The organism is Candidatus Pantoea symbiotica (assembly GCF_056491525.1).
Map to the genome: position 1 here is coordinate 3,156,465 of NZ_JBSZHR010000002.1, position 57,671 is coordinate 3,214,135.

The following is a 57,671-nucleotide window of genomic DNA, read 5'->3' on the forward strand; positions in this document are numbered from 1 at the left end:
AGACCGGCAGATCGCCAACGGTACGCTTCACTTCCGCCAGAATGTCATCCACGCTGCGATCGTTGACCTGCGCGGCATCCAGCACGTTGAAACCGAGGCTCTTATCGAACTCGGTACGAATGCCGATCTGCACGGAATGTTGCGGATCGATCAAACCCTCTTTCGGCGCGGTGAAGAACATAGTGCCGTGATCGAACGTCGGGCCGTTGGAATAGGTATCGGTGTGCGCATCGAAATGCACCAGCGCCATTTTACCGAAGTGCTTAGCGTGCGCGCGCAGCAGCGGCAACGTAACGTAGTGGTCACCGCCAAAAGTCAGCATACGTTTACCGTTCGCCAGCAGTTTCTCGGCGTGCGCCTGCAGTTTGTCAGAGAGATCCTGTGAATCGCCGAAGGCATAAACCAAATCGCCGCAGTCCACCACGTTCAGACGCTGACGCAGATCGAAGTCCCACGGCCAGCGGCAGCCTTCCCACGCCAGGTTGGTTGAGATCTGACGAATCGCGCCCGGCCCTAAACGGCTGCCCGGACGGCCTGAGGTTGCGGCATCGAACGGAACACCGGTGATGACCCACTCAGCGTCACTGTCGTATGGCTGGAAGTTCAGCGGGAAGCGCATGAAACCGAAGGCGTTAGAAACCAGGGAGTTATCATACTGATTGCCCAGGGTGTTATACATAATTCGTCCTCATTAAGGCGGTAATCGTTTCACCAGTTTAGGATATAAATAAAAAATCCCCTCCGCGTCGTTGAACCCGACGAGGAAGGGATTGATTGGCGCGATTATCGCGGAGATTGTGGCTTACTGCAATCAGCGCGTTTATGGAGTTTATTAAATCAACTAACACGATCTCTTCATACAATATAAAGAAGTCGGCCAGAAAAAAACAAAGAATTATTCGTATATAAATTAAGCCATTTCTTAACGATATAAAACTTTAATTTACCAAGCCACAAAAATCTATTAATAGCAATTAAATTAATAGTCAAAAACGTCTAGAACCAATTCACTTCGCTCTGATAATTTATTCTACAGAAATAAGAAAGGAATCGATAGACGCTCAGGGAATTCAGTATGGAGATATAAGCTTTTTCTTATAAAACAAGCTCCTCACTGATCAGATAAAATGAATCACCATTATGCCGCGAGTAAGTTAAGCACTCATGCAAACGCATAATATGTTCTTCCATGTAAGCCTCCCAGCTATCTTTTTACTCTCATTTCATTTTATCTATCGTCATGTAAGCCATGTAAAAACATTGGATCATGCCTGGCGAAAGTGACCTCGTTCATTAACTGTTAAATGAGTTTTTAAATGGCAAGAAGTGGAATAGAAGTACAAAAATCTACTATTAAGGCACTGTTTTTCCGTGAATTGCGCACGCGCTTCGGTAAATTCCGCTTGGGATACCTGTGGGCTATCATCGAACCTGCCGCTCATTTATTAGTATTATTAAGTATCTTCAGTTTCATTATGCACCGCACAATGCGGGATATTTCATTTCCTGTTTTTTTACTCAATGGGATTATTCTCTATTTGATATTTAGCAGTATCGTTAATCGCTCCATTGGTGCGATTGACGCCAACAAAGGTCTCTTTAATTACCGACCAGTAAAACCAATAGATACGGTTTTATCACGTGCTTTTCTCGAGTCAGTGATATATCTCACCGTTTACATCTTGCTTATGGGATGCATTTGGGCGGCTGGCGAACATTTTGTGTTGCTCGATTTGCTACAACTCGCGCTGAGTTGGGGTTTAATGATTTTATTCTCCAGCAGCATTGGCATCATAGTGATGACAATTGGGAGCGTTTTTACTGAAACACATAAGATTTTACCTATTCTGCTCAAACCACTTTATTTTATTTCAGGCGTGATGTTTCCGCTGCAATCCATTCCAGAAAAATACTGGCCGTTCTTGTTATGGAATCCCATCCTGCATGCAGTTGAATTGAGTCGCGAGGCAATCATCCCTGGTTACGTCAGCGTAGGCGTGAGTATAGATTATTTAGCAATCGCAACACTGTGCACGATCTTTATCGGGCTTGCGATATATAGAACACGTGAAGAGGCGATGCTGACATCATGATTAAAATTGAAAACCTCACAAAATCCTATCGTACACCAACGGGTCGGCACTATGTATTTAAAGGGATGAGTGTCGAATTGCCAACAGGCATAAGTGTCGCGCTTGTAGGCCGCAATGGTGCGGGAAAATCAACCCTACTTCGCATGATCGGCGGGATTGACAGACCAGACTCAGGCACGATCACTACCACTAAAACTATATCCTGGCCTTTAGGATTGAGTGGTGGCTTTCAGGGAAGTTTGACTGGTAGAGAAAACGTAAAGTTTGTTTCCCGCCTCTATGCGAAGAAAGAGCAATTAAGAGAGAAGATTGCATTCGTCGAAGATTTTTCTGAACTGGGAAAATACTTCGATATGCCGATAAAAACCTATTCGTCAGGAATGAAATCACGTCTGGGTTTTGGTTTAAGTATGGCATTTGATTTTGACTACTACATCGTTGATGAAATCACTGCAGTTGGTGATAGTCGATTTAAATTAAAATGCGCCAATATATTTAAAGAAAAAAGTGAAAAATCAAACATTTTGATGGTTTCACATAGTTTCAAATCATTAAAAGACCATTGCGATTCAGCTTTATTCATCAGACGAAGTGGGGAAATAAGCTACTACGATAATATTGATGATGCTATTGCAGAGTATAAATCAGAGGAAAATTTAGAGTGATTAGTAAGAAGGAAGCATCATCATGAATAAGATTAAGAAGTTGATATTTAAACCAGGCGTATTTTTCCGTGATGCTTTTATAAAGCGCTATCCTATTACCGTTTCTGACGGAAATGGGAGCGTGATTTTAAATAGCAAAAATGATAAATCGCAAAATAAAAAGTCTGCCGATGATCAAAGGATTATTGATTTTGGAAATCTTCCGGTGACATTCCCTATAGACTTTGTCTTTACATGGGTAGACTCTGACGATCCTGATTTTATTGAGGTATTCAATCAGCACGCTCCTGTCGATTCTCAAAAATCAGTGCTATCGGATGCTGCACGCTTTAAATCACTGGATGAACTGCGTTATGCACTTCGCTCAGTTTTTGACTATGCGCCATGGGTGAATAAAGTTTACATTGTGACTAATGGACAGTACCCAGAATGGATGAATATTGACCATCCTAAAGTCCGCATAGTGAGTCACAGCGAGATATTAGAGGAAAAATATCTTCCTACGTTTAACTCGCATGTTATCGAAAGTGCCATCCATAAGATTGAAGATCTTTCGGAACACTATGTGTATTTCAATGATGACATGATGCTGTTAAGGCCTGTTAAACCGGAGTATTTTTTCACCGGTTCAGGTTTGGCATTTATGTTGACGTCGAAAATAAAGCTACCAGCTTCACCGGTTAATCCCGTTTATGACTCCGCTACAGAATGGGGCGCAAAAAACGCCCGTAGATTAATTTTTTCAGAATATGGCGTTTATACAGACCAAATGTTTTCACATACTTTCTATCCACAATTAAAATCTGTGGCTCAATTGTGTGAAGCAACCTGGCCTGAAGCATTTGATGGATGTAGAAAAAACAAGTTCAGAGCGATGAATGATCTGCTCTGTACCGGTTTTCTTATTCCTCACGTTGCACAAATCACTGGAAAGTCTATTTTCACAAAAACACGCGTGTTCTACTTTAATATTCGTAAGAAAGTGGCATTAGATTATTACCGTATGTTAAAGGATAAAAAAGGTAAGGATACTATTCCCTTTTCAATGTGCCCTAACGATAGGTCTTCCTATGATAGTTTAGACTTTGAAGACTACGCAGAACATTTAACCGAAGCACTAAATTCTTTTTATAACATTCCATCTCCGTTAGAGCTGGCACCTAAAGAAATTAATAATCAGGAATAAATACATCATGGACTCGATAAAAATATCCGAAAAAAAATCGGCAAAAAATGTTTTGATCGTTTTTTCAGCAAGAAATACACCTAAAGGAAAGTTCACTTTTTCCAAAAGATTAGGTCGTATAGCAGCCACTAAAATATTTATTAACGATTACAGTAACGACTGGTATCAAAATGGTGTCCCGGATATTCCTGACCATAAAGAATTAGTTCAATTTCTTAAAGAGAAAATCAAGCTATATAAAAAAAAGGGAGGACAAGTCTGGATACTGGGTTCGAGCATGGGAGCCTATGGTGCACTGAAATTCGGAAGTGCGTTGGCAGCAGACCGAATAGTTGCTTTCAGTCCAGAAGTAAAGCTTGGTATGAAGTTTTCTAAAAGCGCCGAGAACAATGTTCCCTACTCTGACGAAGATATTGACTTATCGTCAGTAAGCTATAAAAAAAGTGCCGATGTTATTATCATTAGCAATGACGGTGATCCTGTTGATTACTACTCGGCAACAAAACTCAAAAATGGCATTGAAAATTCGAAAGTTTATTCTTTAAGGAATTTCAAACACAACATTTTAGGTGAACTAACTAAAACGTATAATATTGATAACTTACTTTACGAAATGGTATCAAAAGGTTCATCAAAAGGGTTATGGAGTCTGGAAAAATCAAAATTATACAAAGACAACACGATTGAAGCTTTCAAAGAGATTAATGAAAACCTGGTGACAGGAAAAGAGTTCAATGATAGCTATATAAAAACCATTGAAGCTTTTATAAAAGACGCGCCAAACTGGGGCTACATAAACTATTTGTATGCAATGTGCCTTGACAAAAAAGGCTTTTATTGTGCTGCAACCAAATATTATGAGGCCTGCCGTGAGCTATCACCATACTTAGGAAGACCTATTGTTCGATTAGCAGAGATCTATTTTAACCGTAATGATCTTGATTCGGTATTGCGATTGCTGGAACCATTCTGTCGCAGTAAACATCATGTCAAAGCGGCCTCAACTCTGGCGAAGTCCTATATGAAAATGGGATTAAATGATACTGCGATTGAAACATGCGCTCACTTTATCAACCATACCAAGTCACAAAAAGATAAATTACTTATTCAAACATTGAAGAAAGAAATTGAAAATATCGAATAAGAAAAGGCCAGTTAACTCTGGCCTATAACTTTATAAGATCGAGCCACCAATGATTACACGAAGATCGCTGCTAAGCATTTTGATTACATTCCCTGCAATAAGTAAAGCAACTGCATTCAACTTTCAATTACGTGATAAGCATATAGATAAAACTGTAAACTCAGTTTCTGATATCAAATATATTGATTTGTTCGATGGGATGATAGTCAAGACCCGAGGATTTTATTACCCCGAAAAAGAAAGCAGCATGCTGTATCGTGTAATATTTGGTAAAAATGTAAAAATCGCTCATTCCATTAAAGTTGGGAGAGAAATTTTCATCATCCCTATTTATAAGGATATAATTTCCTTTAAGCAATTGGGACTCAAAATGGATGGACATCATGATGATACACTTACGTTGAGGAAAATACTTGCAAATGAGGGACAGTACTACTTCAATGAAGGGCATTTAATCGTAAAAAATCATATTGAACTTGGCCCAAATGTAAGGATTATTGGTTCTGGTATGGCGACATCCATCATTGAATATCGAAATACTAAAAATAGCTGGCTATTCGTTAATGGAGAGAGAGGTAATCCAAACTTCATTAAGCGCAGTGGATATAACGGGAGAGGAAAATACTTTTTATCAGATTTCTCAATAAATTTACGTGGTGATCTGGCTGAAAAAAGCCGTAGTGCAATGATTTTTGGCCGTTCAAAAAACGTATTTTTACACAACATCCATTTTTATAATGGCAAAAATTCTCATCGAATAGAGTGTAATGCTCAAGAGGATTTCACAGTTAGCAACTGCATATTCTCGGATACGATGATATCTCAGTCGGGTTCTCACGAGGAAATAAACATCGACTACAACAGCAAACCAGGATTTCCAGCCTATGGCAATTGGGATAACTCTTCATGCAAAAGAGTGAATATACTATCTTGTAAATTCATAAACGTACAAAAAGGTGTCGCTTCACATAGCAATCCTGAAAAACATCATCAGTCAATAATAATTAGCGACTGCTTATTCAAAAACACCAGTAGTAATGCGATACAACTTCAAGCAATTGATAACTCTGTTATAGATAATTGCACTTTCATCGATTGTAAAAAGACAGCGATAAGATTAATTAATGCACATGGAAATACAATTAAGAACATTCATTCCGACCAAGCCGTATCAGTTAAATCTGACCGTAAAAGCACAAATAACCACCTCCTTAAATAAACAACCTCCTTTTATAAATTGATATTTAGCCCATCGCAGATTTTTTCATCCGTTTTCAATTCGTCCTTAACTCTGAAAATGCATCGCCAACATCAGGTTTGTTAAGACAAGGATAATATGCCGAGTTAATCTGCGTTGAAATTAAAAGATGAGATAAAAAATGTTCGAATAACTTCATGTCCGGTAATTCACCCATACTCCAAAACTTGTCAAGGCTATCCTGGAATGTAAGGCCTTTGATATCATAAAGTGCATTACCCATCACTTTTAAAGGTTTGTTATAGTTCAGCGCTAAAATTCCTACCGTACTATTAATGGTCACAACCCCCTTTGCATGGTTAAGTAAATCCGGCAATGGTAAATCGTGGACATACATTACACGCCCCCGAATACCCAGCTTTACGCACAATTGATCAATTAATGAATGGTATTGTCGATGGCCTCGATCCATTGGATGATGCTTAATGACAAGTGTGCTTTCTAGCGGTGCATGACGTGCAAAGGAGAAAATTACCTCATAGATATAATCCCGAATATCATTATAAGGACTGTGGCTCGTCACCTGACTGTCGTTGTATACCTGCAAAATAGCCAGAAAGTAATTTTTATCCAATTCTTGTTGCAACTTCGCAAGTAATTTTCTTTGCTTTAACGAATAAATCACTTTCCGCCATCCTGAACGGATCCAGCAACCGGCTTCATAGCATATCGATAATGGCTTATGATGTTGGTAATTCAAAAATTCTTTACGATAGTACCAGCTATTTAAATAGTACCACGCAGCATGAGCATATTGCTTTTTGGTACATGATTCAACAGGCAAAACCTGAAGCGGAAGCTGATCGGGTTGATTGAGATAGAAGTTCGCATCGCGTGAAAGCGAAGAATTTGCATTTACACCGCCCTCTTCTAAAGTAATAAATTGCGGCCGTAGATAGCCTTCTTCAAATACTAATATACGCACCCCATTCTCGGATGCCCACTGTTTTGCATAATGGTGAAGAGGTCGGCAGTCGCCAAAACAGATAATGGTATCAAAACGGTATTGTTGCTGAACTTCATCTAACCAACCCGCTATCTCACGAGCTTTAAGCAGGTAGGTCAAAAACCTCCTGTTTTTGCAATAAAAACGGTCACCGCCATTGAATACAACGTTAATAACTTCTCGATTATGATACTCCAGCCATTCCGACAGGAAGGTAAAAAAAGGTCCCATTGGTCCCTGTAATAATAGATAACGCTCACCGGCAAGGATTTTATTAACAGCTTTTCCTCTGATATTCATTACTAAAGTCAACCTGAAAAATTACATTTATAAGTGCAGTTTTATTTTGCAAAACATCTTTATCTTTCGCACATTTCTTTTCAATTTGTCCCATTTATTCTTCCTGATTACTAACGCAGTGCGTGGTGTACCAATCAATATTTCTACCGCTTCTTCGGCGGTTATCGCTTCCCATCGTTGTGGATGGATATAGGTGGGATATCTAATTAATACTTGATACACCATTTCCTCAAGCCGTAACTTACGTTGACGGCGTTCACAGCGATGCTCATCGTGCGTGAGTCCCCAGCCGGCATAAAATGGTAAGCCATAGCAGTAAACGTGTTTTCCATGTAATAAGGCTTCAAAACCTGCGAGAGAAGTCATGGTATGAACCTCATCCGCGACCTGAATACATTGTATGATATCCGCATCTAGCACTTGAAAATCAGCATATTGAGAGACTATATGCTGTGAAATATGCCCCAAACGATTACCTACTAGTACATCAGGGTGTGGCTTATAAATAATATAAGCGTCAGGATTTCGCTCACGCACAATGCTTAACAGTTTTAAATTAGTGTTAATTGAAAAAGCACCCTTTTGAATAGATGCGTCAGTTTCAACCTGTCCAGGCACTAATATTATGCGTTTCCCGTACGATTCCGCTGGAACACTAAATTCCGCCCCCAAATTGTATTTACTCAATTTGCTGGCAACCAGTCGTTTCATCAGTTTTTCAACACGTGAGAGTTGCGTAGTACTCAGCATGCTCTTATTAAGCATATCTTCTAAGTCACTTGGCCGGGTTGCATCGTAATAAATACCCCTCTTATCCAATACCAGAGATAGCGGAGCCAGGAGATCAGAACCCAATCCGGATGATCGTAAAAAACCGTCTTCCATACGCCAGATCGGTAAATGGCGTGCATTAGCCTCCTGTTCCCAACGTCGTTCACCGTGAACTCCCCAGACTACGCAAGCTGTGGTCTCAACACAGGGACGCGAAAAACTTAATCTGTTGACTCCGGTATCCAAAAATGGTTTGAGGATGCTGTATTTCCACAGCGATAATCCTGGCGCCCAAAGAGACCCGTTTCGTTGCTGCTGATGGCGTCTCTGCAATTTCATCCAGTTAAGCACATCAAATAAAGTTGCCGGTTCACCGTTGGCCGGATTGATATAACGGCTATAGCGTAAGTAGGCAGCGGAAAATAACTCAAGTAAGCTGGCTCGCCCTCGCCGCCGGCTTAATTCCTGCGCTTGCGGATGTCGATCATCCGTTAATCCCCAACCTGAATACCAGGGTTGCCCGTAGCAGGTGACTGGTTTGCCTGCCATTAAGGCTTCAAAACCAAAGTGCGAGGTCACGACATAGACTCGCGCAACATGTCGCAAAAGTGAATATGGACTAACGTTATCAGCTATCAAGTGAATACGCTGGCTAGCTTCCAACTCCCGAAAATATCCCGCCTTCTTTCCTTGCAATACATCAGGATGAATTTTAATCCAGATGGTTGCCGTGGGATTTTCTCTCAACGCAGCGTCCAGCATATTGTCAAAATCAGCAGGTCCAGCATTTCCATAACTGACTGACATATCACCAAACGTCTGATCAATGACTAAAACAATGTCTGCTGGAACATGATGTTCGACAACAAAGGGCGGCGCCTGATTATATTTCGATAGATCTTCTGCAACGATGATGCGCATGGCGCTTTCCGCCTCCGCTGCGAGTGCTTTATTAGCATCCCGGTCGCGGATAAGTATCTCCAACGCGCTTGGCTGATTGGCATCGTAGTAGATGCCAACATTATCCAGCACCATCGAGAGTGGCGGTGCACCATTCACGCCGAGATCCAGTGAGCGAATAAAACCATCTTCCAGTCGCAGCACCGGCTTACCTGCATTCAGTGCGCGCGCCACAGGCTTATGCACACTTGGCCGGTGCCCCCATACCGCAATTGAAGCAATGTCATCGGCGATGGGCATAAAGGGCGATAACTTCTGGCACGGCTGTGCCAGAAAATTGGTCAAATGTGGAATACGCCAAATTCCTGAAGAGAAAACACCGATCATTTCTGCTCTGCCTTACAGCGTTAACACGACTTTCGCTGCTACTGCTAGTTGATACAGGATGGTTGAAAGTCCACGAGTGACTTCGATGTTCTTCGACTCGTACTTCGGCAGCACCATCAACTCGTCACCAGGATTGATTTGATCAACATCCTCTGCATTTTCAGCGGCGCCGTTCTGGCGTATGACAATCACTCTGGCATTACCCGACTTCTGCGTCAGACCGCCGCACTTCGCTATGTAATCTTTCGGACGTAACCCCTTTTCCCAGCTCACCGCATTAGGGAACAACACCTCACCGTGTACCAGAACCAACGACGTTTTCTGAGGGATGCTAATGACATCGCCATCTTCCAACAAAATCCCGTCGAGGTTTTTCTGATTGATGATCACTTCACCTTTAGGCACAACGTTGCGTGCTTTGGCCACAAAGCGGCTGTTCAATTGCGCTTCCTGTACGCGTAAGCTGGCCTCTTCTTTAGTCGATGACTGGGCAGATAGAGACGCTTCTTCGAGTTTTTGCAGCGCGACGTTCATCATCTCTTTCTGACGAGCCGCCACTGAGGGACGATAAATTTGAATGGCGGTCATCTGCGACATGCTATTCGGACGGATTTTCGCCAGAACGGCGCGCATGTTGGAACCGTACGGTAAGATCATCGCATGCTCACCGGAGTGCGCACCCTCGATGCGCACCTGAATGGTGCCGGCATAGCGGTCGGTGCTGACAATTAAGGTGTCACCATCCTGCAACATGCGCCCGGCTGCGGTGCCAATCGGATGATATTCGCTGCGCTTCGCCAAACCTTGCTTACGAATGATGGTGATATTGGTGGCTCCGGGTTTAGGTCTTGCCCAGCTCAGGGCTTCGGTAACCGAAATGTTGCTATGGCGAAATTCGAAGTCATAGCTGTTGAACACATCGCCCTGCACGCTAAACGTATGCTGGCGCGGCCCAACCACAATGGTGTCGCCATCAGAAAACTGCGACAAGCCCAGTTTACCGTTGAGTAAAAAATCATACAGATTGATGCTTGAACGTACTTTATTGCCACGCTTCACGTTGATGTCCACGTAGCTGCCACGATCGGGATCGATGCCGCCCGCCTTAATCAAATAGTTGAGCAACGAATCTGAAGTTAAGCCGCCATACAGCCCCGGATTGCGTACAAAACCAGTCACATACACTTTGACGGGCTGCGCCTGCAGCAGTGAGGCGTAGACACTGACATTAGATTGGTAAACCTGCTTCACTTTACTGATAACCAGCGCATTAAGCTGGCTATTGCTGACGCCAGCCACTTTGACCGGCCCCACATTTGGCAGAAAAATATTGCCCTTTGGATCAACCTGAAGCGCACCATCAAAGGTAAAGGCTCCCCACAAACGCACCTGAATGCTATCGCCGGGGTTAAGCACATAGTTTGGATTAAAGCCGGTGGTTGCACCGCTGTCTGCACTGGTGCCATTAAACAACTGCGCACCAAACATACGGCTCAATGCGACGGGAATAACGGCCGGTGGTGCGTCAACAAATCCAATCTGGTTTTGATTACCTGATAAAAATGATTGCGACGCTGTTCCCGATAAAATGGGGTCAGCCATAATGTCTGTGGCTGCGCGAATCGGCAGAGCGAGACTAACGGTAATCAGTAATAGTGATGATAATAATTTCATAGCAAACTCATTTTGCGACAGCATTAATCCCGGTGGTCTTCAATTACGGCAAGCAGTAATTTAAGCGTGCCAAACATCAGGCAGCACACTAACAACCAACAAGCAATTAAATAAGGTGTGTTAGGGAAGGTAGATTCTTGCGGTAATTGTGGTGAACTAATAACTGATAACACTTTCAATTTACGCGCAGCTTCTACTCGGGTTTTTTCAATGGCAGTCAGCGCTAATTTATACAATTCATTATCAAACGCGACCTTTGATTTTATCTCTTCGAATTCTGCCGCCATGTGATTTAATTTTTCACCCTGCGGCGCAGTGATTTTGCCTTTTTCACTTTCGATCTGCGCCTGCATGGAATCAATCGCATTACGTAAACTCACCACCTGGGGCGCATCGTCACGTAAGTAGGTCAGTAGGTTGCGCAATTCCGCTTCCATTTGCGTCTTCTGTCCGATCAATGTATTTACCAGCACATTCGCTGCTAAGGCCTGCGCTTCAGGATCCAGTACGTTATTACTATTTTGATAAGCAAGGAGTTCATCCTTGCTGATTTTTAAGCGCAGACGGGCTTTCTCCATCTCTGCTTCAGCAAAACTAAGCTGTTCGCGGGCAATATGATGCGAAAGCTCATTAATAAAACGTTCTGATTCAATCAAAACTTCACGATTAAAACGCAGTGCGAATTCCGGACTAAAGCCTTGCGTCTGTAGCGTAAGCAATCCGGCTCTATCGTCGTAGGTTACGCTGATGCGCGAGCGATAATGGCGCAACAAACCTTCAGCGCTTTCTCCTGCCGGCAACTTATTGAGGAAATCTAATCCGCCCTCACTGAATGCCTGATAAAAATTGAGTTTTTTATCAAGCGTTAGCAGCATATCCGGTGAGTTAATATACTCTTTGAGGTAAAAAGCATCTTCCACTGAACTTGGATTAGAAGCGCCTAATAGTAATCCGACATTAAGATTATTGCCGGCAAGATCATCTGAACGTTTAACGGCAACCTTTGATTCACTCACATAGCGCGGCTGACTAAAAATAGCCAGATAAACAATTAACAGCACCATTGGCGCAACAATGATAATTTTCGCCAGATGCTTTTGGATACCCGCCAGGGTGAAAACCGATAAATGCTTGCGTAAGCTGTTCTTCCTGGAATTGTCTTTCATCAATATGCATCTATCATCAAAATTTATTTAAGTATCAGGTTTGAGTTTTATTGATACGTCTCGGTAAACGCCGCCGTCATGTTTGGTCATTCCTTATAAGAAAAGACTCGCACGAATATATATCCAACATAGTGGCGGAGATTTAAGAAATGACTTGATTTACCCGCAGGTAAACCTCAGGACATTTCTCATAGAGAATAAATATCAGGGTGAGAGTGTTACACGTTAATCATTCGACTTAAAAGTTTGGTTAAAAAAAACGCCGCGACTCTCAAAGAATCAACGGCGTTTTCAATTAGGTAACGACGAATTTAACGTTCGCGCATCGCCTCTTTACCCTTATTAAACGGCTTAATCAGATAATCCATCACCGTCTTCTCTCCGGTCTTAATATCCACGGTAGAAACCATGCCGGGACTGATAGAGAAGCGCTTACCGGCTTTATTCTGCACATAGTCGTTATCGGTGCGGATAAACACGCGGTAGTAGTAAATTTCCGGTTTCACCTCATCCTGAATGGTATCCGGCGAGATGCTCTCCACCACGCCGTTCAGGCCGCCATAAATGGCGTAGTCATAAGCCGAGATCTTCACCACCGCCCGCTGGCCGGGACGAATAAAGGCGATATCGCGCGGTGACAATCGCGCTTCAATCAGCAGACGATCGTTCATTGGCACAATGTTCATCAGCTCACCATTCGGTGGCACCACGCCGCCCACGGTCGAGACTTTGATGTTTTTCACGATACCGCGCATCGGTGAACGGATGGTCAATCGCGTTACCGTGTCTTCGCGCCCTTTCACCACTTGCGCCATGCTGTCGGCTTCGGCGTTGGCTTTTGCCAGCTCCTCGCGCGCCTGAACGTAATATTGCGAACGCATATCGGTGAGCTTCAGTTCCAGATCCGATTTATCGCGCTGTAAACGCAGCACTTCCACGCTACTGGCAGCGCCGGTTTTCGCCAGGCGCTGCGTGATGGCCAGCTCGCGGTTAGCCAGTGCCAGCGACTCTTTGAACTGCGCGGTGGCATCGGTCAGCTGCGCGCGGCGGGTTTTATACAGCCGCGTTTCTGATGCGATCAGATCGGGAAACTTGTTCAGCTCCGCCGGGAAACTCAGCGGCTGATCGTTCACTTCAGCATTGAGGCGCGAGGCGGCAGCCAATGCCGCACGATAGCGCGCCGCACTTTCGCCGACGTTAGATTCCGATCGCGTGGCATCCAGACGCGCCACCACTTGTCCGGCCTGCACCTGATCGCCTTCATGCACATACAGCTCGGTGAGAATGCCGCCTTCCAGTGATTGCAGCACCTGATCGCGCGAGCTGGGGATCACTTTGCCGGTGCCAGTGGAGACTTCATCCAGCACGCCAAACCATGCCCAAATAACCGTGACGAAGATCAGTGCGGTACTGATGACGATCAGCCGCACCGCGCCGGTGTAATGGGTTTCGGATCGCAGCTCACCCAGCAGATCGTCGGAGGAATCCACTTCTGCCGCCGTTACTAAGCGCAGTCTTGCCGGTAATTGTTTGATCATGATTGCGCCTCCGGCGGAATGCCGTTAGCACGCGGTGCCGGCAAGGCGTTCTCTTTCGGGCTATCCATCACCAGTTGTCCCTCTTTCAACACCAGCACACGATCCACCAGCGCGAGGATCGCCGCACGGTGCGTTGCCACGATCAAGGTGCGGCCGTTGAGCCACTGACCGAGCCGTTCGATAAACTCTTTCTCGGTGTGATCGTCGAGCGCCGCCGTCGGCTCATCCAGCAGGATAATGTTGGGATCGCGCAGCAACATGCGCGCCAGCAGCAGCGACTGACGCTGACCACCAGAAAGCCCAACGCCGCCTTCCATGATCGGATGATCAAGGCCGAGCGGCAGACGACGAATGAAATCCGCGCCGCCGCTGACGGTGAGCGCGCCGAAGATGGCATCATCGGTGGCGTGTGCCGCGCCCATGGTGAGATTTTCCCGCAGCGTGCCGTGGAACAAGCGCGCGTTTTGCGTCAACAGACCCACGTTGCGCCGCACATCCGCTATATCAATGTGCGGCAGGCTGAGGTTATCCAGCCGTAGTTCACCGCCGACCAAATCGATGCCGCCGATCATCGCCTGCAGCAAGGTCGATTTACCCGAACCGTTGCGTCCCAGCACCGCGATGCGCTCGCCCGGTTTGATGGTCAGGCTTTTAATGCGCAGCGCGATGTTCAGAGAATCGGTGTAATAACGGAACATCGCATCGGTGAATTGGTAGTGACCAAACAGCACCGGCGTATGAATGCGCGTTTCGTCTTTGCTGTTCTCCACCGGCAAATTCATCAACGCATCAAGGCTGCCTTTCGCCGCTTTCACCTGTTGCCAGCGCGCCAGCACGCCGCACAGCGTGGCCATCGGCGCAATCATGCGTGAAGAGAGCAACGACGCCGCCACAATCGCACCGGTGGTGATATCACCGTTGATCACCATCGGCGCACCGATCACAATCACGCTGGCATATACCAAACCTTGTACGGTGACGCCCCAGGTAATCAGCGAGTGCATCACTTTGCGCATCTCCACGCCGGATTGCGCGGTAATGCGAATGTAGCTGTTCCACTGTTGCAGGAAGCGATCTTCCGCCTGCATCAGCTTGATATCCTCCAACCCTTGCACGCTCTCCACCAGCACCGCATTACGCAGCGTCGACTCTTTCAGGTTTTGCTGCGCCAGCTTCGAAAGCTTCTTCTGGCTCAGCACGCCCGGCAAGATCATCAGCAGCACCGCCACCGGCGCAATCCACGCCAGCTGCGGCGCAATAATCGCCATTACCAGCAGGAACAGCAGGAAGAACGGCATATCGACAATTGCCGTTACCGTGGTGGAGGTGACCATTTCGCGGATCGCCTCCAGCTCGCGCAGCTGTGAGATAAAGGTACCGGTCGAACGCGGCACCGCACTGTTACGCAGCCGCAGCGCATGGCCAAATACCCGATCGGAGACGCGCATATCGGCGCGCTTACCCAGCAGATCGGTCACGTGATCGCGCCCTACACGCAGGATGTAAGTGAACACCACCGAGATGATCACGCCGATATACAGCACGTACAGCGTGGGATAGGACTGCGCCGGGATCACCCGATCGTACACCTGCATCGAGAAGATAATGCCGACCAGCGCCAGCAGGTTGATCAGGAAGGATCCGAGCATCACATAGCCATACGGCCGCAGATCGTGCAGCACCAGACGGCGCAGCCAATCCGGTTTCACCGTGGCGAGATAGCGATCGACGCGGCTGTCTTTGGCCGCGGTAACCGGACGCAGCGCGGCGGCAAAACGGATTTCCGGCAGCAAGGTTTCCAGCGCAATCGGCGCTGGCTGTTCATCACCGGCGAAATGCACCCGCACTTCATCATCGCCATCAAACTGGGTGATCACGCCCACCTGACCGTCGGCCAGTTCGATCGCCAGCGGCAAGCGCCAACTGGTGATCTCCCACTTATTCTCTTCATACAGCTGCAACGATAAACCGGCCTGGCGCGCCAGATGGCGCAACGCTTTATCGCGCGACTGTTTGCCTTGCCATTCGGCAGCGGCCATGATCATGCCCGGCGAACAGGGCAAGCGATAATGGGTGGCAATCAGGATGATTGCGGTGGCCCATCCGTGTAAGGGCACGTTTCCCCCGGACGCGCTATCGGGCGCGTCGGGAATCTGTAATTGCGTCATGGCTGGATCTCCACGGACTGGATCCGCTGATTATTCAAGGCAAACGCCGACCGCATATGCCCGGTGCTGTAGAGGCAATCGAGCTGCAGTGAGCGTAACTGACTGATGGTTTGCTGAAGCGTGAAACGGGTCTGGAACACTTCCTGCTCGGCGTTGAGTACATCCAGCAACGGACGCGTGCCGAGTTGCAGATACTGATCCTGATACAGCGACTGGGTTTTCTCGCCCAGCGCCTGTTGCCGACCCATGATCGCCAGGCTGAGCGACAGGCTTTGCGACTCGTTCTGCGACTCGCTTAACTGCTGACGCGCTTTGAGCCGTGCCGAGTTAACAGCGGCATTGGCGGCTTGCAGCGCATTGGCTGCTGCGTCCCGGCTGGCGGTGATACCGCCGCCCTGATAGAGCGGCATTTCTACTTTCACAAATGCCGAATACTGAGTGCGATCCAGCGATTCGCTGCCGGAGTAGTGATTGTTGAGATAATGCGTCACCTGCGGTTCCAGCGAGATGGTCGGCATGTTTTGCGCGTTGGCATTATCAAGTTTGGCCTGCGCCTGATTAGCCTGCGCCCAGGCGGCCAGCACCGACGGATTGAGCTTGTCATCGGCTTTCGCCACCTGACAGGATTGCGTGAGTTTGGTGGGGAAATCGTCGCTGACTTTTTTCACCAGCGGCCAGCCAAGATAGGTCGCCAGCGTGGCGCGCCAGCGATCGAGGTTAGCCTGATATTGTATCAACGTAGTGCGCGCCCCTTCGATACGCGCATCGGTTTGCGTGGCATCCGAAAGCGACGCCGCGCCCTCTTCATTACGCTGTCGCGCCAGATCGCCAATCTTACTCAGCGCCGTGAGCTGCTGTTGCGCAATGATCACCAGTTGCTGATAACCCTGCACTTCCACCAGCGCTGCGGCGGTATCGTGCGCCACGGTATCAATACTCACCAGCACGTTGGCCTGCTCCTGCGCCACGCCCGCTTCTGCGGAACGCACCGAACTGCTGACCTTGCCAAAGTCATACAGCATCTGCGAAACCGACAGCACAAACGACGGGCTGAAGCCCTTTTCGCTGTATGCGTTGCTGTAGCCGTTGTTCATGCCAGCACTGATTTGTGGATAATATTTGGCTTTCGCCACATCAACTTGATTGGCCTGCTCCAGCATTTTCCCTACCGCCTGAGCGATATCGGGATGCCACTGAATGGCGCGCTGCACCGCCTGGTTGATGGTCAGAAAATCGGGGACGTTGGCGAGGGCGGGTTCCGCCACCTCACCGGTTAATGAAGGCAGTTCTTGCTGTTGCGCTAAACCTGCTGAGGTAATTTGCCCCGCCCGGGTTAACGCGTCACTGGCCGCTAAAAGTTGAGAACTGTAAAGTAAAGCCATGCCCGCACAGAGAACGCTGAGCTTAAACGAACGGCGAAAAGTTGCGCCTGAGTGCATCAGTTCCATCGATAGTCCACCAGTCAATAAAGAGAAAGGGGCACATCCCTGTGCCCTAACTGCATCCCTGCATCACATAGCCATTAAGCCGTGTGGTTTTGGTGCGGTTGTTGCAGCAGTTCCTCCAGTGAAACGTTCACGCCTTCCAGCGTAATCAGTTGAGTACTGCTGTAACCCGTACCGCTACCATCACGGTCGATCGAGAGCACCGTATTGCCATCTGAAGTATGATCCACTTTCACGAAATCATTAATATTACTTGTGGAATCATTCCAGCCGATAAGCAAGTTACTGACGTCAATTTTGTCGCCTTGCGCAACATTGAAGTCGGTCCAGGTATCGTGACCGTTACCGCCGGTGGCATCCGCGCTCGCCAGCAAGTGATAAACCAGTGTATCTGCGCCGGCACCGCTGGTGATGGTGTCGTCGTAGGCACCGCCGGTCAGCGTGTCAGCCCCCGTGGTTCCTGTGATGGTTGGATGCAGCTCGATGGTGAACGACTGCGTGGTGATGGTGCCATCGCTTGCTGCCAGGGTGTAACTGAACACCTCTTTATGGGTGATGGATTGTCCATCCACGCCCGCATTCAGTGAGTAGGTGTAGCTACCGTTGGCCGCAATACTCAGCACACCAAAGTCCCCGGCAACCGACGTATTACCCACGCTGTGAACCGTGGTGATATCACCGTGTTCATTAGTGATACTCAAGGTTCCGGTATGCGTACCGGTTGATGAGCCATAGATGCTGCCGCTGGCGTCGTGGTCGCTGGTGTTTTCTGCCACCAGGCTGTTAGTCGCCAGCAGCGTGCTGGTTGACGCACCGTTATGCAGGTTCACCGTCAGGCTGGCCGAGGTCACCGCGCCGCTGGCATCACGCACCGAATAGGTGAAGACGTCGGTGGCTGGCACCAGATCGGCATCCAGTCCCGCCTTCAGCGTATAGGTGTAGTTACCGTGCGAATCGATGGTCAACGTACCGTAGCTGCTGGTGATCACCGTGTTACCGCTGGCCGCAATCGCATGTCCTGTCACCACGGTGACCGCCGTCCCGTTCGGTACCGTACCGGCGACTGAACTGGTGTCGTTGGTCAACAGGTTGCCGGTGACGGTAGCCGCCACGGTCAACGCCAGCGTCGTGATATCCGACGTGGTGGTAACCGTAGTTGATGGCAACACGCCAACGCCGGTGCTGGTGCCTAACAGCACGGCATAGTTACCGGTGCCGAGGTTGCTGTAGGTCACGTTGCCACCGGTTTGCGTACCAATGGTCAGGATGGTGGTGATGTAGTTGGCGTTGCTGGATTTCAGCAACCAGGTGCCGTTCGCCTGCTGTTGATACAGATACAGCGTGTAGTTAGACGTCAGGGCAACCAGACTGGTGGCCGAGGCATGCAACGTCACGGTACGGGTATCGCCGGTTCCCACGTTGAACATGTAGGCGTTGGTGTTGTTCAGAACCCCCACTCCCACCGTGCTAAGCAGGTTAACACTCAGCAACGCGGTACTGGTCGAACTGGTATTGGCGTTGGTGATGGTGCCAGTTTGCGTGGTGTAATCCACTTCGTTGACATCATTGGCTGCCACGATACGAATCGCACCGGTCAGTGACGAGCTGGTCGATACGTTGCCCGCGCGGTCGGTCTGAATCACCGACAGCGAAGCACCGGTGGTCTGCGCCGTGCTCAGGCTAACCGACCATGTACCGCCGCTACCTACCGTCGCCGTACCCAGCGCGTTACCGCCCGCATCACGTACCGTTACCGTTGCCCCCACTTCACCGCTACCGGTGACCGTGGTACCGGCATCGTTGATCGCCAGGCCGCTGACAGCAGCAGGAGGCACGGTATCGACGTTCACCGTCACCGCCGTGTTACCGGTGCTGACGTTACCCGCCGTATCGGTGACCGTTACGCTCAACGGATGCGCGCCGTTCGCCAGTGCAATTGGGGTGTAAGTCCAGCTGCCACCCGCACCTACCGTTACCGAGCCGAGCGCGATGGTGCCATCGTAGATGGTGACAATCGCACCCACTTCCGCCGTGCCGTTCAGTACCGGCGTGGTATCTCGGGTGTACGCGCCATTAGTCAGCGTCACCGGCGTGCTGCCAGCGTCGTCGGTAATGGTGAGCGTACTGGCCGCTGGCGCGACGGTGTCGATGGTCAGCGTGGTCGACGCATTCGGGCTCACGTTGCCCGCCGCATCGGTCGCCGTCACGTTCAGCGTGTGCGCGCCGTTGCTCAGCGTAGTCGAGACGAAGCTCCAGGTGCCGCCGCTGCCCACCGTAGTGGTGCCGAGCAATGTGGTGCCGTCGTACACGCTGATCCTTGCGCCAACTTCACCATTACCACTCAACAACGGTGTGTTGTCGTTGGTGATGCCATTGTTCGGGATGGTCACCGCCGTGCTGCCGTTGTTATTGGCGGCCACAAGGTTGGTCACAGCCGCTGGCGGCGTGGTATCGATAATTACCGAGGCCGACGTCGTGCCGCTGACGTTACCGGCGGTATCTGTCACCGTCACGCTCAGTGGATGCGTGCCGGTGGTCAATACGCCAGTAGTGAAGGTCCACGCGCCCGAGCCATTGGCAATCGCCGTTCCCAGCAGTGTGCTGCCATCGTAGATGGAGACACGGCTGCCCGCTTCCGCTACGCCGCTCAGGGTTGGCGTGGTGTCATTGGTGGAACCGCCGCTCGGCACCGTAGTGTTGGTGACGTCGTTAGTGATCACCAGCGTTGACGCCGTTGGTGCCACGGTATCTACGGTAATGGAAACCGTCGCCGACGCGCTGCTGGTGTTACCCGCTGCATCAGTCACCGTCACGCTCAGTGGATGCGTGCCGTTGCTCAGCGTGGCGGTAGTGAAGCTCCATGCACCCGAACCATTGGCGGTGGTGGAACCAATCGCAGTAGTACCGTCGTAGATGGTGACAATCGCGTTCGCTTCCGCCGTACCGCTCAGGGTTGGCGTGGCGTCATCGGTAACTGCACCGTTCGTCAGCGTCCCCTGAATCGTACCGACATCATCGGTGATCACCAGATTGGTCACCGGATTCGGTGCCACGGTATCAATCGTCAAGGTGGTTGAGGCGTTAGGGCTTACGTTGCCCGCCGCATCCGTTGCCGTGACGTTCAACGTGTGTGCACCGTTACTCAGCGCCGTTGAAACAAAGCTCCATGTGCCGTTGCTGCCCACCGTGGTGGTGCCCAGCAGCGTGGTGCCATCGTAGACGCTGATGCGTGCGCCAATCTCACCCGAACCGGTCAACAGCGGCGTATTGTCGTTGGTCACGCCGTTGTTCGGAATGGTCACCGCCGTACTGCCGTTGTTATTCGCGGCAACAAGGTTGGTGACAGCCGCTGGCGGCGTGGTATCGATAATCACCGAAGCGGAGGTGCTGCCGCTGACGTTACCGGCCGCGTCCGTTACCGTGACGCTCAATGGATGCGTGCCGGTGGAAAGCACGCCGGTGGTGAAGGTCCATGCGCCTGTGCCACTGGCAATCGCCGTACCCAGCAAGGTGCTGCCATCGTAGATGGAGACACGGCTGCCGGCTTCGGCCACACCGCTCAGGGTTGGCGTGTTGTCATTAGTGGAACCACCACTCGGCACCGTAGTGCTGGTGATGTCGTTGGTGATCACCAGCGTTGACGCCGTTGGTGCCACTGTATCCACGGTGATGGAAACCGTCGCCGATGCGCTGCTGGTATTACCGGCCGCATCTTTGACCGTCACGCTCAGCGGATGCACGCCGTTGCTCAGCGTCGCGGTGGTGAAGGTCCACGCGCCGCCCGTTCCGGCCACCACTGAACCCAACACGGTGGTGCCATCGTAGATGGTGACAATCGCATTGGCTTCCGCCGTACCGCTCAGAGTTGGCGTGGCATCATCGGTCACCGCACCGTTGGCCAGCGGCCCCTGACTTGCCCCCACATCATCGTTGATCGCCAGGTTAGTGACGGGCGCCGGTGCCACGGTATCCACCGTCAGAGTCAGCGTTGCGTTCGGGCTAACGTTGCCCGCTGCATCTCTCGCCGTGACGTTGAAGGTGTGCGCACCATCCGCCAGCGTTGGCGTGGTGAAGCTCCATGCACCGTTACTGCCGGCGGTGACAGAACCGATAATCGAGGTGCCATCACGGATAATCACCAGGCTGCCCGCTTCTGCCGTACCGCTCAGCGCTGGGGTGTTGTCATTGGTGCTGCCGTTGTTGGCAATAGCTACCGGCGTACTGCCGTTGTTGTTGGCCGCAGCCAGACCGGTTACGGCCACCGGCGCGACGGTATCAATAATCACCGTGGCCGAGGTGCTGCCGCTGACGTTACCGGCGGCATCTGTGACCGTGACGCTCAGTGGATGCGAGCCTTGCGCCAGCACTGCAGTGGTGAAGGTCCATGCGCCGGTGCCACTGGCAATCGCCGTACCGAGCAGCGTGCTGCCATCGTAGATCGACACGCGACTACCGGCTTCCGCCGTGCCGCTCAGCGTTGGCGTGCTGTCGTTGGTTGAACCGCCATTCGGCACCGTGGTGCTGGTGACGTCGTTGGTGATCAACAAGGTTGAATTGGCTGGTGCCACCGTATCGACATTGACCGTAAAGTTGGTCGCCGCGCTGGTGTTACCTGCCGCATCGCGCACCGTCACGCTCAACGGATGCGATCCGTCGCTCAGCGCGGCGGTGGTGAAGCTCCATGCACCGCCCGTTCCGGCCACCACAGAACCCAACACCGTGGTGCCTTCCGAAATAATCACGATATTGCCGGCGGTTGCGGTACCGGTCAGCGTTGGCGTGTTGTCATCGGTAGAGGCACCGCTGGTGAGCGTTCCTTGTGTCGCGCCCACGTTGTCAGAAACCACCAGATTGGTGACTGGCGTTGGCGCGGCCGTGGTCACGGTGAAGCTGATTGACGCATTCGGACTGACGTTACCGGCAAGGTCGGTAGCCGTCACGTTCAGGGTATGCAGACCATCAGCCAGCGTTGGCGAGGTGAAGCTCCATGCGCCATTGCTGCCAGCGGTGACAGAACCGATCACGGTGGTGCCATCGCGGATAACCACTACGCTGCCCGCTTCCGCCGTGCCGCTCAGCGCTGGCGTGTTGTCGTTGGTGTTACCACCTGCAGCAATCGCAACTGGCGAACTGCCGTTGTTGTTGGCTGCCGCCAATCCGCTGACGGCCGTTGGTGCGACGGTATCCACGATCACCGTGGCAGTGCTGGATGCCACGCTGGTGTTACCCGCTGCATCGGTCACGCGGACGGTCAGTGGATGGCTGCCTTCGCCCAGCACCGGTGAAATAAAGCTCCATGCGCCGCCTGTTCCGGCAGCAACCGAACCGAGCAAGGTCGTACCATCATAAACGCTGACGATACTGCCCACTTCCGCCGTACCGCTCAGGGTTGGCGTGTTGTCGTTGGTCGAACCGCCATTTGGCACAACCGTGCTGGTGACGTCGTTGGTGACCACCAGCGTCGAGGCATTTGGCGCCACGGTATCGACAGTAAGGTTCACCGCCGCAGAACGTGGTCCAATATTCCCCGCCGCATCCGTCACGGTGACGCTCAGTGCATGTCCGCCCTGGCTCAGGGTTGGCGACGTGAAGCTCCATACGCCGAGGCCATTGGCGGTGGTCGAGCCGATGACGGTATTGCCATCATAAACAGTGACAATGCCGTTGGCTTCGGTGGTACCGGTAAGCTGCGGTGTGCTGTCGTTAGTCGAGCCATTGTTGGCAATCGGCACTGGCGAGCCACCATTGTTATTGGCAGCAGCCAGGTCGGTGACTGCGACAGGGGCAACGGTATCAACAGTGAAGTTCACCGTTGGCGATGTTGCACCTGCATTGCCCAGCGAATCGACCGTGGTGATAAAGACGCCGTGCGCTCCATCAGTCAGCGTTGGCGTGAAGGTCCACTGTCCGGATGCGCCGACGGTGACGCTGCCCAACACCGCTGCGCCATCGTGGATGGTGATCACATCCCCCACATTTGCCGCACCGGTTAATACCGGCGTACCGTCCTTGATATTAGCGCCGTCATTCACGGTAACCAGTGAACTGCCGCTATCGTCGGTGATCACCAGCGTACTGGCCGTTGGTGGCATATCCGCCGCGATATTCAGCGTAAACGCCGGGCTGCTCACCGCGCTGACGTTGCCTGCGGCATCGGTCACCGTGAAGGTAAAGCTATGCGAACCGTTAGAGAGCGCACTGCCCGGTGTGAAGTTCCATGTGCCGCCAGTGGCGATAACCGTGCCCAACAGCGTGGTGCCATCGTATACCGATACTCGGCTGCCCGCTTCAGCGGAACCGCCCAGAGTTGGCGTGCTGTCATCGGTGGTTGCGCCTGACGTCAACGGACCGGTGCTGCCACCGACATTGTCCGTTGCCGTGAGGTTGCTGACCGTTGCCGGAGCGGCGGTATCGATGTTGATAGTAATCGGCGTGGCTTCTGGTCCGGTGGTACCGGCGGCGTTGGTGACCGACACGGTGTAGCTGTGTTGACCATCTGCGCGCACGCTGGTTTCGAAACGCCACACGCCGTTATCACCTACCGTGGTGGTGCCGAGTAAGGTGGTTCCTTCGTAGATGTTGATGGTGGTGCCCGCAACGCCGGTACCGCGCAACACTGGTGTGTTGTCGTTGGAGTAACCGTTGTTCGCCACCTGCGAGGCCGTGGTATTGGCGTTGTTGTAGACGCCAAAGGTCAGCACCGCCGCTGGGGTTGAGGTATCCACCGTCAGGGATACCAAGGCATTGGAGCTAATGTTGCCCGCCGCATCGGTCACAGTGACGTTTAGCGTATGAGTTGCATCAGTCAGCGTGCTGGTGGTGATGCTCCATGCGCCGTTGCTGCCTGCCACGGCTGAACCCACTAAGGTGGTGCCGTCGTAAACCCGCACGATGGCATTGGCTTCCGCCGTGCCGCTGATGGCTGGCGTGTTGTCATTGGTGATACCACCATCCGCAATGGTTACCGGTGAGCCACCATTGTTGTTTTGCAGCAGCAGGTCGTCAGCAGGCTGCGGTGCGGTGGCATCCACCACCACGGTAAAGCTGGAGGATGGCGCACTGACGTTGCCGACCTCATCGGTCACGGTGGCGGTCAGCGTATGCGAACCGTCGGTCAGGGCTGGAGAACTAAAGCTCCAGGTGCCGCCTGCCGTGGCCGTGGTGGTACCGATCACCGTGTTGCCATCGTAGATAGTGACCAGACTGCCCGCTTCCGCATTCCCGCTCAGCAACGGCGTGTTGTCGCTGGTGGTTGCGCCATTCGGTATCAGCACAGGCGAGCCGCCGTTGTCATTGTTAACCACCAGCGTGGTTGGCGCTGGTGCAACACTGTCGACGGTGAAACCGATCGCCGGTGACGCCGTACTCACGTTTCCTGCGGCATCCACCACGGTGGTGGTCAGACTGTGCAGCCCTTCTCCCAACGTTGGCGAAGTGAAGCTCCACTGGCCGTTGCTGCCCACCGAAGCACTACCGATGATGTTGGTGCCATCACGGATAATCACCGTGCTGCCCGCTTCGGCGGTACCGGTGAGGAATGGCGTGTTGTCGTTGGTGAAACCACCGTTGGTAATCGCAACCGGCGACGTGCCTTCATCATTGCTGGCAACCACGTTCAACGCCGCAGCCGGTGGTGTGGCATCGATCACCACTCCGATGGTGCTCGGCGCACTGACGTTGCCCGCCGCATCGCTGGCAGTGACGCTGAAGGTATGAGTGCCATCCGCCAGCGCAGTCGCCGGCGTGAAGGTCCAGGTTCCGCCCGCACCGACGGTAGTCGATCCCAGCACGCCGTTCTGATCGGACACAGTGATGATGCTGCCCACCTGTCCAGAACCGCTCAGCACTGGCGTGCTGTCGTTGGTGAGACCGCCGTTTGGAATGTTAACTGGCGTGCCGATATCGTTGGTCAGCGTCAGCCCAGTTGCTGCTGGCGGTGCCACGGTATCAACGGTGACGGTGATGGTGCTGCTGGCCGGCCCGGTGTTACCCGCCGCGTCACGTACGGTCACGCTCAGGCTGTGGGTGCCATCGGTCAGGCTGGGTGAGAAGCTCCAGGCACCCAGCGCATTGGCAACAGCGCTGCCGAGCACGGTGGTGCCGTCAGACACAATCACGATGCTGTTCGCTTCCGCCGTACCACTCAGCACTGGCGTGTTGTCGTTGGTGGTACCGTTGTTGGCAATCGGTACCGGTGAACCGCCATTGTCATTGTTGAGCGCCAGCCCAGTTGCCGCGCCAGGCGCAACGGTATCCACCGTAAAGGCGATGGCCGTGGACGCCGGGCCGACGTTACCCGCCGGATCGGTGACGGTCGCCGTCAGGCTGTGACCGCCTTCGCCCAGCGTTGGCGTGGTGAAGCTCCATTGGCCGTTACTGCCGACAATCACGGAGCCCAGCACAGTGGTGCCATCCAGCACCGTCACCGTGCTGCCCGCTTCGGCAGTACCGGCAATCGCTGGTGTGGCATCGTTGGTGGTGCTGCCTGCGGCGATGGTGACCGGTGTGCCGCCGTTGTTGTTGTTAAGGGTAATCGCCGTTGGAGCCACCGGCGGCGTGGTATCGATGCTGAAGTTCAGCGCCGCAGATGGCGCACTGACGTTGCCCGCAGGATCGGTCACGGTGGTGGTCAGGCTGTGTGCGCCCTCGCCCAACGCCGTGGCAGGTGTAAAGCTCCAGGTGCCGCCGCTGCCGACCACCACCGAACCGAGCACCAGGCTGCCATCAGAGATGATGACCGTGCTGCCCACTTCGGCGTTGCCGCTTAACACTGGCGTGGTGTCGTTAGTTGCGCCACCTGCAGCAATCGGAACCGCCGTTTGGCCGGAATCATTGCTCAACTGCAGACCGGTCGCCGCTGATGGTGCCTGCGTATCCACAGTAAAGGTGATAGCGGTAGACGGTGAACTGCTGTTGCCCGCTGCGTCGGTCACGGTCGCCGTCAGGCTGTGACTGCCCTGACTCAGCGCTGGTGTAGTGAAGCTCCATGCGCCGCCGCTACCTGCAATCGCCGTGCCCAATACGGTGGTGCCATCACGTACGGTGACGATGCTGCCCGCTTCGGCACTGCCACTCAACACCGGCGTGGTGTCGTTGGTGGCGCCGCCCGTAGCAATCGGCGTTGGTGTACTGCCCTGATCGTTATTGAGGACCACCGCCGTTGCCACTGGCGGTGGCGTGGTGTCGATAGTCACAGCGAACGCCGTTGATGCCGGCCCCACGTTACCCGCCGTATCGGTGACGGTCGCGGTCAGGCTGTGCGTACCCGGATCAAGAGGCGTGGTTGGCGTGAAGCTCCATTTGCCATCGGTGCCGACGGTGGTGCTGCCCAGCACCGTAGTGCCATCACGCACGGTGACCACACCGCCCGCTTCGGCGCTGCCGCTTAATACCGGCGTAGTGTCGTTGGTGCTACCGCCAGCGGCAATTGGCACTGGCGTGCTGCCGTTATCATTGCTGAGTTGCAGCGCAGTGGCGGCGGCTGGCGGTGTGGTATCCACGTTGAAAGTGATAGGTGTTGACGCACCGCTGCTGTTGCCCGCCGGATCGGTGACGGTAGTGGTCAGGCTATGCGCGCCATCGCCCAGCGCGGTGGCTGGCGTAAAGCTCCAGCTGCCGTCGGTGCCCGCCGTCGCAGTGCCCAGCACCGTGGTGCCGTCGCGCACCGTAACGGTGCTGCCCGCTTCCGCCGTGCCACGCAGTATTGGCGTGCTGTCGTTGGTGATGCCGCCAGTGGCAATGATGGTGCCGCCATCGTTGCTCAACTGCAGACCGGTTGAGGTGGCTGGAGCCTGGGTATCAACGGTGAAGTTGATTGGCGTAGACGGATCGCTGACGTTACCCGCTGCGCTGGTGACGGTGGTGGTCAGGCTATGTGCGCCTTCGCTCAACGCTGGCGTGCTGAAGCTCCAGCTGCCGCCGCTGCCGACCACAACGGTGCCCAGCACGGTGCTGCCATCCAGCACTGTTACCGTGCTGCCCGCCGCCGCGGTACCGCTGATTACCGGCGTGGTGTCGTTGGTTGCGCCGTTATTAACAATAGGCACTGGTGTGCTGCCGTTGTCGTTATTCAGCACCACGCTGCCTGCCACTGGCGGCTGCGTGGTGTCGATGTTGACGGTGATCGGCGTCGAGGTTGGGCCGACGTTACCGGCCGCATCGGTGACGGTGGTAGTCAGCGTATGCTCGCCCGCCGTTAATGGCGTGGTTGGCGTAACGCTCCACGATCCATCGCTGCCAACGGTCGCGCTACCAATCACGGTGGTGCCATCACGTACCGTGATGATGCTGCCCGCTTCTGCGGTGCCGCTCAGCGCTGGCGTGGTGTCGTTAGTGGTGCCGCCTGCGGCAATCGGTACCGGCGTCGTGCCTTCGTTGTTGCTGAGTTGCAGACCGGTTGCCGCCGCAGGCGGCGTGATATCCACAGTGACCACAATTGGCGTAGATGGCGCACCGGTGTTGCCCGCTGGGCTGGTGACGGTGGCGGTCAGGCTGTGGCTGCCCTCGTTCAGTGCTGGCGTGGTGAAGCTCCATGTTCCGCCGCTGCCAACCGTCACGGTGCCGAGCACGTTGCCGCCATCAGAAACGGTAATGGTGCTGCCCGCTGCTGCGGTGCCGCTCAATACTGGCGTTGCATCGTTGGTTGCCGCGCCAGAGGTAATCGGAACTGGCGTGCCGCTGGTGTCGTTACTCAGCTGCACACCGCCCGGTGCTGGCGGTGCCGTAGTGTCGATGGTGAAGGTCAGTGGCGTGCTCGCCGCGCCGGTATTTCCCGCCGCATCGGTCACGGTGGTGGTCAGGCTGTGCGCACCATCGCCGAGCGTTGGAGAGGTAAAGCTCCAGTTGCCATCGTTGCCGACGGTAACCGAACCCAACGGCGTGCCGCCATCGGAAACCGTCACAATGCTGCCCGGCTCCGCGCGACCACTCAATACTGGCGTCACATCGTTGGTGGTGCCGCCATCCGCCACCGGTACCAGCGTGCCGCTGCCATCATTGCTGAGCTGCAGATCGGTGGCGGCTGCGGGTGGTGTGGTATCAACAATCACAATCACCACTGACGATGAAGGGCCAACGTTACCGGCCGTATCGGTGACGGTGGTGGTGAGATTGTGCTGTCCTTCAGTCAGCGGAGTGCCTGGCGTGAAGCTCCAGTTGCCGTCGGTGCCGGTGGTTGCAGTGCCCAGCACGGTGGTGCCATCGCTCACCGTAACGGTGCTGCCCGGTTCGGCGGTGCCGTTGAGGGTTGGCGTGGTGTCGCTGGTGGTGCTACCTGAGGCCAGCGGGGTTCCGTCGTCATTGGTGAACTGCACATTGCCCGCCGCCGCAGGCGGTTGGGTATCAATAGTCACGGTCACCGGCGTCGAAGCCGGACCGGTATTGCCTGCTGGATCGGTAACGGTCGAAGTCAGGCTATGACCGCCATCGCTCAGCGGTGGCGTGGTGTAACTCCAGGTGCCATCGTTACCCACCGTGGTGGTGCCGAGCACAGTGGTGCCATCCGAGATGGTTACCGTACTGCCCGCTTCACCGCTGCCGGTCAGCGTTGGTGTGTTGGTGTTAGTGCTGCTGCCATCCGGGATCGGCACGCCAGCACCATCTTCCAGCCCCACGCCGGTTGGTGCGCCTGGCACCACGGTATCAATGGTGATGTTGATGGTTGGCGAATCGGTATCGACGCCGGTGGTGGCGTTAGTGGCGACAGCGTGGAAAGCGTAGTTGCCATCGGCCAGCGCCGCTGGCGTGAAGTTCCACTGCCCATCGCTGCCCGCGACGGTGCTACCAATAACGGTGGTGCCGTTATACAGCGTGATGAGATCGCCCGCGCCCGCCAGCCCGCTGAGAATCGGCGTGGTGTCGTGGGTGCTGGAGTTATTTGGCAGTTCAACCAGCGTGCTGCCGCTGTCGTCGGTGACCACCAGCAAGCTGCTGGTCGCCGGAACACCGGCATCGACATTCAGGGTGAATACCGGCGACGACGGGCTCACGTTGCCTGCCGCATCGGTAACGGTGGTGGTCAGGCTGTGTTGGCCGTTGGTCAGCGCGTTATCTGGCGTGAAGCTCCAGCTGCCGTCGCTGCCCGCTGTCGCCGAGCCCAGCAATGTGGTGCCGTCATACACGCGCACCACCGATCCCGCTTCGGCGGTGCCGGTCAGGGTTGGCGTGCTGTCATCGGTGATAGCGCCAGAGGTCAACGGACCGGTGCTGCCACCGACGTTATCGTTGACCACCAGGCCACTGACCGGCGCTGGCGCGATGGTATCTACGCTGAAGGCGATCGGTGTGGTCGCCGGGCTGACATTACCCGCTGCATCAGTGACGGTGGTGGTCAGGCTGTGATTGCCCTCCGCCAGCGTCGGCGTGGTGAAGCTCCAGTTACCGTCGCTGCCAACGGTAACGGTGCCAAGCACGGTGTTGCCATCCAGAATCGTGACTTTGCTGCCCGCTTCCGCCGTGCCACTCAGCACTGGCGTCGCATCATTGCTGGCCCCTCCCGCAGCAATCGGCTGCGTAATGCTGCCCGCGTCGTTGGTGAGTTCCACACCGGATGCCGCATCCGGCGCGATGGTGTCCACGATGATGTTGATGGTTGCAGTATCAGTAACGTTGCCGTTGGCATCGGTGATGGTGCCATGCAGCGCGTGCGGACCATCCGTCAGACCGCTGAGGTAGAAGATCCACTGGCCGTTGCTGCCCGCCGTGGTGCTGCCCAGCACGGTGGTGCCGTCATACAGTGTGATGATGTTACCGGCACCCGCCACACCGCTTAATACCGGGCTGTCGTTGTTGGTGCTGGCGCCATCAGTCAGCTGCGCTACGGTGTTGCCGTTTTCGTCCGTCACTTCCAGCGACGAAGTGGCAGGAGGAATATCTGCGTCAACGGTGATAACAATCGGCGGGCTGGCTGGGCCAACGTTACCGGCCGTGTCGGTTGCCGTGACGGTAAAGGTGTGATCGCCGTTGCTCAGCGCTGGCGTGGTGAAACTCCAGGTGCCATCGGTGCCCACGGTGGTGTTGCCCAGCAGCGTGGTGCCATCGTAAATGCTGATGGTGGCATTCGGCTCGCCGGTGCCGCTCAGGGTTGGTGCACGGTCATCGGTGGTGTCGCCGGAGGTTAATGGTCCTTGTACCGCGCCGACGCTATCTTCGATCACCAAATTGCCCACCACGGCTGGCGGCGAGGTATCCACCGTCACGGTGACCGGTGACGATGCCGGACCGGTATTGCCAGCGGGATCGGTGACGGTGGTGGTCAGGCTGTGATTACCATCAGCCAGCGTTGGCGTGGTGAAACTCCAGTTGCCATCGCTGCCGACGGTTGCAGTGCCGAGCACGGTGGTGCCATCCAAAACCGTCACGGTGCTGCCCGGTTCGGCTGTGCCACTGAAGGTTGGCGTATTGTCATTGGTGGTGCTGCCTGCGGCAATCGGCACCACGGTACCACCATTGTTGTCGCTCAGTTGCAGATCGGCCGCCGCCGCAGGCGCAACGTTATCAATGGTGATAGTGAGCGTGCCGGAATCGGTCACATTGCCGGTGGTATCCGTCGCCGTGGCGTGGAAGGCGTAAGTCCCGTCTGGCAGCGCGCCAGGCGTAAAGCTCCACTGACCATCAGCACCTGCCACGGTGCTGCCCAGCAGCGTGGTGCCGTTGAACAGCTCAATCACCGCGCCCGCTGACGCCAGGCCGCTAAGAATTGGCGTGGTGTCATGCGTGCTCGAGCCGTCTGGCAGGATTTTCAGCGTACTGCCGCTGTCATCGGTGATTTGCAGCGTACTGGTGGTCGGCGCGACGCCCGCATCAACCGTGAAGTTCACCCCGGTTGTCGCTGGACTGACATTGCCCGCCGCATCGGTCAGCGTCACGCTCAGCGTGTGCTGGCCATTGTTCAGCGCTGGTGTTGTGAAACTCCAGGTGCCATCGCTGCCGACAGTAACGCTGCCGAGCAGCGTGCTGCCATCGTAGATTTTAACGATGGCGTTAACTTCGCCGTTGCCGCTCAGCGTTGGTGTATTGTCATCGGTTGTAGAACCCGCAGTGATTGGGCCGGTAGCTCCGCCGACGTTATCGCTGATCACCACATTGCTGGCCCCTGCTGGAGCCTGGGTATCCACGGTGAAGGTGATCGGGCTGGAGGTTGGACCAACGTTCCCTGCTGCATCGGTGACGGTGGCGGTAATGCTGTGGCCGCCCTCCGTCAGCGTTGGTGAAGTGAAGCTCCATGTGCCGTTGCTGCCCACGGTTGCGGTGCCGAGTATGGTATCGCCATCACGCACGGTGACGGTGCTGCCCGGTTCTGCGGTGCCGCTCAGTACTGGCGTGGTGCTATTGGTCGCACCACCGGAAGCGATCGGTTGCAGCGTGCTGCCATCGTTATCACTCAGCGTGACGCCACCGGCCGCAGCAGGTGGCACGGTATCCACGGTGATGGTGATAACCGGCGTTTGCGTCACGTTGCCAGAGGTATCGGTTACCGAGGCGTGGAACGCGTAACTGCCATCTGCCAATGCGGCTGGCGTAAAGGTCCACTGTCCATCGCTGCCCGCGACCACGCTACCCAACACGGTGCTGCCGTTATACAGCGTGATCAGTGCGCCAGCAGTTGCCAGGCCACTCAAGGTTGGTGTGTTGTCGTGCGTGCTGCCGCCATTGCTGAGCTGCACCAGCGTATTACCGGAATCGTCGGTGATTTCGAGCGAGGTGGTTGCTGGGGGAATACCGGCCTGCACGTTGATATCATAAGGTGCTGAAGGCGCACTGACGTTGCCTGCGGCATCGGTTAAGGTCACGCTCAGGCTGTGGCTACCGTTGCTCAAAGCTGTGGTGGTGTAACTCCAGGTTCCATCGCTACCCACAACCGCCGTACCCAGCAAGGTTTGCCCATCGTAGACGCTGACAATCGCGCCCACTTCACCGCTGCCGGTAAGTGTTGGCGTGTTGTCATCGGTAGTGCCGCCATTGGTTACCGTGCCGGAACTGCCGCCCGAATTATCGTTGACCAGCAGGTCAGTTACTGCTGTCGGAGCTTGCGTATCCACCGTGAAGGTGATGGTGGTGGCTGGGCTGGTATTCCCCGCCGCATCGGTTGCGGTGATACTCAGCGTATGGCTGCCCTGACTGAGTTCGGGGCTGGTGAAGCTCCAGGCGCCGTTGCTGCCGACAGTGACACTGCCGAGTACGGTATCGCCATCGCGGATGGTGATAATCGAGCCCGCTTCAGCGGTTCCGCTCAGCACTGGCGTGGTGTCTTTGGTCGCGCCGCCGTTGGTGATTGGCTGCGCAGTGGTACCGCTGTTGTTAATCACGCTCAGGCCGCCAACGGCGGTTGGCGCGACGGTATCCACGGTGAAATCTACCGGATTAGTCGCCGGGCTGGTGTTACCCGCCGCGTCGGTGACGGTGGCGGTCAAGCTGTGCTGACCGTCCGCCAGCGCAGGCGTGGTAAAGCTCCAGCGGCCATCCGCGCCAACGGTCACCGTGCCGAGCAGCGTGGTGCCATCGTAAATGCTGACAATGGCACCCGCTTCAGCGGTGCCGCTCAGGGTTGGCGTGTTGTCATCGGTAATCGCGCCCGCACCAATCGCGCCCTGATACGGCCCAACCGTGTCGTTAATCACCAAATCCGTGATGGCGGTTGGCGGCGTAGTGTCATCGCCACCACCGGGATTGGTTGGGTTGGTCGGATTGGTCGGGTTAGTAGGATTGCCGCCGTTGTTGCCGTCATCGGGGTTACTCGGCGTGGCATTTCCGCCACCGCCACCGCCACCGCCCGAACCGGCAAACATCGCACCTAAACCAGCCAGCGCCGCACCACCAATACCGAAAGCGGCGATGGTGCCGTCATTGGTGGTGTTTTCCGCTAACAGCCCTTCGGTGCTGTCGATTGAGACGTAATGGAAACCTTCAGTACCGGGATCTTCAACCCACCACATCGCGCCGCGATCGTCCTGCAGGACCAAATCGCTATCACCGTTCGGGCTGTAAAAATTATGAATAACAAGGACTTCACCAGATTTTGTGGTGACGACTAAATCATTACCATTGCGTGTGAAAGACTTAATATCAGACTGATTAAGATGCAGCTTCACCAAACTCGGAGCGGTCAAATTAACTTGATTTCCACTCAGCTCAGAAGCAACGGTCCCACCTTTTGGGGTTACTGAGATATTATTCATGTTATCGAGATCCCGCGAAGTTCCATTAAAATGCCCGGCATCCGCAGACACCGGCTTTTACCGTGAATAATCACCATGAATATTCACTTTTTCTCTTGTTCGATCTCACACAGGCTAAGAATGAAATCGCGTTGAGTTTTGTTTAGCCGCCATCCTGATAACTGATTGGATTTATTTCTAAAAATCACCACGGGAAAAAGTTTTATTTTCTCAATTGGCCGGGCACAAATAACGTGAAACGCATGGAGCCCAGGCTTTGACATTTTTCACTTCCCCGAGGGATGAAACCAACCCAGTAATATTCAGGATTATGCTAATAAATCATCGAGATAGACGCTCTGCCACAGATAACCCTGCATGCCATAAATCGGTTTATGAGCTAGCAGGTTGACCTGTTGTTGATTTTCAACACCCTCAACGATGACGCCGTTGCATAATTCGTTGAGATGGTCGAGCAGAATGTCAAAGGTGCGACCGTCGCCAAATTGCCAAAAAAATTCTTTGTCAATCTTGACGATTTCAAATATTCCGCTATCGAACATGGAAAGGTTGGAATAACCCGGACCAAAGTCGTCGAGCCATAAAGGGGCGGGCGTCACTTTCGCGACACCTTTTAAAATCAACAGATCGGCGCTATTAAATCGCGCGGTGAAGAATGCTGATATTTCCAAACGCAATAGCGTCAGTTGAGCCAGTTTTTCTTGTATTTCAGCATCTTTAAAAATGCTGGCTACGATATCTCTATCAACATTGACACTGACAATCTGGTCGAACCCTTTCTGGTATAGCTGAATAAGTTTTTCGATCTGGTGGAGGAATAACTGCCATTTAACGTCAGCAGAAAGCTGACTGAAGAACCCAACATCCCTTTCAGGATTACGCTTATTATTGATGTCTGCGTCATCTGCAAGACGCGTTAACAATTCCCTGGCAATCACCTGGCCGGATAAATCATAAACCGGCTCTAACAAGAACACTGTCTTCGGTTGATTGCTCATTTCACATCCTTACTGCAACTGCCTGATAGCATTAAACTGTCAGGATTTCTCATGTGAGAAGTAAGGTAAACATTGATAAAACTTAATGTCTTAACTGAAGGTTAACGTACAACTTACACTTTGAAAAATAGATTTCAGTAAACACCACTGACAACTTCAATCGTTTAAACCAATCAATAACGTAAGTAAATTTCTTTAAAATTCATAAAAACTTCGGATAAATCTGAGAAAAATTTAACTTAACGCTAACCTTGACAGCTCAAAAAAACACGAACAAATTGAAAAATAACAATAAAAAGCAAATTAGTATTGATTGATTTTTATACTTATCTCAAATTTGAAAATGTTTCATCTGGAATTCACGATTCCAGTAAGCTCCAATAAATAAAGTTATCGTAAGTGACTATTCAACCCTTAATGTTTAAATTTTGATTATGCATTGCAAGGAATACATAACAGATAAGCTGCTTAATCACTGATTAATCATTAGGTAATGTAAGGGCATTGGCGAAAAAGGAGGTTGGTACTGAATGGCTTTATCAGCAAAAAGAAAGAGATAGCGCTGAAGATATAAATGCGCTTTTTTGGCGGCAGGTTAAAAATAAGCGAAGAGTGATCGTCTTCACAAATAGAATTAAAAAGGTGAGGATGCGCGAGAATATAGCAGGAAAAGAGAAAACCGAGCCCATTACGGGCTCGATTGGGGAGCAGTTAATTACTCATCTTCTAAATAGGTGTAACCGTACAGGCCGCTTTCAAATTCTGCGAGGAACTGCGCACGCAGCTCTTCAGGAATATCGGTTTGCTGAGTCACCTGATCGCGGAACAGCGTCATCAGATCGTTCGGATTAAGCTGCACGTACTCGAGCATATCCGCCACGGTATCGCCCTCATCCGACAGCTGTACTTCCACGCTGCCATCCGGGAACGCAAACACATCCACTGCTTCGGTGTCACCGAACAGGTTGTGCATGTTGCCGAGAATTTCCTGATACGCACCGACCATAAAGAAGCCGAGCATCGGCGGATTGTCGATGTCGTACTCCGGCATCGGCATGGTGGTGGCAATGCCATCGCCATCGACGTAGTGATCGATGGTGCCATCGGAGTCACAGGTGATGTCGAGCAACACCGCGCGACGCTTCGGCATTTTATTCAGCCCTTCCAGCGGCAGCACCGGGAACAGCTGATCGATGCCCCACGCATCCGGCATCGACTGGAACAGCGAGAAGTTGACGTAAATCTTATCCGCCATACGCTCCTGCAGCTCATCAATGATCGGGCGATGCGCGCGGTTGCTTGGGTCGAGGTGCTGCTGAATATAGTGGCAGATGCTCAGGTAAAGCTGTTCTGCCCAGGCGCGCTGACCGAGATCGTAGGTGCCTGATGAATAACCGGTATGGATGTCGAACAGATCCATTTGGCTATCGTGCAGCCATTCACGCAGCGAACGACGCACGTCAGGTTCGTGCATCTCTTGCCACGTATCCCACAAACTCTGAATCGGACGCGGTGAATCGGCATCCGGTGCCACCGGCGTGCTGAACTCGTTACGCTCAACACCAATGATGTTGGACACCAATACAGTGTGATGCGCCGTCACTGCACGACCTGATTCGGTGATCACGGTTGGATGTTCCAGGCCGTTCTCTTCACAGGCATCGCCGATTGCCCAAATCACGTTGTTGGCGTATTCGTTCAGGCCGTAGTTGACCGAGCAATCAGACTGCGAGCGCGTTCCTTCATAGTCCACGCCCAAACCGCCGCCCACATCAAAGCATTTGATGTTGACGCCCAGCTTCGCCAGCTCAACGTAGAAACGTGCCGACTCACGTACGCCGGTGGCGATGTCGCGGATGTTGGACATCTGCGAACCGAGATGGAAGTGCAGCAGCTGCAGGCTATCGAGACGACCCGCTTTGCGCATAATGTCGACCAGCTGCAATACCTGCGATGCCGCCAGACCAAACTTCGACTTCTCACCACCGCTCGACTGCCACTTGCCCGAGCCCTGCGACGCCAGACGCGCACGGATACCAAGACGCGGAATCACGTTGAGGCGCTCGGCCTCTTCCAGCACCAGACGTACCTCGGTCATCTTCTCGATCACCAGATAGACTTTGTGACCGAGCTTTTCGCCGATCAGCGCCAGACGAATGTATTCGCGGTCTTTATAGCCGTTACAAACAATCACCGAACGGGTTTTACCGGCGTGGGCCAGCACGGCCATCAGCTCGGCTTTTGAACCGGCCTCTAAGCCCAGCGGTTCGCCAGAGTTGACCAGCGACTCAATCACGCGCTTATGCTGGTTAACCTTGATCGGGTAAACCAGGAAGTAGTCACCTTTATAGCCGTAAGATTCACGCGCGCGTTTGAAGGCGGCGTTAATCGAACGCAGACGATGCTGGAGAATCTGCGGGAAGCAGAACAGCGCCGGCAGACGTTGGCCGTCAGCTTCGCGCTCTTTCACCAGTTTCGCTAAGTCAACGCGCACTTCCGGCTGATCCGGATCGGGACACACGCTGATGTGCCCCAGCTCGTTGACGTCGTAATAATTGTTTCCCCACCAGGCAATATTGTAGGTACGCAGCATTCTGCTCGCTTCCTGATCGTTCATTGCCACCTCCTGCATGGAGCGGAGTACACCTTGTTCGCCAGCTGACGAACCCTTGATATTCTTCATGTCGTCAGACATCGCGAACCTCAATTTTCCGTTGAAATATGAATTTGTTACCGAGTTTTGTCATGGTGGCGCCGGGTAAAAATTGCCTCATCCTGCTTGCTGCCTCTGTAAGGTTGCAATGTGCAAAGCTGACTCTAAGTGTAAAACACCGCACCGAAGTCGGGGCAAATAGCCTGAGACTTCCACGGTCTGTAGACAGCGAAATGCAGTAATAGATGCAGAGAAATGTTAACCGGCGCGCGTGTCGGGAGAATGAACACAACGTCGATAGAAGAAAAGAACGGGTTTGGAGTGTGAAAGGAGTGCCAGCGCGCCGCAACAGCGCAGTGAACCAAAGCGTAAGAAAGAGTGGTTCATTACTTTAATCACCTCCATCGCCTGCTTAAAGCATGCGAGAAACGGCTTGGGTGAAGGTCAGATTAAATGGCATCTGACGGCGCGACGCACGGCGGCGTCATCCTTTGCGGCTGTGGTCGACAGCAGCGGCGTTTTATACAGCCACGCGGGGTAAAATGCAAAATCTTTGTCAGGTAACTGCGCGCGGTGTCAGGAAATAATTCCACTTGTGATGTTGCGGAAAATGCGGGATCAGAAAAAGCACTGGAAAAGTGCTCACTGAGTAACCTAGAATAGCCGTCCAGATGGTTTTCCATCTAAACTGATTAACATCCAGGCGGTGTGAGTAAATGCTCTCACTTCCTACTGCTTGCGGCTTTGCCTGAAGGGGCGTCGAGTCGGTCTGATCCCACTTACGCTATGCAGTCGTATTCAAACCATTTTTAAGGTAAAGAACAGAATGGCTAAACACCTTTTTACATCTGAGTCCGTATCAGAAGGACATCCTGATAAAATCGCTGACCAAATTTCCGATGCCGTGCTGGATGCGATCCTCGAGCAGGATCCTAAAGCGCGCGTGGCCTGCGAAACTTACGTGAAGACCGGTATGGTGCTGGTTGGCGGTGAAATCACCACCAGCGCATGGGTGGATATCGAAGAGATCACCCGTAATACCGTACGTGAAATCGGCTATGTCCATTCCGATATGGGCTTTGATGCTAACTCTTGCGCAGTGCTGAGCGCGATTGGTAAGCAGTCTCCAGACATTAATCAGGGCGTTGACCGTACCGATCCGCTGGAGCAAGGCGCGGGCGATCAGGGCCTGATGTTTGGCTACGCCAGCAACGAAACCGATGTGCTGATGCCAGCGCCGGTTACCTATGCGCACCGTCTGGTGCAGCGTCAGGCTGAAGTGCGTAAAAGCGGTTCACTGCCGTGGCTGCGTCCGGATGCAAAAAGCCAGATCACCTTCCAGTACGATGACGGCAAAATTGTCGGTATCGATGCGGTTGTGCTGTCAACGCAGCACGCTGAAGATGTCACCACCGCCGATCTGCGTGAAGCGGTGATGGAAGAGATCATCAAACCGGTTCTGCCGACTGAGTGGATCACCGCCAGCACCAAATATCACATCAACCCAACCGGCCGTTTTGTTATCGGTGGCCCAATGGGCGACTGCGGTTTGACCGGTCGTAAAATCATCGTTGATACCTACGGCGGCATGGCACGTCACGGTGGCGGCGCGTTCTCAGGTAAGGATCCGTCAAAAGTTGACCGTTCTGCCGCTTACGCCGCGCGTTATGTAGCGAAGAACATCGTCGCGGCTGGCCTGGCTGACCGTTGTGAAATACAGGTTTCTTACGCTATCGGCGTGGCTGAGCCAACCTCCATCATGGTTGAAACCTTTGGTACCGAGAAAGTCTCCACCGAACAGCTGACGCTGCTGGTGCGTGAGTTCTTCGACCTGCGTCCATACGGCCTGATTCAGATGATGGATCTGCTGAAACCGATCTATAAAGAGACTGCAGCATACGGTCACTTTGGTCGTGAGCACTTCCCGTGGGAGCAGACTGATAAAGCTGCGCAGCTGCGCGAAGCGGCGGGTTTGAAGTAAGCCCAGAAGCGACATCGTTATTGAGCCCGCCACTGGCGGGCTTTTTTGTGCCCGTAGGGTCGTCATTTATGACGACCTGGTCCCCAACCACCTCAACAACTCCAAACCTCGATTTGTCACTTCTTCCAGGCTGTCTACACTTCTTTCACCTCGCTTACAACTTGGTGATAACGATTACATTTTGAAATCCTTTAACAATCGGCAATTTAGAGATTTTTCAGCGTAGTTATTAACGTGAAAATGCGTTATTTTCAGCGTCCTCTGATTGCCAGTATTTAGTGCGATGTCAGAAACTTAAAGGGTGCTATACCTTACTGGTTACGTAACTATTTCGGGCGGAAAATGCTGGATTGCAGGGTTTCAGCGTGTGTAACCGATTACACTGATGTGATCTTACTCACTTTTTTCCGCCGACAGGTTTCATAACATTGATAACAACAACGATGGATAAACTTTGGAGGCTTCATGCCTGGTAATACTCTTAAGAGCAGAACTTCAAATAAGGTCATGACCTTGTTTGTCTGCTTTTTAGCGGCGCTGGCCGGCTTGCTGTTTGGATTGGATATCGGTGTTATCGCCGGTGCTCTGCCTTTCATCGCGAAAGACTTTAACGTCACCGCACATCAGCAAGAGTGGATCGTCAGCTCAATGATGTTTGGTGCTGCTGTTGGTGCTGTGGGTAGCGGCTGGATGTCATCGCGTCTCGGTCGTAAAAAGAGCCTGATGGCCGGTGCGATTCTGTTCGTTATCGGTTCGCTGTGGTCTGCAGGCGCAACCAGCCCGGAAATGCTGATCGCCGCACGTGTGGTGCTTGGCCTGGCCGTTGGTGTTGCTTCTTACACCGCGCCGCTGTATCTCTCTGAAATCGCGCCAGAGAAGATTCGCGGCAGCATGATTTCGCTGTACCAGCTGATGATCACCATCGGTATTCTGGCGGCGTATCTCTCCGATACCGCGTTCAGCGATGCTGGCGCATGGCGCTGGATGCTGGGCATCATCACCATTCCAGCGGTGCTGCTGTTGATTGGCGTGTTCTTCCTGCCAAACAGCCCACGCTGGCTGGCGGCTAAAGGTGATTTCCGCAGTGCTGAGCGCGTGTTGTCGCGTCTGCGTGATACCAGCGAACAAGCAAAACGCGAGCTGGATGAAATCCGTGAAAGCCTGAAAATCAAACAATCGGGCTGGCAGCTGTTCCAGAGCAACAGCAACTTCCGCCGCGCGGTGTTCCTTGGCGTGCTGTTGCAGGTGATGCAGCAGTTCACCGGTATGAACGTCATCATGTATTACGCGCCGAAGATCTTCGAAATCGCTGGCTTTGCCAATACCACGCAGCAAATGTGGGGCACGGTAATTGTCGGCCTGGTGAACGTACTGGCCACCTTTATTGCTATCGGTCTGGTGGATCGCTGGGGTCGTAAACCTACGCTGGTACTGGGCTTCATGGTGATGGCGATTGGTATGGGCATCCTCGGCACCATGCTGCACATCGGCATCCACTCGCCAGAAGCGCAGTACTTCGCGGTGGCGATGCTGCTGATGTTCATCATTGGTTTTGCGATGTCTGCCGGTCCGTTGATTTGGGTTCTGTGTTCCGAGATTCAGCCGCTGAAAGGCCGCGACTTCGGTATCACGGTTTCCACCGCGACCAACTGGATTGCCAACATGATCGTCGGTGCCACCTTCCTGACCATGCTGAATACGCTGGGCAACGCGCCAACCTTCTGGGTTTACGCCGGTCTGAACGTATTCTTCATTCTGCTGACGCTGGCGCTGATTCCAGAGACCAAAAACGTCTCGCTGGAGCACATCGAGCGCAACCTGATGTCCGGCAAAAAACTGCGCGACATCGGTCAGAAGTAATCCCGATAAGCGAATGCAAGGGCTGCCAACTGGCAGCCCTTTTTTACAGGTTCGCCATTAATGGCGAACGCTTCACACTCTGTTGATTCAACCGCTGCAACCTTTTATGCTGCCCCACATGAAAACACCACGCCTTCCCATCGCCTTACAGCAAGCCGTCATGCGCTCGCTGCGCCATTATTTGCAGCTGGCTAACGAAAAGCTGGAACGCCGCTTTGATGAGCCCTCTTTGATCTATCAGCAGCGCGGCACCGCTGCGGGCACCGCATGGCTGGAGAAGTGGGAAATCCGCATCAATCCGGTGCTGCTGCTGGAGAATCAGCAGGCATTTGTTGATGAAGTGGTGCCGCACGAACTGGCGCATCTGCTGGTGTGGAAAACCTTTGGCAGCGTGCCGCCGCACGGCAAAGAGTGGAAATGGATGATGGAGAGCGTGCTGGGCGTGCCTGCGCGTCGCACCCACCAGTTTGAAATCGACTCGGTGCGCAGCAACACCTTTCCCTATCGCTGCAGCTGCCAGCAGCATCAGCTCACCGTGCGTCGCCATAACCGCGTGCTGCGCGGTGAAAGCGAATATCGCTGTGTGCACTGCAAATCCCTGCTGCAACCGGGTGAGTTTTTATCGAAATAGTTTAGCAATATAGTTTGTAATATAGTTCAGCAACATAGCCTAATCTCATATCCCGTGCGTCATCATTCTGTTACCCTGCCGCCCTTTTTCAGGACCAGGTTAATTTTTGGAATATGTCTCGCAAAACGCTGCTGTTACTTACCTTATTAGTTGCCCCGCTTAGCGCTTACAGCCTCAGTTTCACTAACTATCATCAAAACAATTTTAGTCAGGCCAAAGCGTATGCAGCGCAGATCAACGCTGATGCGCCAGCCGACTTTTACTGCGGCTGCAAAATCAGCTGGCACGGCAAAAAGGGCGTGCCCGATTTAAACAGCTGCGGCTACAGCGTGCGCAAAAACGCCAATCGCGCCGAACGTATTGAATGGGAACATGTGATGCCCGCGTGGGAGTTCGGTCATCAGCGTCAGTGCTGGCAAAACGGCGGCCGCAAAAGCTGCAGTAAAGATGCCGATTACCGTCGCATCGAAAGCGATCTGCATAACCTGCAGCCCGCGATTGGTGAAGTGAACGGCGACCGCAATAACTTCCAGTACAGCCAGTGGAACGGCGGCGAACAACAGTACGGTCAATGCGGCATGAAGGTCGATTTTAAGCAGAAGCTGGCGCAGCCGCCGGAGCGTGCGCGTGGCGCCATTGCCCGCACTTACTTCTATATGCGCGACCAATATCATCTGCGCCTGTCGCGTCAGCAAACTCAGCTGTTTACCGCGTGGGATAAGCAATATCCGGTGACGACGTGGGAGTGCGAGCGTGACAATCGCATCGCCAAAGTACAGGGAAATCATAATTCCTACGTACAGCAGGCTTGCCAGCGCTAAAAGCGCTACCCTACACTAGCTTTTTTCGATTGCGCCGTGTCCGCTGACACGGCATAACGCTGGCAGGAACCGCATGCGTATACCTCGCATTTATCATCCCGAATCTCTCGAAGTTAACAGTGAAGTCTTCCTCGACGAGGATGCCGCTAACCATGTCGGACGCGTGCTGCGCATGACGGCCGGTCAGCAAATTGAGCTGTTTGATGGCAGTAATCTGACTTTTAGCGCCGAAATCACCCAGGCTGATAAAAAGCGTGTAAAAGTAAGGGTCCTTGCCAGTCAGGCTGATGACCGTGAATCCCCGCTGCATTTACACCTCGGCCAGGTGATGTCGCGCGGTGAAAAAATGGAATTCACTATCCAGAAATCGATCGAACTTGGCGTGAATGTGATTACGCCCTTGTTTTCTGAACGCTGCGGCGTAAAGCTGGATGCCGAGCGACTGGCGAAAAAAATTCAGCAATGGCAGAAAATCGCGATTGCCGCCTGTGAACAGTGCGGCCGTAATCGTGTGCCGGAAATTCGCGAACCGATGACGTTACAAGCCTGGTGCGCGGAAGCCGAAGACGGTTTGAAGCTCAATTTGCATCCGCGCGCCAGCCACAGCATCAATACGCTGCCGCAGCCGGTTGAGCGCCTGCGCTTACTGATTGGGCCGGAAGGTGGCTTAACCGCCGATGAAATTGCCATGACCGCGCAGCAGGGTTTTACCGATATTCTGCTTGGACCACGCGTGTTGCGCACCGAAACCACCGCACTCACCGCCATTACGGCACTTCAGGTGAGGTTTGGTGACCTCGGTTAAGCGATACTTGCGGGTTGCAGCTCAACACACAGCACCATTGCTTTCGGGGCGGCAGATTCCCCCGTACAGGAGAGAATAATGATTAAGCTTGGCATCGTTATGGACCCAATTTCGTCCATCAACATTAAAAAAGACACCAGCTTCGCCATGTTGCTGGAAGCACAGCGCCGTGGTTACGAAATTCATTACATGGAGATGAGCGATCTCTCCCTGCGCGGTGGCGTGAGCTATGCGCGCACCCGTCTGCTGAGCGTTGAGCAGAACTACGACAACTGGTACACGTTTGGCAGCGAGCAGAATATCCCGCTGGCCGATCTCAACGTGGTGCTGATGCGTAAAGATCCGCCGTTCGACACCGAATTTATCTACGCCACTTACCTGCTGGAACGCGCAGAAGAGCAAGGCACGCTGATCGTCAACAAACCGCAGAGCCTGCGCGACTGCAACGAGAAGCTCTACACCGCATGGTTTGCCGACCTGACGCCAGATACGCTGGTCACGCGCAACAAAGAGCAGCTGCGCGCCTTCTGGCAGGAACATGGCGACGTGATCCTGAAGCCGCTGGACGGCATGGGCGGCGCATCGATCTTCCGCGTGAAGCAAGACGATCCCAACTTTGGCGTGATCACCGAAACCCTGACCAATCATGGCCAGAACTTCTGCATGGCGCAGAACTATCTGCCAGCGATTAAAGATGGCGACAAACGCGTATTGGTGGTGGATGGCGAACCTGTGCCGTACTGCCTGGCGCGTATTCCGCAAGGTGGCGAAACGCGCGGTAATCTGGCGGCCGGTGGCCGTGGTGAAGCGCGTCCACTGAGCGACAGCGACTGGGAAATTGCACGTCGCGTCGGCCCAACGCTGAAAGCTAAAGGGCTGATTTTTGTCGGCCTGGATATCATCGGTGATAAACTGACTGAAGTTAACGTGACCAGCCCAACCTGCGTACGTGAAATCGAGGCCGCGTTCCCGATATCGATCACTGGCATGCTGATGGATGCCATTGAGAAACGCCTGGGCTGATGCCGTCGGAGTCTCCACTCCGTGAACACCCAAAACCGGCGCTGCCGCGGCTGCGCCGGTTATTTTTGGTATACGAGTGATAATGAATTTACAGCATCATTTTTTAATTGCGATGCCGTCGCTGCAGGACCCACTGTTCAAACGCTCGGTAGTCTATATCTGCGAGCACAATGAAGATGGCGCCATGGGTTTGATCGTGAATAAGCCGATGGATAACCTGACGGTTGAAGGCATTCTGAAAAAGCTAAAAATTAGCGCATCCGAACGCGATCCTGCCATCAAACTGGACAAGCCGGTGTTCGCCGGTGGTCCGCTGGCGGAAGATCGTGGTTTCATCCTGCACTCGGCACAGCGCATTTACTCCTCGAGCATTCGTATTTCAGACACCACGGTGATCACCACATCGCGTGATGTGCTGGAAGCGATCGGTACCACTTCGCAGCCCGATAACGTGCTGGTGGCGCTGGGTTATTGCGCCTGGGAGAAAGGTCAGCTGGAAGATGAGCTGCTGGAGAATGCCTGGCTCACCTCGCCGGCTAACACCAATATTCTGTTCCAGACGCCCATCGCTGAGCGCTGGCGTGAAGCGGCACGCGGTTTAGGTGTCGATATTCACAACATTGCCACCGATGCAGGACACGCCTGATGGCCAGTGAAACCTTACTGGGCTTCGATTTCGGCACCAAAAGCATCGGCGTTGCGGTCGGTCAGCAGCTAACGGGCACCGCCCGCGCGCTGACGGCGCTAAAAGCGCAGGATGGCACGCCGGACTGGAAGCTGATCGAAAAGCTGCTGAAAGAGTGGCAGCCCGATTATGTGGTGGTGGGTTTGCCGCTGAATATGGATGGCACCGAACAGGAGCTCACTGCACGCGCACGTAAGTTCGCCAATCGCCTGCATGGCCGTTTTGGCGTTCGCGTCGAGCTGCAGGACGAGCGCCTGAGCACCGTCGAAGCGCGTGCCGATCTGTTTGAACGCGGCGGCTTTCGTGCGTTACAGAAAGGCCAGGTTGATTCCCAATCCGCCGTGATTATCCTCGAAGATTGGTTTGATACGCATTAAAGCGCGGACAAAACCCGGTGCGCATTTATGCGCACCCTACGGTAAATCCATACACGCTGCCGTCATTGGCTTGTCGTAGGGCTGATGAATCCCCACAAAAACGAAGCAGGCACAGTGGAAAAATGATCTAATTATTGCGCCAACAAAAAATAAGATCGCCACTATGCCTGCTTCCGCATTTTGCCATAAATTTTTACGGGAATCTTTAGCCAGCACCCATCAGTATCGTCGTAACGCCCTCACTGATATGACGATTTCCCTGACCCGCGGTGCTTCCCTCAATCTGACCAGCATTGGTCGCTCTCTTGCGGGCGATGCCCGCGTTAAGCACAAAATCAAACGCGTTGACCGCCTTATGGGGAATGCTGCCCTCCACCGGGAGGTGCCCGCGCTGTCACGCGACATTATCTGCTGGCTTATCCGGGACATGAAGGAGTGCGTCATTGCCGTGGACTGGAGCGCCTGGCCGACTCAGTCCTTCAGCCTTTTGCGTGCCAGCCTGCTGGCGGACGGACGCACTATCCCGCTGCTGAGCCTCATCGCAGAAGGCGATAAGCTGGGAAATCCCGACCTTCAGAACCGCTTTCTGGACGAACTGGCCGGGTGTATGGGAGACAGGAAAGTGACCATCGTCACCGATGCCGGGTTCCGCCGCGAGTGGTTTAACCGCGTTCAGTCGCACGGATGGCACTTCATCGGCCGGCTCAGGGGCAACGGCGTTCTGAAGCTGGCCGGAACGGATGAGTGGGTAACGCCGGGTCAGCTAAAAGCCGGCACAACGCCGCGCTGTGCTGGTGCGGCCCGGCTGACGCGATATAAAAAATCACCGGCTTACGGCTTCGTGCACGTTCATAAGAGAGCGCCCAAAAATCGTCACGGAAAGAAAAGCCGGGATCGTTTTTTTTACACGCGCGAAGAGGCAAACCAGAGTCGCCTGGCCCGTGAGCCGTGGGTGCTGTTTACCAGCGATGCGGAGCTGAAGCCACGGACGGTAATGAAGCTTTACAGCCGGAGAATGCAGATAGAACAGAACTTCCGGGATGAAAAGAGTGAACGTTACGGTATGGGGCTGAGAAGCAGCTTCAGCCGGAGTGTGGAAAGGATGTCAGTGCTGAACCTGCTGTCGACGCTGTGCAGCATCTTACTGTGGCTGATGGGCTACGCGCTTGAAAGCAAAGGCGAGCACCGGTTTTATCAGGCGAACACGGTGCAACACCGGCGAGTACTGTCATACCTTACGCTGGCAAGAAATGCGATAAGGCACAACCCGGCAGGGATCAGTCAGCTGGATATAGAAACGGTGCGAGCCGAACTATCAGCGAGTTACAGGAATATCGTATATGTGTATTAACGATATTCCTGGGGATCCCTCAGGTCGTAGGGTCGCCATTCATGGCGACCGATATAACAACAACACGTTAAATCATCCCCGCCAACTGCCGCCCCTGCTCGCTCTGCGCAAATGTCTGCATGCCCGCCTGCGCACCGGTTTGCAACACGCCAGGCAACTGATGCATCTTGCCCTCGCGAATCAGATTCGCCACCGCTGGCGTCGCCACCAACACTTCAAACAAGCCAATTCGCCCGCCCGCTTTTGCCGGCACTAAACGCTGCGCCAGCACCGCTTTCAGGCTGCCCGCTAATTGGGTGCGCACCAGGTTTTTCTCCTCGGCAGGAAACACATCTACCAGCCGATCAACCGCCTGGGTTGCGCCGCGCGTATGGAGTGTAGCCAGCACCAGATGCCCGGTTTCTGCCGCAGTGAGCGCCAGGCGTATCGTTTCGCTATCACGCAATTCACCGAGCAGAATCACATCAGGATCTTCACGCAGCGCAGCTTTCAGCCCGTGTTGAAACGACGCGCAATGCGCGCCGACTTCACGCTGCTGAATCAGCGATCGCTGGCTGCGATGCACAAACTCAATCGGATCTTCCAGCGTCAGGATGTGCCGCGCCTGTTGGCGGTTCAGGCAATCCACCATCGCCGCCAGCGTAGTGGATTTGCCGCTGCCGGTGGCGCCGGTAATTAAAATCAGCCCCTCTTCCAGCTGTAATAGCTGGCTCACTACGTCGGGTAAATGCAGGCTGCTGAGATCGGGCGCCTGGCTGGCAATCAACCGCAGCGCCAGCGATAAGCCGTGACGCTGCATAAAAAGGTTGGCGCGCAGTCGAATGCCGCTGGCAAGCGTGATGGCAAAGTCAACGTGGCCGTTCTCCTCCAGCTCGGCCTGTTGCGACGCTGTGAGCCACTGCTGCATAAAGGCTTCCAGCCAGCCGCCATCTAGCGCGTTTTGCTGCGGAATCGGCTCCAGCACGCCTTGTCGCCGCCAGTGCGGCAAATGTCCGCTGCAAAGGTGCAGATCGGCGGCGTTATGCTTTACACTAAGGGCCACAATTTCATCCAACTCCATTTAACTTCTCCTGACTATGACTTCCATTGAGCACAACTTACAGCAAGTGCGTGAGCGTATCGCCGCTGCCGCCGCACGTTGCGGCCGCGCGCCAGAAGAAATTACGCTGCTTGCAGTGAGCAAAACCAAACCTGCGAGCGCGGTCGCAGAAGCCATTGCCGCTGGACAACAAGCGTTCGGTGAAAATTACGTGCAGGAAGGGGTTGAAAAAGTGGCTGAGCTGGCCGCACATCCTGATTTGCAATGGCACTTTATCGGCCCGCTGCAATCCAATAAAAGCCGTCTGGTAGCGGAAAACTTCGCCTGGTGCCACACCGTTGACCGCCAGCGCATCGCGCAGCGCCTGAACGATCAGCGCCCGGCGTCGTTGCCGCCGCTCAACGTGTTAATTCAGGTAAATATCAGTGACGAGAACAGCAAATCTGGCATCATGCTGGAGGCGTTGCCGGAGCTGGCGCAGCAGATCGCCGCACTGCCGCAGCTGCGCTTGCGGGGGCTAATGGCGATTCCGGCACCCGAATCAGACTACGCGCGGCAATTAGCGGTGTGTCAGCAGATGGCCGCCGCGTTTCATGCCTTAAAACAGGATTATCCTGACGTCGATACGCTTTCTCTGGGAATGAGCGACGATATGGACGCGGCTATCGCCGCGGGCAGCACCATGGTGCGTATTGGCACCGCCGTTTTTGGCGCGCGGGATTATGCGCGACCTTCACAACAATAATTGAGGAACCTCATGTTAACACTGACGTTTTTAGTCAAAACGCTGATCGATTTGTACGTGATGGTGCTGCTGCTGCGCATCTGGATGCAGTGGTCGCGCTGTGACTTCTACAACCCGCTGGCGCAGTTTGTCGTGAAGATCACCCAACCGATTATCAAACCGCTGCGCCGCGTGATCCCGGCGATTGGGCCGATTGATACCGCATCGCTGCTGCTGGCCTTTGTGCTGACCACGCTGAAGTATCCGATTTTACTGCTGATTCAGGTCGGCGTGTTCTCGGTTGATCCCACCAACCTGCTGGTTGGTCTGTTGTCGCTGGTGAAATCCGCCGGTTATCTGGTGTTCTGGGTGATCATCATTCGTTCGCTGATGAGCTGGATCAGCCAGGGTCGCGGCCCGGTGGATCAGGTTTTGATGCAGCTGACTGAACCGCTGATGTCGCCAATTCGCCGTATTCTGCCGGCGATGGGCGGTATCGATTTCTCTGCCATGATTGTGATTCTGGTGCTGTACGCGCTGAATTTCCTCGGCATGGACCTGTTCCCAGGTCTCTGGTATTTGCTGTAATTCGTCTATCTGGAACTGTTATGCAAAAAGTTGTTCTCGCTACCGGTAATCCGGGCAAAGTTCGTGAACTGGCCGATCTGTTAGCGGCCTTCGGGCTTGATATCGTGGCGCAAACCGAACTCGGCGTTGAGTCGGCGGAAGAAACCGGCCTGACCTTTATCGAAAACGCCATCCTGAAAGCGCGTCATGCGGCTGAGATTACCGGTTTGCCGGCGATTGCCGATGATTCCGGTCTGGCGGTCGATGCGCTGGGCGGCGCGCCGGGGATCTACTCCGCGCGCTATGCGGGCGTTGATGCCAGCGATCAGGAAAATCGGGATAAGCTGCTGGTAGCATTAGAAAACGTGCCGGATGGCGAACGTCAGGCGCAGTTCCACTGCGTGCTGGTTTACGTGCGTCACGCCGCCGATCCAACGCCGCTGGTGTTCCACGGTAGCTGGGCCGGGGAAATCACCCGCGCGGCAGCGGGCGCAGGCGGTTTCGGTTACGATCCCATCTTTTATGTACCTGAATTAGGTAAAACGGCGGCAGAGCTGAGTAAAGACGAAAAGCGCGCCGTCTCTCACCGTGGAAAAGCATTGACGCTGCTGCTGGAAGCGATGCGCAATGCCTGATTTTTTACCTGAGTTGCCGCCGTTAAGCCTGTATATCCACATTCCGTGGTGTGTGCAGAAGTGTCCGTACTGTGATTTCAACTCTCACGCGTTAAAAGGCGAGGTGCCGCACATTGAGTATGTGCAGCACCTGCTTAACGATCTCGAACAGGATTTGCCGCTGACCGGCGGGCGTGAAGTGCGCACTATTTTCATCGGCGGCGGTACGCCAAGCTTGCTGAGCAGCAATGCAATGCAGATGCTGATGGACGGCGTGCGTGCGCGTTTGCCGCTGGCGGCCGATGCGGAAATCACCATGGAAGCCAATCCGGGCACCGTGGAAGCCGATCGCTTTAGCGGCTACCAGAAAGCCGGTATTAACCGTATTTCGATTGGCGTGCAGAGTTTCAGTCCCCAAAAGCTGGAGCGCCTTGGCCGCATTCACGGGCCGGAAGAAGCGGTGCGCGCTGCACAGCTGGCGGAAGGTTTAGGTCTGCGCAGCTTTAACCTCGACCTGATGCACGGCTTGCCGGATCAGTCGCTGGAAGAAGCGCTGGATGATTTGCGCCAGGCGATTGCGCTCAACCCACCGCATCTGTCGTGGTATCAGCTGACGATTGAGCCGAATACCTTATTCGGATCGCGTCCGCCGAAACTGCCGGATGACGATGCGCTGTGGGATATCTTTGAGCAAGGTCATCAACTGCTGAGCGCTGCGGGCTATCAACAATATGAAACCTCGGCGTATGCCAAACCGGGTTATCGCTGCGAGCACAATCTCAACTATTGGCGCTTCGGTGATTACCTCGGCATTGGCTGTGGCGCACACGGCAAGCTGACGCAAGCCGATGGTCGCATCGTGCGTACGGTAAAAACCCGCCATCCGCGCGGCTTTATGAAAGGCAACTATCTCGATAAGCAGCACGACGTGGCCGAGAACGACAAACCGTTCGAGTTCTTTATGAACCGTTTCCGTCTGCTGGAAGCAGCACCGCGCGCAGATTTCCGTCGCTATACCGGCATGGATGAGCAGGTGATTCGCCCGCAAATTGATGCGGCGATAAGTGCGGGATACGTGGTGGAATCAGTCGAAAACTGGCAGATCACTGAGAAAGGGAAACTGTTCCTGAACTCGCTGCTGGAGCTATTCCTGACCGAAGAGTAAAAGAATGCCCGGCATAAACCGGGCATTTTTTCGCGTATTAGCCGTAAGTAATATCTATTTCCTGGTTCACTAACACCGTGTAATGCTCCTTGCTGTTAGTTAACAGAGTCCAGTTTTCTCCGCCAACCTGCACTTTATTCTGTGACATTAACCAGCCATCGCTGAACTCAGCACGATCAAGAATAACTCGGTCACCGGCATCACCATCAATCATAAATTGCTTACTGTTATCACTGATAAATAAACCATTGGCGCCTTCAGTCAGCAATACTTTTAAATCAAGATTAAGCTGATTATTGCCTACACCAGTAATATCGATTTTTTGCATGCCATCCACACGCTCACTCACTGCTGCAAAATCAATTATCTGGTTGGCACTATCAAAGACAATGCTTGCCGCAGTTTCAGGATGCAAATACTGTGTGGTGATTAACCAATTGGCGACATCAATAATATGCAGTTCACCTGCAGTTGGGGAGTAGATTGGGGACGCATCTGTTGAAGCGATGCTGTTAACTTTACTAACCCCACCTGCTTCACCACTTCCCCAGGTCATAGTATCAATGGTCCAGCCAACATCATTGACCGTTTTAACCCAGCCCTTGTACCAATAATACGCATAGGTATCTGGATCAACTGCAGAGTGCACTTCTATGTAACCAATCGGTTTATTGGCCGTTGTTTGATAACTAAATTTGCTACTCTGATATTCATAATTAATGGTGCCACTGCTGGCGAGAAATTGAGTGGCGATCAGTTCACCGTTTGGCGAGAAAATTTTTACCTGAGTATTATTGTTGTGTAAGTTACCGTAATTGAAAGCAACGTAGTCGGTTTCAGCAAAATCATATTTAACAATGGAGTTATCCAACATAGTGACTGCACGACCATGATAATAATCATTATGTGTCTTGCCGTTCGTCATAATTCCCGTATGCCAGCCATTCGCTGCATCACCGTGTTTCAATTCAGTGACTTTAAGCTTGCCATAGTTATAAATTCTACCTGTTGACCAGTTATCATTCCCTCTGGACTCCCAGTCTTCGTAGTTTCTTTCATATTCTGGTAACGGCTTATAATGCACCGGATATTGGGTGGAATACACACTTTCATTACCTGCAGCATCTATCGCCTTGACGCTAAAATTATTTATCCCAACAGTCATGTCTTTAGATGGCGTAATTTTCCAGTCACCATAAACGCTTGCCTGAGTAGAGCCAACAGCAATACCATTTTGATAAAGGGTAACCAGACTGCTGGCTTCCGCTTTACCGCTGAAATCCAGCCGTGGGTCATCGGTTGCTTGTCCTGGTGATATATTGCTGATCGGCCCAACATTATCAATCGCCTGCAAAATGGTTGGCTGGATAGTAGTGGTGTCGATGATCAGCGACGTGCTGCTACTCCATTTGCTCACATTACCCGCGTGGTCGATGCCGCGAACGCGGAAACTCCACTCGCCATCCGCAAGATCAATGGGTGGTGTCCACTTCCATTGGCCATTGCTATCAACCGTTACGGTTGCAGTGGTTATCCAACTGCCGTTCTTACTGGCATATTGTACACGCACAAATTCTCCAAACTCGCCTTTGCCATGAAGCTCTGGGCGACGATCATCGGTGGCGCGATTAAAATTAAACTCGCCACGATAGAGACCCACATCATCCTTATAGAAACTGATTGCTGCCTCATTGGGCTTCTGCGTATCAAGTTCAAATTTCCATTTCGGCGATGCCTGACTGCGATTGTCAGCTCGATCTTCTGCCACGGCGCTGAGTTCATAAGCGCCATCACTTGGCAAATTGACTTCGACTTCCCATTCACCATGCGAATTCGCCTTTACCGAAGCTAGCGGAGTTTTGCTGTTTTTGTTGTAAATGTATACCAGGCTGTTCGCTTCAGCCTCGCCGCGAATCATTGGGTTAGCATCGTTGGTATAACCGTTACGCTTAATGCTATTACCGTTCTGGATACCGCCATCAACATCGTCTTCAATTGCGGTGATAACCGGCTTGTCTGGCGCAATGGTATCAATGTTGTAATCGACGACAATGGGCGTACTGCTGTTACCGGCAGCATCCATCGCAGTAAAGGTGAGAACATATTCGCCATCTGCCAATGGCATCGTGGGCGTCCATTCAAAACGACCGCCCACTACCGGCACGCTAATTGGATTTTTTCCGTTGATGGTGATGATTACTGTAACAGTGTCTGGTGATGGCACGCTGCCTTCCCAGCGCTTTTGCGCATCGTTATACCAACCGGATTCGGCTAGCACGATAAGCGGTGGGAGTACCAAAGGATTATTATTGGAAGCAGAGGCGTTAGAAAATAGCATAAAAATTCCTTAAAAAATAAATGATTTCATGGAGTTGCTAAACCATTGCCATCTTTATTAATTAGAATTTTTACAGTTATCAGATTCGTCCCGAATCCCGGATTCTTAAATGCAGTAACGCTTAAAACTAAAAAGCCAGCCCGTTATGGGCTGGCTTTCTCAAACTCTGGGCAATTATCCTTTAACGCCCTGCATCAATCCTTTGCGCTGATCTTCAAGTACGGTAACGCGGTTACACACTTCGTGGCCGAAGTTCTGGAAATCCTGCTCCTGCTTATTCCATTCCGCCTGCACCGACTGCTGTAAGCCGCCAAGGTTGCCCATGATTGCCTGCAATGGATTGCTGCCGTTTGCTGCCTGGCTGCTGCCCATTTCGTTGAGGCTATCCTGCATGATGCCGCCGAGCGTGCTCTGCACCAGCTTCTCGCCTTCCGCGCGCACCTGATCGATAGCCTGATGATGGAAGGTCAAGCCGTCTGGACGATGCTCGATAATGCGGTTCATTTGCTGCTTGAGCTGACCATCCAGCTTGGTGAGGCGATTACGCACGTTACTGTTCTCGCCGAGCTTTTCGACAATCACTTTATCCAGCGCCACGCGGCTGCGTTCCAGACGCGAGGTCGCGCCGCTATCGATCCACGGCAAATCGCGACGCAGCGCGGTTTGATAATCGATGGCTTTCTGGCGCGCGGCGTTATCCACGTTGACCTTCTGGCCATTAAACTGCACATCGCCCTGCGGAGTGATTTCGAGGTTGCCGTTGGTTCCCACCACCTGCACGCTCTGCGGTTTAATGATCACATCATCCTGTGGCTTGACGCTGCACTCGTATGCAGCCTGAGCCTGAGTTGCCGCCAGCAGCAGCGCGGCGATAAGTGCCTTACGAACCATGAAATCTCCTGAGCAATAAAAAGGTCGCCATAAATGGCGACCCTACGAATTCCGTTGTAGGGTGGCCATTTATGGCCACCTTCCCGCATCAACCACTAAAACTTAGTCCCACCAAACGTCGAAGAGTTCAGTCACCTGCACATCGGTCAGGTTATGGGCTTCCAGCCACTTGCGCACCAGCTCGCGGTGCTCATCGGTGCATTTGCCGGTTTCCTGCAAGCACACCAGACCTTCCCACACCAAATAACCGCTGCCGTCATACGCCAGACCATTCGGCGCGATCACTTCATTAATGAACTGATCAACAGTGGCGTCGATTTGCTCCTCGGTGGTGCCTTCGGCGAAACGCCAGGCGACGGAGAAGCCTAATTCCTGAAACTCATCAATATGCAGTTTTTTACGCAAACGACGGCTACGCTGTACGGCCATTATTTCACCCTCTCAAACATCAGATCCCATACGCCATGGCCCAGTCGCTGCCCGCGCTGCTCAAACTTGGTTAACGGACGCGTTTCTGGACGCGGCACGTAATTGTTACTTTCCGACTGATTTTTATATCCGTCGATGCTGCTCATCACTTCTAACATGTGTTCGGCGTAGGCTTCCCAATCGGTTGCCATATGGAACACGCCGCCCAGCTTCAATTTGCGCATCACCAGCTCAGCAAACGGCACCTGTACGATGCGGCGTTTGTTATGGCGCGCTTTGTGCCACGGATCCGGGAAGAACAGCTGCACCATGCGCAGCGAGTTATCCGGAATCATCTTCTGCAGCACTTCCACCGCGTCGTGACACATCACGCGCAGGTTTTCCACGCCCGCTTCCTTCGCCGATGCCAGGCAAGCACCCACGCCCGGCGCATGCACTTCCAGGCCGAGGAAGTTCTGATGCGGATTGTTCTGCGCCATGGTCACCAGCGAGGCGCCCATGCCGAAACCGATCTCCAGCACCACCGGCGCGTCGCGGCCAAACAGCGTCACCAGATCCAGCGGCTCCTGCTGGAACTCCACGCCCATCTCCGGCCATAAATTATCGAGCGCGAGCTGCTGTCCTTTCGTTAAGCGCCCCTGACGGCGCACAAAACTGCGGATACGGCGTAATGGCCGCCCGTTCTCATCAAATTCTGGGGTGATGACGTCATTAATCATGTTGAAGCCTGCTGGTTAGCCTGTTCTGGGAAACGGGCATTATGCAAAGTTAGGAAGCAGAAGCAAGCCTTTGCAATGTTCCGGTTTACACCCTGAGGTCTCTGTGCTGGAATTCCTGCCTGATTGTAGAGTAAACACGGAAAATTTCCTTCTTATGATGCAAGCGCCGACGTTCGCGCAACAAGTGCTGGATTGGTATCAGCGCTTCGGTCGCAAAACCCTGCCGTGGCAGCAGGAGAAAACGCCGTACAAGGTATGGCTCTCTGAAGTGATGCTGCAGCAAACCCAGGTTGCTACCGTCATTCCCTATTTTGAACGCTTTATGGCGCGCTTCCCAACGGTGGCCGATCTGGCGGCTGCGCCGCTGGATGAAGTGCTGCATCTGTGGACCGGACTCGGCTATTACGCGCGTGCGCGTAATCTGCACAAAGCCGCGAAACAGGTGGTGGAGATGCACGGCGGCGAGTTCCCGCGTAACTTTGACGATGTCGCGGCGCTGCCGGGCATTGGACGTTCTACTGCGGGCGCGGTGTTATCGCTGTCGCTGGGTCTGCACTTCCCGATTCTGGATGGCAACGTAAAACGCGTGCTGGCGCGCTGCTACGCGGTGGGCGGATGGCCGGGTAAAAAGGACGTTGAAAAACGGCTGTGGCAGATCAGCGAAGAAGTCACGCCAGCGGCAGGCGTCAGCCAGTTTAATCAGGCAATGATGGACCTTGGCGCGTTAGTATGTACTCGCTCACGCCCTAAATGCGAAATCTGCCCGCTCAGTAGCGGATGCGTCGCTTATGCCAACAGCAGCTGGGCTGAATATCCCGGTAAAAAACCCAAGCAGACATTGCCAGAACGTAGCGGCTGGATGTTGATGATGCAGGATGGCGATGACGTGTGGTTAGAGCAGCGTCCGCCGGTTGGCCTGTGGGGCGGATTGTTCTGCTTCCCACAATTTACAAGTGAGCAAGCGCTAACTGACTGGCTAACCGAGCGCGGCATTCATGCCAAACCGCAGCAGCTCACCGCGTTCCGCCATACCTTTAGCCATTTCCACTTAGACATTGTGCCTATGTGGCTAGCATGGCCTTCGGCTGGGTCGCTGATGGATGAAGCGGGCGGTCTCTGGTATAACTTAGCGCAACCACCGTCAGTGGGTTTGGCGGCGCCGGTTGAGCGCTTGCTGCATGAATTGCGCCATCCCCAGCAGCTTACGCGTCGAGCAGACGTGACCGAAGAGGAAGAGTAATGAGCCGCACCATTTTTTGTACTTATCTGCAACGCGACGCTGAAGGTCAGGACTTTCAGCTCTATCCTGGCGAGCTGGGTAAGCGCATCTTTAATGAGATCTCCAAAGAGGCCTGGCAGCAGTGGATGTCCAAGCAAACCATGCTGATCAATGAGAAGAAATTGAGCATGATGAACCCGGAAGATCGCAAAGTGCTGGAGAAGGAGATGATCAATTTCCTGTTCGAAGGCAAAGATGTGCACATTGAAGGTTACACCCCGCCAGAAAAATAACCGTTCAGGGCTTCCCTTTGAGGCCCTCTTTTTCGATTCAGGCACGCATTAACAATGAATAAAAAACTGATAGCGCTCTTGGTGATTGCACCACTTTTGGTCTCCTGCTCCGGACAAAAAAAATCGCAGTACCATGAAGAGTGGGTCAAGGACACCAACGGTTTTGATATTTTGATGGGTCAGTTTGCCCACAATATTGAAAACATTTGGGGAATCAATGAAGTTCTGATCGCCGGACCGAAAGATTACGTCAAATATAGCGACGGCTATTACACCCGCAGTCACATCAACTTTGACAGCGGTAGCATCACCATTGAGACCATTTCCGGCACCGACCCGATGGCCAGCCTGCGTCAGGCGATCATCACCACGCTGTTGATTGGCGAAGATCCGGGCAATGTCGATCTCTACTCCGATGCCAACGATATTCAAATCAGTAAAGAGCCGCTGCTATACGGCCAGGTGCTGGATAATACCGGCCAGCCGATTCGCTGGCAGGGCCGCGCCGGTAGCTTTGCTGATTACCTGATTCAAAACAAACTGCAGAAACGCACCTCCGGATTGCACGTCATCTGGTCGGTTACCATTCCGATGGTGCCAAACCACCTCGACAAACGTGCGCACAAATATCTGCCGATGGTGCGTAAAGCCGCTGAGCAATATGGCGTCGAT

Annotated in this window: 37 protein-coding genes (2 of these 37 cut by a window edge); 21 read left to right on the forward strand and 16 right to left on the reverse strand. The window is 53.3% G+C overall.

Annotation, left to right across the window (positions count from 1 at the left end; genetic code table 11):
- Positions 1-679, reverse strand: the 5' portion of a protein-coding gene (gene speB, locus ACXIZX_RS15225) for an agmatinase (protein WP_007890305.1). The gene continues 242 nt to the left of window position 1, outside the view; the window shows 679 of its 921 coding nt (coding positions 1-679); it begins with the start codon at positions 677-679; its stop codon lies beyond the left edge, outside the window.
- A 637-nt stretch (positions 680-1,316) separates the two neighbouring features.
- Here speB and ACXIZX_RS15230 point away from each other — a divergent pair.
- From ACXIZX_RS15230 to ACXIZX_RS15250, 5 genes are read left to right on the forward strand one after another with little or no spacing between them, the layout of a single operon-like run.
- Positions 1,317-2,093, forward strand: a complete 777-nt coding sequence (locus ACXIZX_RS15230) for an ABC transporter permease (RefSeq protein WP_179452205.1) — start codon at positions 1,317-1,319, stop codon at positions 2,091-2,093.
- A complete protein-coding gene (locus ACXIZX_RS15235) occupies positions 2,090-2,758 on the forward strand; it encodes an ABC transporter ATP-binding protein (RefSeq protein ID WP_179452204.1) in 669 nt (222 codons plus the stop codon). The genes ACXIZX_RS15230 and ACXIZX_RS15235 overlap by 4 nt, the downstream gene beginning before the upstream one ends.
- A gap of 22 nt (positions 2,759-2,780) precedes the next feature.
- Positions 2,781-3,944 carry a capsule biosynthesis protein CapK gene (locus ACXIZX_RS15240; protein WP_479404465.1) on the forward strand — a complete coding sequence of 388 codons (1,164 nt, stop codon included), beginning with the start codon at positions 2,781-2,783 and terminating at the stop codon, positions 3,942-3,944.
- 7 nt (positions 3,945-3,951) lie between these two features.
- On the forward strand, positions 3,952-5,088 hold the full coding sequence (locus tag ACXIZX_RS15245; RefSeq protein WP_179452202.1) for a tetratricopeptide repeat protein: 1,137 nt from the start codon (positions 3,952-3,954) through the stop codon (positions 5,086-5,088).
- 49 nt (positions 5,089-5,137) lie between these two features.
- Positions 5,138-6,307 (forward strand): glycosyl hydrolase family 28-related protein, encoded by a 1,170-nt coding sequence (locus ACXIZX_RS15250; RefSeq protein WP_179452201.1) that lies wholly within the window; start codon positions 5,138-5,140, stop codon positions 6,305-6,307.
- Between the two features lie 55 nt (positions 6,308-6,362).
- On the opposite strand, the gene ACXIZX_RS15255 is transcribed toward ACXIZX_RS15250, so the two are convergent.
- From ACXIZX_RS15255 to speA, 10 genes are all read right to left on the reverse strand, one after another.
- Entirely contained in the window at positions 6,363-7,586 is a 1,224-nt protein-coding gene (locus ACXIZX_RS15255) for a capsule biosynthesis protein (protein ID WP_179452292.1), read from the reverse strand.
- Positions 7,587-7,619: 33 nt separating this feature from the next.
- Positions 7,620-9,650, reverse strand: a complete 2,031-nt coding sequence (locus ACXIZX_RS15260; protein WP_179452200.1) for a capsular polysaccharide biosynthesis protein — start codon at positions 9,648-9,650, stop codon at positions 7,620-7,622.
- Positions 9,651-9,662: 12 nt separating this feature from the next.
- A complete protein-coding gene (locus tag ACXIZX_RS15265) occupies positions 9,663-11,324 on the reverse strand; it encodes a polysaccharide biosynthesis/export family protein (RefSeq protein WP_479404466.1) in 1,662 nt (553 codons plus the stop codon).
- Positions 11,325-11,347: 23 nt separating this feature from the next.
- Positions 11,348-12,490 (reverse strand): capsule biosynthesis protein, encoded by a 1,143-nt coding sequence (locus ACXIZX_RS15270; RefSeq protein ID WP_479404467.1) that lies wholly within the window; start codon positions 12,488-12,490, stop codon positions 11,348-11,350.
- Positions 12,491-12,801: 311 nt separating this feature from the next.
- Positions 12,802-14,028, reverse strand: a complete 1,227-nt coding sequence (locus ACXIZX_RS15275) for an HlyD family type I secretion periplasmic adaptor subunit (RefSeq protein WP_479404468.1) — start codon at positions 14,026-14,028, stop codon at positions 12,802-12,804.
- Positions 14,025-16,196 (reverse strand): type I secretion system permease/ATPase, encoded by a 2,172-nt coding sequence (locus ACXIZX_RS15280; protein ID WP_179452198.1) that lies wholly within the window; start codon positions 16,194-16,196, stop codon positions 14,025-14,027. Before ACXIZX_RS15280 ends, ACXIZX_RS15275 begins: the two co-directional genes overlap by 4 nt.
- A complete protein-coding gene (locus ACXIZX_RS15285; RefSeq protein WP_179452197.1) occupies positions 16,193-17,644 on the reverse strand; it encodes a TolC family outer membrane protein in 1,452 nt (483 codons plus the stop codon). The genes ACXIZX_RS15280 and ACXIZX_RS15285 overlap by 4 nt, the downstream gene beginning before the upstream one ends.
- Positions 17,645-17,718: 74 nt before the next feature.
- A complete protein-coding gene (locus ACXIZX_RS15290) occupies positions 17,719-33,816 on the reverse strand; it encodes an Ig-like domain-containing protein (protein WP_479404469.1) in 16,098 nt (5,365 codons plus the stop codon).
- Between the two features lie 308 nt (positions 33,817-34,124).
- Positions 34,125-34,814 carry an EAL domain-containing protein gene (locus tag ACXIZX_RS15295; protein ID WP_179452195.1) on the reverse strand — a complete coding sequence of 230 codons (690 nt, stop codon included), beginning with the start codon at positions 34,812-34,814 and terminating at the stop codon, positions 34,125-34,127.
- A gap of 715 nt (positions 34,815-35,529) precedes the next feature.
- A complete protein-coding gene (gene speA / locus ACXIZX_RS15300) occupies positions 35,530-37,509 on the reverse strand; it encodes a biosynthetic arginine decarboxylase (RefSeq protein WP_008107264.1) in 1,980 nt (659 codons plus the stop codon).
- 784 nt (positions 37,510-38,293) lie between these two features.
- Here speA and metK point away from each other — a divergent pair.
- From metK to ACXIZX_RS15345, 9 genes are all read left to right on the forward strand, one after another.
- Positions 38,294-39,448: a methionine adenosyltransferase gene (gene metK, locus ACXIZX_RS15305; protein ID WP_061720231.1), complete on the forward strand. Its 1,155-nt coding sequence runs from the start codon at positions 38,294-38,296 to the stop codon at positions 39,446-39,448.
- A gap of 465 nt (positions 39,449-39,913) precedes the next feature.
- Positions 39,914-41,308, forward strand: coding sequence for a sugar porter family MFS transporter (locus ACXIZX_RS15310; protein WP_479404470.1), 1,395 nt, complete (start codon positions 39,914-39,916; stop codon positions 41,306-41,308).
- Positions 41,309-41,426: 118 nt separating this feature from the next.
- Positions 41,427-41,939, forward strand: a complete 513-nt coding sequence (locus ACXIZX_RS15315; protein ID WP_479404471.1) for a SprT family zinc-dependent metalloprotease — start codon at positions 41,427-41,429, stop codon at positions 41,937-41,939.
- Positions 41,940-42,052: 113 nt separating this feature from the next.
- Positions 42,053-42,760, forward strand: coding sequence for a deoxyribonuclease I (endA, locus tag ACXIZX_RS15320; RefSeq protein ID WP_061720234.1), 708 nt, complete (start codon positions 42,053-42,055; stop codon positions 42,758-42,760).
- A 73-nt stretch (positions 42,761-42,833) separates the two neighbouring features.
- Complete coding sequence (gene rsmE, locus ACXIZX_RS15325; RefSeq protein WP_008107252.1) at positions 42,834-43,565, forward strand: 16S rRNA (uracil(1498)-N(3))-methyltransferase; 732 nt, start codon at positions 42,834-42,836, stop codon at positions 43,563-43,565.
- Between the two features lie 78 nt (positions 43,566-43,643).
- Complete coding sequence (gene gshB, locus ACXIZX_RS15330) at positions 43,644-44,588, forward strand: glutathione synthase (RefSeq protein WP_008107250.1); 945 nt, start codon at positions 43,644-43,646, stop codon at positions 44,586-44,588.
- Positions 44,589-44,670: 82 nt separating this feature from the next.
- On the forward strand, positions 44,671-45,234 hold the full coding sequence (locus tag ACXIZX_RS15335) for a YqgE/AlgH family protein (protein WP_008107249.1): 564 nt from the start codon (positions 44,671-44,673) through the stop codon (positions 45,232-45,234).
- Positions 45,234-45,650 (forward strand): Holliday junction resolvase RuvX, encoded by a 417-nt coding sequence (gene ruvX / locus ACXIZX_RS15340; RefSeq protein ID WP_061720236.1) that lies wholly within the window; start codon positions 45,234-45,236, stop codon positions 45,648-45,650. The genes ACXIZX_RS15335 and ruvX overlap by 1 nt, the downstream gene beginning before the upstream one ends.
- Positions 45,651-45,813: 163 nt before the next feature.
- Positions 45,814-47,001 (forward strand): IS4 family transposase, encoded by a 1,188-nt coding sequence (locus tag ACXIZX_RS15345; protein WP_479404472.1) that lies wholly within the window; start codon positions 45,814-45,816, stop codon positions 46,999-47,001.
- 67 nt (positions 47,002-47,068) lie between these two features.
- Here the strand turns inward: ACXIZX_RS15345 and ACXIZX_RS15350 are convergent, their stop codons facing one another.
- Positions 47,069-48,061, reverse strand: a complete 993-nt coding sequence (locus tag ACXIZX_RS15350; protein WP_479404473.1) for a type IV pilus twitching motility protein PilT — start codon at positions 48,059-48,061, stop codon at positions 47,069-47,071.
- 16 nt (positions 48,062-48,077) lie between these two features.
- Here ACXIZX_RS15350 and ACXIZX_RS15355 point away from each other — a divergent pair, with 16 nt between their 5' ends.
- From ACXIZX_RS15355 to hemW, 4 genes are read left to right on the forward strand one after another with little or no spacing between them, the layout of a single operon-like run.
- Entirely contained in the window at positions 48,078-48,785 is a 708-nt protein-coding gene (locus ACXIZX_RS15355) for a YggS family pyridoxal phosphate-dependent enzyme (RefSeq protein WP_008107243.1), read from the forward strand.
- Positions 48,786-48,797: 12 nt separating this feature from the next.
- Entirely contained in the window at positions 48,798-49,352 is a 555-nt protein-coding gene (locus ACXIZX_RS15360; protein WP_008107240.1) for a YggT family protein, read from the forward strand.
- Between the two features lie 20 nt (positions 49,353-49,372).
- Positions 49,373-49,966 (forward strand): XTP/dITP diphosphatase, encoded by a 594-nt coding sequence (locus ACXIZX_RS15365; protein WP_479404474.1) that lies wholly within the window; start codon positions 49,373-49,375, stop codon positions 49,964-49,966.
- Entirely contained in the window at positions 49,959-51,110 is a 1,152-nt protein-coding gene (gene hemW, locus ACXIZX_RS15370) for a radical SAM family heme chaperone HemW (protein WP_479404475.1), read from the forward strand. The genes ACXIZX_RS15365 and hemW overlap by 8 nt, the downstream gene beginning before the upstream one ends.
- Positions 51,111-51,147: 37 nt before the next feature.
- Here hemW and ACXIZX_RS15375 read toward each other — a convergent pair whose 3' ends face one another.
- The 4 genes from ACXIZX_RS15375 to trmB all read right to left on the reverse strand — a co-directional run bounded on the left by ACXIZX_RS15375 (position 51,148) and on the right by trmB (position 55,487).
- Positions 51,148-53,448, reverse strand: coding sequence for an Ig-like domain-containing protein (locus tag ACXIZX_RS15375; protein ID WP_479404476.1), 2,301 nt, complete (start codon positions 53,446-53,448; stop codon positions 51,148-51,150).
- 174 nt (positions 53,449-53,622) lie between these two features.
- The gene (locus ACXIZX_RS15380) at positions 53,623-54,339 is read right to left on the reverse strand and encodes a YggN family protein (protein WP_008107233.1); all 717 of its coding nucleotides are present in this window, start codon (positions 54,337-54,339) and stop codon (positions 53,623-53,625) included.
- A gap of 102 nt (positions 54,340-54,441) precedes the next feature.
- Positions 54,442-54,768 carry a YggL family protein gene (locus ACXIZX_RS15385; protein WP_008107231.1) on the reverse strand — a complete coding sequence of 109 codons (327 nt, stop codon included), beginning with the start codon at positions 54,766-54,768 and terminating at the stop codon, positions 54,442-54,444.
- Positions 54,768-55,487: a tRNA (guanosine(46)-N7)-methyltransferase TrmB gene (trmB, locus tag ACXIZX_RS15390; protein ID WP_008107230.1), complete on the reverse strand. Its 720-nt coding sequence runs from the start codon at positions 55,485-55,487 to the stop codon at positions 54,768-54,770. Before trmB ends, ACXIZX_RS15385 begins: the two co-directional genes overlap by 1 nt.
- A 154-nt stretch (positions 55,488-55,641) precedes the next feature.
- On the opposite strand from trmB, the gene mutY reads away from it, so the two are divergent.
- The 3 genes in view from mutY to mltC are tightly spaced (at most 54 nt apart) and all read left to right on the forward strand, a layout consistent with a single transcriptional unit that may run on beyond the window.
- Entirely contained in the window at positions 55,642-56,727 is a 1,086-nt protein-coding gene (mutY, locus tag ACXIZX_RS15395; protein WP_154155280.1) for an A/G-specific adenine glycosylase, read from the forward strand.
- Positions 56,727-56,999: an oxidative damage protection protein gene (locus ACXIZX_RS15400; RefSeq protein WP_007890330.1), complete on the forward strand. Its 273-nt coding sequence runs from the start codon at positions 56,727-56,729 to the stop codon at positions 56,997-56,999. The genes mutY and ACXIZX_RS15400 overlap by 1 nt, the downstream gene beginning before the upstream one ends.
- 54 nt (positions 57,000-57,053) lie before the next feature.
- Positions 57,054-57,671 carry the 5' portion of a membrane-bound lytic murein transglycosylase MltC gene (gene mltC, locus ACXIZX_RS15405; RefSeq protein ID WP_008107227.1) on the forward strand. 462 nt of this gene lie beyond the right edge of the window, so only the first 618 of its 1,080 coding nucleotides appear in the window; the start codon lies at positions 57,054-57,056; its stop codon lies beyond the right edge, outside the window.

Coding starts and splice junctions, on each gene's coding strand:
- ACXIZX_RS15315 (WP_479404471.1), top strand. CDS start 41,427: ATGAAAACACCACGCCTTCCCATCGCCTTACAGCAAGCCGTCATGCGC.
- ACXIZX_RS15260 (WP_179452200.1), bottom strand. CDS start 9,650: ATGATCGGTGTTTTCTCTTCAGGAATTTGGCGTATTCCACATTTGACC.
- ACXIZX_RS15295 (WP_179452195.1), bottom strand. CDS start 34,814: ATGAGCAATCAACCGAAGACAGTGTTCTTGTTAGAGCCGGTTTATGAT.
- ACXIZX_RS15265 (WP_479404466.1), bottom strand. CDS start 11,324: ATGAAATTATTATCATCACTATTACTGATTACCGTTAGTCTCGCTCTG.
- metK (WP_061720231.1), top strand. CDS start 38,294: ATGGCTAAACACCTTTTTACATCTGAGTCCGTATCAGAAGGACATCCT.
- ACXIZX_RS15375 (WP_479404476.1), bottom strand. CDS start 53,448: ATGCTATTTTCTAACGCCTCTGCTTCCAATAATAATCCTTTGGTACTC.
- ACXIZX_RS15250 (WP_179452201.1), top strand. CDS start 5,138: ATGATTACACGAAGATCGCTGCTAAGCATTTTGATTACATTCCCTGCA.
- ACXIZX_RS15335 (WP_008107249.1), top strand. CDS start 44,671: ATGAATTTACAGCATCATTTTTTAATTGCGATGCCGTCGCTGCAGGAC.
- ACXIZX_RS15345 (WP_479404472.1), top strand. CDS start 45,814: ATGCCTGCTTCCGCATTTTGCCATAAATTTTTACGGGAATCTTTAGCC.
- ACXIZX_RS15235 (WP_179452204.1), top strand. CDS start 2,090: ATGATTAAAATTGAAAACCTCACAAAATCCTATCGTACACCAACGGGT.
- trmB (WP_008107230.1), bottom strand. CDS start 55,487: ATGATTAATGACGTCATCACCCCAGAATTTGATGAGAACGGGCGGCCA.
- ACXIZX_RS15310 (WP_479404470.1), top strand. CDS start 39,914: ATGCCTGGTAATACTCTTAAGAGCAGAACTTCAAATAAGGTCATGACC.
- ACXIZX_RS15230 (WP_179452205.1), top strand. CDS start 1,317: ATGGCAAGAAGTGGAATAGAAGTACAAAAATCTACTATTAAGGCACTG.
- ruvX (WP_061720236.1), top strand. CDS start 45,234: ATGGCCAGTGAAACCTTACTGGGCTTCGATTTCGGCACCAAAAGCATC.
- ACXIZX_RS15355 (WP_008107243.1), top strand. CDS start 48,078: ATGACTTCCATTGAGCACAACTTACAGCAAGTGCGTGAGCGTATCGCC.
- ACXIZX_RS15280 (WP_179452198.1), bottom strand. CDS start 16,196: ATGACGCAATTACAGATTCCCGACGCGCCCGATAGCGCGTCCGGGGGA.
- ACXIZX_RS15365 (WP_479404474.1), top strand. CDS start 49,373: ATGCAAAAAGTTGTTCTCGCTACCGGTAATCCGGGCAAAGTTCGTGAA.
- ACXIZX_RS15350 (WP_479404473.1), bottom strand. CDS start 48,061: ATGGAGTTGGATGAAATTGTGGCCCTTAGTGTAAAGCATAACGCCGCC.
- ACXIZX_RS15270 (WP_479404467.1), bottom strand. CDS start 12,490: ATGAAAGACAATTCCAGGAAGAACAGCTTACGCAAGCATTTATCGGTT.
- ACXIZX_RS15240 (WP_479404465.1), top strand. CDS start 2,781: ATGAATAAGATTAAGAAGTTGATATTTAAACCAGGCGTATTTTTCCGT.
- gshB (WP_008107250.1), top strand. CDS start 43,644: ATGATTAAGCTTGGCATCGTTATGGACCCAATTTCGTCCATCAACATT.
- ACXIZX_RS15380 (WP_008107233.1), bottom strand. CDS start 54,339: ATGGTTCGTAAGGCACTTATCGCCGCGCTGCTGCTGGCGGCAACTCAG.
- rsmE (WP_008107252.1), top strand. CDS start 42,834: ATGCGTATACCTCGCATTTATCATCCCGAATCTCTCGAAGTTAACAGT.
- ACXIZX_RS15245 (WP_179452202.1), top strand. CDS start 3,952: ATGGACTCGATAAAAATATCCGAAAAAAAATCGGCAAAAAATGTTTTG.
- speA (WP_008107264.1), bottom strand. CDS start 37,509: ATGTCTGACGACATGAAGAATATCAAGGGTTCGTCAGCTGGCGAACAA.
- mutY (WP_154155280.1), top strand. CDS start 55,642: ATGATGCAAGCGCCGACGTTCGCGCAACAAGTGCTGGATTGGTATCAG.
- endA (WP_061720234.1), top strand. CDS start 42,053: ATGTCTCGCAAAACGCTGCTGTTACTTACCTTATTAGTTGCCCCGCTT.
- ACXIZX_RS15400 (WP_007890330.1), top strand. CDS start 56,727: ATGAGCCGCACCATTTTTTGTACTTATCTGCAACGCGACGCTGAAGGT.
- ACXIZX_RS15360 (WP_008107240.1), top strand. CDS start 48,798: ATGTTAACACTGACGTTTTTAGTCAAAACGCTGATCGATTTGTACGTG.
- ACXIZX_RS15385 (WP_008107231.1), bottom strand. CDS start 54,768: ATGGCCGTACAGCGTAGCCGTCGTTTGCGTAAAAAACTGCATATTGAT.
- ACXIZX_RS15285 (WP_179452197.1), bottom strand. CDS start 17,644: ATGGAACTGATGCACTCAGGCGCAACTTTTCGCCGTTCGTTTAAGCTC.
- ACXIZX_RS15290 (WP_479404469.1), bottom strand. CDS start 33,816: ATGAATAATATCTCAGTAACCCCAAAAGGTGGGACCGTTGCTTCTGAG.
- ACXIZX_RS15275 (WP_479404468.1), bottom strand. CDS start 14,028: ATGATCAAACAATTACCGGCAAGACTGCGCTTAGTAACGGCGGCAGAA.
- hemW (WP_479404475.1), top strand. CDS start 49,959: ATGCCTGATTTTTTACCTGAGTTGCCGCCGTTAAGCCTGTATATCCAC.